The sequence below is a fragment of the Synergistaceae bacterium genome, from assembly GCA_017444345.1.
In the GTDB taxonomy this organism is placed as follows: Bacteria; Synergistota; Synergistia; order Synergistales; family Aminobacteriaceae; genus JAFUXM01.
The window spans coordinates 1-43,805 of sequence record JAFSWW010000095.1; the positions used below are offsets into that span (position 1 = coordinate 1).

The window sequence follows — 43,805 nt, forward strand, 5'->3', positions numbered from 1 at the left end:
ACCTGCGACCTGCGACCTGCGACCTGCGACATTATACGCAAATTCTTTCATTCTTGTCAACCTCCTTAATACTTAAAAAATTTATTCCCTCCGCATGAATTCTATCACACAGAGGGATTTATTAACAAACAAATTTAATTTATTCGTCCTTAACAACTTTTATAGCTAACTCGTCAAGCCTTTCCTGTTCGACAACATCGGGAGCTCCTGACATTAAGCACTGTGCTTTCTGAGTTTTCGGGAATGCCATGACATCGCGTATAGAATTCCCCTCACAAAGCAGCATAACGAGTCTATCAACTCCGAGTGCGAGTCCCCCGTGCGGAGGCGTTCCATATGATAAAGCGTCAAGAAAGAATCCGAATCTCCTTTTAGCTTCTTCGGGGGTAATGCCTAGACACTTAAATAATCTCGCTTGAATTTCAGGATCGTGAATTCTTATAGAACCTCCGCCGACCTCGTTGCCGTTAAGAACACAATCATATGCGCGTGCCAGTGCGTGTTCGGGGTCATTTTCCATCATGTCGGGATCTTCATCAAGTGCAGGCGAAGTAAACGGATGATGCATTGCTACCCAGCGTTTTTCGTCCGCGCTCCACTCAAATAAGGGGAATTTAGTAACCCATAAAAATTTCCAGTTATCGGGCGAATTGTCAAATAAATCTGCACGGCTCCGGCCAAGTTCGAGTCTCAATGTCCCTAAAATTTCGCAGGCCTTACCCCGTGAAGCATGGGCAACAATAAATAATGCGTCATCGGGCTGCATTTGTCCGAGTTCACGGACTTTGTCGACTTCTTCAGGAGTCAAAAATTTCACAAGAGGGCCTTTGAGTCCTCCGTCTTTATACAAGAAATTAGCGAGTCCTGATGTTCCAAGTTTAATAGCACGGGCTTCAAGATCCATTATTTCTTTACGTGAGAGAGCAGCACCGCCCGGAAGTCTTAACCCGCGAACGACTCCGCCTGATTCTAAAATTTTCTTGAATGGCTCAAAACCTGAATTCTTAAATGCCTCTGCTAAATCACATAATTCTAATTTTACGCGCAAATCCGGTTTATCACTGCCGAATCTGTCCATAGCTTCCCAGTAAGGCATTCTCAAGAAAGGCGTAGGAATGTCGACTCCACGAATCAGCTTAAATAATCCCTTCATATAGCCCTCGATTAAATTCATAATGTCATCTTCGACTATGTAACTCATTTCGATATCAACTTGAGTGAATTCGGGCTGTCTGTCTGCTCGCAAATCTTCATCTCTGAAACATCTTGCAATCTGATAATATCTATCAAAGCCGCTTATCATTAAAATTTGCTTGAATAACTGCGGGGACTGAGGGAGCGCGTAAAAGCAGCCTTGATTGACTCTACTGGGAACTAGATAATCTCTTGCGCCCTCCGGTGTTGCTTTAGTGAGCATGGGAGTCTCAAGTTCTACAAAATCACGTTCAGCTAAATAATTTCTTGTGAATGCGTTAATTTTTGCGCGGGTACGTAAATTTTTCTGCATTTTCTCTCGTCTCATGTCGAGATAACGATATTTCAGCCTTATATTTTCGTCAACATTGTCGGTCTCGTCGCCTACTTCAAACGGGAGAGGCTTGGCCTTAGACATAACAAGAAAATCGCTCGCAACAATTTCAATATTTCCTGTTTTAAGCTCCGGATTCTCTGTTCCTTCAGGTCTGATTCGCATTTTGCCTTTAACAGCTACACAATATTCATTTCTAAGAGCCGCAGCCATCTTGTGAATCTCTCCGGCTTCAGGATTGAACACGACTTGAATCGGCCCCGTCCAGTCCCATATTTCAATAAATATAATTCCGCCTAAATCTCTTCGTGCACGAACCCAGCCATTTGCGCGGACTTCTTGCCCAGCGTCTGACTCAGTGAATAAGCCGCAAAGACTCGTTCTCTGCCAAGTTTTATCAAATATTCTCGCCAAATTTGTAACATCCTTTCATGTCATCATGAAAATTTTTTATTTTACGGTGCATATTATAGCCTGTTTTGATTTCAGCAAGAATTAACGAGAAAATTTTAGCGAAAAATTGCGAGTCAAAAATTGCAATATAACAAAAATTTTTAGCTTTGTGAAGTGTTGCGATTACTTAAATTAAATCACATTTCTGTAGCTGTAAATGTAGCTGTAAAATTTGCAGTTTAACGAGCTAGAATCTCCCATAATTCTTCGTGAGTCGAGAAATTATTTTTTGCGCTTGAGTCAAATTCGCCTATGATTCTTGAATCTATATTATTAGCGTTTAATTTTTCTTGAGCGGCTTTCACTTTCACCGGAGAAATAACAGCTAATAACATTCCCGACGAGATTAAATTTAACGGGTCAAAATTTAATTTTTTCGCAGCCCGCCTTGTTAGCTCATGCACAGGAATTGAATCATCAAAAAATTTTATTCCCATTCCGCAGCCTCCTGAAGTCTCAAATAATGCTCCGTTTAAGCCGCCTTCTGTAGGGTCATGCATATAACGCGCGAATTCCCGCAAAATTTTAGCAGGCTTCATAATTGATAGATTATTGCTCCATGATTGAATTAATTTTATCTCGTCTTGAGTAAATATCTCAGCAAATAAATTTTCTTTATCCTGTGCAAGAATGCTCATTCCTTCAAGTCCCGCGTGGCCTGTCAATAAAATTTTATCGCCTTCACGAATATTTTTCGCGCTTAAATTATATTTCGTCATTCCCAGCATAGTGGCTGATATAACGGGCTGTGTATATTTATTTGTGAGTTCAGTATGTCCGCCAGCTATTGAGATATTTAACTCTTTACATGACTCGTGAATTTCGCGCATAATTGACTCGATAAATTTAACGCCCATTGAGTCAGGAATTATAAGCGTTACTATAAGCCAAGCAGGGTCGGCACCTTTGCAGGCTAGATCATTCGCATTAACGTGTACGAGTAATTTTCCGGCGTTTTTCTCCGCACCTGTTACAGGATCAGAAGCAGCAACAAGAATCCCGTTATTTACGCGAATTAATGCAGCGTCTTCACCGAGTCCCCCTCCGACTAATAAATCATCCCGTTTAGCTCCTGTGAAATCTAAGACGCTTTTACGCAATATATCAGGCTGTAATTTACCCGGCATTAATTTATTTGCTCCCCTTTCTGTGATTCTGCAAAAATTTCTATTAACATTCTCCCGCCCTTCTCAAGCCCTAATAAAGACGGCCGGCTTAAATATTTTTCCGGGATCTCGCATATTTTGACATTTTTCAACGCCCCCGCCCAGTGTCTTGAGTGAAAATCTTTCAGAGTCGTATTATTCATTGCTCCAGTCTGAATTATATAAATATCAAGATTTTTATTTGCGAGAGATTTTATCACACGTTCGAGTCCAAATGGAGCTATTGAACTCCCCGAACGCAAAGGCCGAACAGAATCAGCTATATTTATTCCGCCTGAAAGTTTTATTAAATTCGCTGCCCATGAGTCCGGAGCGCATGTGTGAATTTCTCGTGAAGTTGCCTCAATGAAGACTCGCGGCTTTGTCCTGATTCTTTCAGCTTGTCTGCTTATATCAGCGCGAATATTATTCAATTTATTTATTGCCGAGTCAGGATTCAAATTTAACTCGCTTGCTAGAATTCGCAAATATTCCGGGAAGTCTGACCAGTTAGGCGGATCAAGACTGATAATTTTTACTCCGGCGCGTTCGAGAATATTATATAAATTCGGGTTAATTCTCTGAGCAAAAGTCCGAGTTACTACTATATCAGGACTCAACGATAAAATTTTTTCAGCTCCCGACCTGATAGAGACTCGCGGCAAGTTAGGCAGTAAATCAACATCATCATTTTCTGACAGGGCAATTAAAATATTTTCACCTCCGAGCGCAAAAATATTATCAGAATGCCCGGGATATAGTGAAATCACCCGCAAATTTTGAGCATTCACAGGCGAAATTAACAAGAAAATAATTAGGCTCGCAAAAAAATAACGTCTTATAATAAATCACTCCTTCTATAAATATAATATCATTCAGGTAAAGCGCGCCACATTTCAGACGGGACGAATTCAGAATTATATAATTTATGCAGGATTTCAGGTGTAATATTTTCGCTCTTGTCAAGTGAAATTAATTCGCCGTTCCTTATGCCTATATAATAATTTGAGTACTCAAGCGATAAATTTATGTCGTGATTCGCTGTAATGATCGTTCGGCCCTTGCTTGTAAGATTGCGCAAAATCTCAAAGACTCCCGCAGCCTTACCCGGATCTAATGCGCTTGTAGGTTCGTCAAGTAATAAAATCTCCGTGTCTTGAGCAAGTGCAGCCGCTAAAAAAGTTAATTGCCTTTCTCCGTCTGATAATGAAGTTATTTCGCGTCCCAGTAAATGAGAAATTTTCATGATTTCAGCAGCTTGTATAATTAAATTCTCGTCTATATCATTCAAGTGTGAGAAAAGTTTTCTATATGGGAGCCGGCCAAGTGCAATAATTTCACGAACACTGAAGCAATATGACGGCCTGAAATTCTTATCGCTCATCACAAAACTTACAGAACGGGCAAAATTTTTCCTGTTAAACTTGCTGACTTCATGAGAAAATAATTTCACGCTGCCTGAATAAAATTTTAAACCGGCCAAGACTCGTAAAAGAGTGCTCTTACCGCTGCCATTTGCCCCGATTAATGAGAATAACGCGCCGGAATTTATGCAAAAATTTAAATCTTTCAGGACTAAATTATTCCCGTAATTAGCAAATAAATTTTTTATTGTGTAAATTTCTCTCATGAGTCAAGATTATACATGACCTAAAATTTTTATTTCTGTTAATGCCTGATTGAGACAGAATCGCCGCAAAAATTTTCAAATTCCCGCCTGTTATAACCTGAAAAACTGAAATATTAATTTATCCCCCGCGCAAAGTGAGTCCCGCCCGCAAAATTTATCCCCCGCACATGCAAAAAAATTTATATAATTAACAAAAAATTTAATGATTATATACGGAGATGATTTATAACTTGGAAAAATTTATTGTCTTAATAATAATATTTCTTGCTGGTGTAAAAGCTCAAGCCCTGCCGGTGAGTTATGATTTACGCGCTGAGTCTCGGATTTCGCAAATAAATATTTCCGGAGATTCTGGCTCTGACTCGTGGGCGGTTGCTGCTGTAGGAGCTTTAGAGTCAAATTTTATGACTCAATATCATGATACAAGCATTAATTTATCGCAAAAAAATTTAATCCTGAACGCTCAAGAATTCAACGACGAATTTACGACAACTGCAATTTTATCAAGAATGCCGGAATTATATAATCTGCGCTTGAAAAGTGTATATTACATGTCGCGATTTATGCCGTTCGATCCTGATTTTATAAGCACTGAGACCCGCAAAAAATTAATCATGAATCACGGGGCAATTTACGCAGGGATTTATTTAGATTCCGGAAAATTTGATCAGCGCGGAAAATTTATAACATATTTCAACAACTCACACGGGAGAAATATAAATCTCAACGTCTTAATTATCGGCTGGGATGATAACTTCCCGCTGCACTATTTCACACCGAGACCGGCTCAAAAAGGGGCATGGCTCATAAAAGCAAATAATAAATATTTCTGGACTCCCTATGAGCAGAATATCAGGGGCGGGGCGGCATTTATTCTTGAAAAATTTAATCCTGACACGAGAATTTATTTACATGACAAGCTGGGCTATAACGAGTCTATAAAATTTTCATGGGCCGCAAATATTTTCAGAGTCCGTGAAGATCTAGAATATTTTAGTGAAGCGGCTTTCTATACCCCGTTAAATAATATGAACTGGGATTTATATTTTTATGAATGCGGGAATATTTGCCCGGACTCGCCCGTGTCAGGAATAATGAAGGCTCATTTATCCGGAAAATTTGAGCTTGCAGGCTATCACACTGTAAAATTTCCTGAAAAAATATCACTCTGGCAGGGAGAATATTTTGCAGTTGTCCTAAAACTTGGCCGGGTAATCATGCCGGTTAGTTATTCAGGAGATAATATAATAGAGCGAGAAAGCTATTTCTCTGAAGACGGGCAAAAATGGCAGGACGGGGCAAATTTTAATTTTAATGCATGTATAAAGGCTTTCACGGTGATTCAAGAATGAATATTATTAGCTATTTTTCACAGGACGCAATAAAATTTAACTCGCATGTATAATTAACGGTGATTCAAGAATGAAAAAATTTTGTGTGATAATCTTTATATTTTTGCTAGTAAAAGAGTCTCACGCGCTGCCGACTCGTTATGATTTGCGGGAATTTGTCTATAATATCATCACGGTGATTCAAAAATGAAAAAATTTTTTGCGATAATCTTTACATTTTTGCTAGTAAGAGAGTCTCACGTGCTGCCTTCACGTTATGACTTGTGCGAATATGGCTATAATATCATCATGGTGATTCAAGGATGAAAAAATTTTTTGCGATAATGTTTATATTTTTGCTGGTAAGAGAGTCTCATGCGCTGCCTTCACGTTATGATTTGCGGGAATTTGGCCGGGTCACGAGCGTTAAACATCAGGGAATTCCCGGACCTTGCTGGGCATTTGCGGCACTGGGATCTATGGAGTCGAACTGGCTGACTCAAAATTTAGGCGGGACTCCTGACTTGTCAGAAATGCACTTAGCTTATTATGCATATAGAGATAATAATAAACAAAAAAATTTCACGTCAAAATATAATAACGGGACATTAAGCCTAGAAGGTAATATATTTCTTGCGTCTGCTTTCTTGTCAAGATTATCGGGGCCTGCATTCGAGAAAGATTTTAGATATGACACCATGAATCTTGATAATGTCAAAAAATTTGCTGCAAAAAATAATCCTGAAGATTTTAGACGGCCTATGAGATTGAGAGAAGCATATTTTATGTCATTTAGTGAGAATCCATCGGACTCAATCAAGAAAGAATTAATAATTAATCACGGCGCAATAGTAATATCATTCTGGCATAAGCTAAATAATTTTCACGGAGATACTTATTTTAACAATAACGGCAAGCAAACGAATCACGACGCTTTATTAATAGGCTGGGACGATAATTTTTCGCGGGACAATTTCAGCCCTAAACCGTCAAGAAACGGAGCATGGCTCGTAAAAAATTCTTTCGGGTCAAATACCGGCTTTTTCTGGCTGTCATATGAGCAATTTATAACCGGCGGGACTGCTTTTATAGTTGAACGTGATAAAACTAGGCTGCATTGTTATTATCATGATGATCTAGGAATTTGCGGGATATTAAAATATTCGTGGGCAGCTAATATTTTCAGGATTCAGACTCGCAAAGAGACTCTAAAGGAAATAGGCTTTTACACGACTAAGAATAATACGGAATTCGAAATATTTATTTATTCGAGCGGTGAGAGATTCCCGGACTCTCCTGTAAATGGCCAGTTACTTGTAAATTTTTCAGGCAATATTAAATATCCCGGCTATCACTGTGTAAATTTGCCCGAAAGTATAAATTTTAGCAAGAATGAATATTTTTCGGTCGTGCTGAAAACGTCAAATAAATCAATGCCAGTTGAGACTCGAGTCAAAAATTTTTCTGATAATGCAATTATTAACGAGCATGAAAGCTATTTTTCACATGACGGCATAAACTGGCAGGATGGCAAAAAATTAAATTCAAACGCTTGTATTAAGGCATTCACTATTACGAGATAAATATAAAATAAATCCCGGCCATTGTGTTATTTGACCGGGAATAAAGTTTTGTTATTCGGGCTGAATCTCATTTGATTCAGGTTCGGGCGGTTCGATGGGCTGAGGCTGTTTATTGAATTCGTCGACCTCGTCTAAATATTTCTCGAACTCCCAAATATCCAGCTCCTGTTCCAGCTTGATAATCGTCCCGTAAACTTCGCGGGCCTTTGCTTTATTCAATGGCTGACTCGTTAGTGCTTCCTCAAGATCTACATATAATTTTGCGATTTCTGCTGCATTCCCGCGCATTTCTTTGGGCATATCGGGCGCGAACATTGAGTCAAATCCCCTGTGATGACGGCCAAAATCACCGTGTGCAAACGCTGAACCCGCAAATAACATTACGCTGATTATCACGAGCAATAATGCAAATTTTCTCATGAATAAATCACCCTGCTTTTATTACTTCTTAAGCTGCTTTGTTAAGTCATTGAGTGAAGGTTTTTGCGGCTTAATATCAGCTGAAGGAAGATTTTTTTGTATTTGCTGCGTTGCCTGATTCTTGATTTCCTTCTTAACTTGTTCCTTGACGACTTCTTTTGCTGCTCCTGATAGATCCTGAGCAAATGCAGCTGTCGACAAACTTAATGCGATAACAAATGCTGCTAATATAAATCTCTTCATGATAAATAAAAAATTTCTCCTTTCTCATGTTATAGCGCAATTATTATATTACCTTCTCGGCGGCATTGGACGAGGTCCGGGTCCGGGTCTAGGTCCTGGGCGTGGTCCGGGCATGGGTCTCGGAAGTGGGTGCGGAGGACGACGAGGGCTGGGGGGCGGTGCAAATCTCGGCGCAGGTCTTGGCATTGGTCGCGGGCCGGGTCCAAATCGCGGGCCGGGTCGTGGGCCAAATCTCGGTCCATGCGGCGGCGGTGGAGGCGGAGGCGGTACAGGTCGCGGTCGTACAAATTCCGGTGGTCTATGAGGCGGCGGTGCGAATCTCGGACCGGGACGTGGGCCGGGCATTGGTCGCGGGCCGGGTCTGAATCTTGGGCCGGGTGCGAATCTCGGCGGTCTCGGAGCAGGTGCATATATGTGAGCTGCGTCTGTCTTGCCGTCTTTACCAGTTAGAGCCGTCATCGCTGACTCTTTAGCATTTGCAGACTCAACGACAAATAAAACACTTCCGACTGCTATTACTGCTAAAATTATTGCTAGAGTACGTTTCATTTTTTGAACCTCCTTGTTTATATTAATTATTAATTTCAACGCTGATAAAATAACAGTAAAATATGAGCGTCATATGAATTATAAATGAAAAATTTGTGAAGGAGTAATATATAAATCATGAAAATTTTAATCGTTGAAGATGAGAAATCTATTTCTGAAGTAGTAAGTGCTTATGCCAAACGCGAGGGACTCGATACTATATGCGCATTTGACGGAGTTGAGGCTTTGAAATTATTTGACAGTGAACAGCCTGATTTAGTCATTCTTGATTTAATGCTGCCTAAATTGAACGGTGAAGAAGTTTGCAGGAGAATCCGCGAGAAATCAAATACTCCCGTTATAATGCTTACGGCCAAGAGCAGCGAGTCCGATGTTGTGTCAGGTCTTGACTTAGGAGCAAATGACTATGTAGCAAAACCCTTCAGTCCACGCGTATTAATGGCTCGAATCCGTGCACAGTTAAGACCTAGAGAAGGCCGGGAGATTCGCGATAATTTAGCGTCGGGAACTTGTGCGGACGGCAGAATCGAAATTGACCCCGAACGTGTAGAAATCCGCAAAGATGGAGTCGTAATTCCTGTAACTAAAAGCGAGTTCTTAATTTTCTCGACTCTTGCTTCAAAACCTGTGCGAACTTGGTCACGCGAGGAAATAATACGCTCGGCACTCGGTGATGATTATGACGGCTTTGACAGGACTATTGACACGTATATAAAGAATTTGCGCAAGAAATTAGCAGAGCCGGGACACGAAAACGGCTGGATCAAAACTATATACGGATTCGGCTATAGACTCGATGATGAGAAATAATAAATCATTGCGTTCACATTTTTTGCTGCTTTATGTATTGCTTGCTGTATTAAGCGGTGTTGTTGTGCCTTCACTGGGAGTCAGACTCAGCGCAAACGCCTTCAGAAATTATCAGATTGACAGACGGCAGGCCGATTTGGAAAATTTAAGCGACTCGCTGATAAAACTCTACAATGAAGAAGGGGGAGTCTGGGAACGCCGCAGAGTTATGGACATCTTACACCCAGCCCCTCAATGGTTCGGAATGATTATCACTCTGAAAGACTCAGAAGGCCGAGAAATTTTCACATTGCGTCCCATGCCGCCCAGAGTCCCCGAAATAAGAACGTCAAGATTAAGAAGTCAGGAAATTTCAGAGCAACGAGTCAACCGTGAAAGAGAATTAGAGAGATTCACATTAAATCTTGAATCAAATAATAAAATTATAGGCAGTCTTGAAATTGTGCGCAGACTCCCGTCCGGACGTTATGAGGCTTCATTTATAAGTTACTTGACCCGCTATACTTTGGCAGGAGCGTTTATAATGATTCTGGCAGCTTGCGGACTTGGCTATATTGTTGCAGGTCGACTCAGCAGGCCGGTATTAAAGGCAATCGAACGAACTAGGCAAATTTCACGGGGCGAATATGATTCAGAAGAGACTCTAAAATCTTCAGGGATCCGGGAACTTGACGCACTCACAAAAGGAGTCAGGGATTTAGCGAGATCTTTGGCAGGTCAGGAAAAATTACGGCGGCGTTTAATGGTCGACGTTGCGCACGAATTAAAGACTCCTTTAACGGTTGTAATGACTCAGATCGAGGCAATTTCTGACGGGATTCTTGACGCGACTCCTGAAAGATTAAATCTTTGTGTGAGTGAAATGCAGAGACTCAGCGGTTTAATCGGAAATGTTGAGACTTTGACGCGCTTAGAAGGTGAGACTCTGGCGATTCACACTGAAATTGTGAACATGAAAAAATTTCTTGAGCCTGTTCTTGAGAGTTTTGCGCCCCTGTTTGAGAAATCGGGAATAAATTTTTACAGCGAACTATCAGAAAATATCTTGTGTGAAATCGATATAGACAGCTTCAGACATGTAATAGATAATTTGCTTTCAAATGCTAATAGATACACGAATTCGGGCGGGCGTGTTGCTTGCAAGTTATATCGCGAAAATAATAATGCAATTATCGAAATAAGCGACACAGGAATCGGAATATCAGATAAAGATTTGCCGAACATTTTCGAACGATTCTACAGGACTGACGAGTCACGCGCAAGAGTTACAGGAGGCAGCGGAGTCGGTCTCGCAATAGTAAAGGCATCAGTTGAAGCTCACGGGGGGAGAATTTCAGTTACTAGCAAGAAAGGTGAAGGGAGCTGCTTTAAAATTTCGTTGCCTCTCCCGTAAAAATTTTTATGAGTTATTGCACTCAAGCGCGAGTCCCTCAAAAAATGAGTGCTTGAGCTTATAATTTATTTTGTCGTACCAACTTATATCAGCGAGCGTGTCAGGTTCGCCGGTTCGTGAAGGTATTGCGCCGAATTCGAGAATAGATTTTGAATGAGTCTGACTGTGTAAGAATTCTATTATTTCACGGATTGAATGACTTTCGCCCGTTCCTATGGGTAAAGCGTGAAAGCCCGTAAAATTTGCTTGAATGAGCCTATTTATTATATTGATTATATCTTCAACGTGAATAATATCGCGTTTCTGAAGTCCTTGCGTTAATTTCAGGGGAGAATTATTTATTAATTTGAGAATGCTGCTTTTAATAAATCGTCCTGAAGGTTCTTGCGTGAATTGCCCCCCCCCCATTGTGTAAATTACGTAATTCGCCTTAAAACATTTCGAGTTTAAGCTCAATAAAGTTTAATAGATTCTCGTTTTCGCTGAAGAATTGCCCAAGACTCGCTAATTGAGACTTTGAGAAACTGTACATGTTAAATTTATCGGGTAAACTCGTTCCCATTGTCATGTAATTTGCGACTTTGTATTTTGCGGCCAAGTTTAGAATTTTCGCGGGGAAAAATAAATTTGCATCTAACATGTCATAATAAAACGAGTCATTTTGCTTGTATACACATGCTGAATTAATAACCCAGTCATATTTTGCGCGCTGTAATTCGTTCTCGATCTCGTGTGAGTCATTTAATATTAATTTCGCGCGTTTATCGAGTTTTGCAGTGTTTGAACTTGGCCGCGGATTATTGCTGTCAGTTCGTGGCCGGAATTAATTAATGCAGCTGCAATATTTGAGCCTAAATACCCCGTCGCACCTAATAAAATAATTCTCATATTGATTCACCTTGCAATTTCTTGAGTCTGTACATAGTGGCAATATACGAGCATATAAATTTGAATAAATCGCGCTTTGACTCCCCGTAAAGTCTTTGATTGAATGATATGGGAATCTCTGCGATTTTTACGTCAGGAAATTTTTTAACGAGCTTGATTAATATTTCTTCTACTATGTCAAAATTATCGCACGTTAATTTTATAGCTTTGAGTTTGGCCGCGTCATAAATTCTGAAACTGTCTGACACGTCATGAATCTTCAGCCCGAATGAAAATTTATAGCAGATATTCAGGACTCTTGACATTAAGCGCAAAATAAAAGGGTTGTCCGTGCTGCCTCCCTTTGTGTAACGAGAACCGGCTACAACGTCAAAATTTTTTGTAGTAACTGTCTCATAAAGCCGTGTTATATCTTCAGGATTATGCGATGAGTCAGCGTCCATGATAATAATATATTTTCCTGAACATGAATTTATGCCCGTTCTTATAGCGTCGCCGTAGTTATTGCCGCCGATTCTGGGAATATAACGCACGTTTTCAAATTCTGCGCAGATTTCAGGAGTTGAATCTTTCGGAGTCTCTGTGTCGACTATAATAATTTCTAACTCAAATATAAATTTTTTGAGTATATTATTAATCTTAGGCAGTAAAATTTTTAAGTTCTCGCCCTCTTCATAGCAAGGCATCATAATAGAAAGCTCAATCATATAAGAGCCTCCGCCCATTTGAGCATTTTATCAATTCCATTGTCAGCAGTAATTTTAGGAGCCCAGCCTATAGCATTATGAATCTTGCTGATATCAGCAACAAAAATTTTTTGATCGCTTATTCTCGGCGGGAGTTGTGTATATTGTAATTCTACATCAAGTTTTGACTCAAGAATTGCGAATAACTCAAGCAGTGAAAGAGATTGCTTCATAGTTCCGCCGATATTAAATACTTGACCTGAAATTTTCTCGGAATTCTCCAGCGCAGTGTAATAAAGATTTATCATGTCTTCAGCGTGTAAAATGTCTCTGACTTGTTTGCCGTTGCCTGAAATCGTAAAAGGTTCTGAGTCAGGATTCTTTTTCCGTTCGAGAGCCTTTGCGCAAAACCATCCGACCCAGCCTTGATCATAAGTCGCGAATTGTCTGCCTCCGTACATTGAAGAGTGCCTGAATATTATTGTCTTTGTCCCGAAAATTCTATGATAATCGAGCATATATTGATCCGCAGCACCTTCTGAGCAGCCATATGGAGATCTGAAATCAAGCGGCACAGATTCATTAAAGCCGTCCGGGAATTCTTGGCAAATATAGCGCGTTTCATTCTCGTAATAATTATATTGCTCTAAATCGCCGTAAACTTTATTAGTTGACGAGAAAATCATAACAGTATCAGGACTGTAAAGCCTTATGGAGTCAAGTACGTTCAGAGTTCCCAGCGTGTTGACCTGAAAATCTTTATACGGATCAGAAATTGAAGTAGTCATTGCGACCTGCCCGGCCAAGTGAAATATTGCGTCAAATTTTCCGGACTTAATGACTCGTTCTACATCGTTGCGGTTTCTTGTATCACCGTGAATAAATGTAAAATTGCCCGGTTTAGATTTCAGCCATTCGAGATTACTTGCTGACCCGTAGCGCGATAAATTATCAAGGACTGTGATATTATAGCCCCGTTCAAGACCTGCAGAGGCCAAATTACTCCCTAGAAAACCGCAGCCCCCGTTAATTAAAATTTTCATTCAATAAAATATGCCTACTGTCATTAACTATCAAAATTTATGCGTTCTTCCTCGATTACAAGCGGGCGATTCATGAGTCTGTGATTTATGCTGATTACGCACTCGCCTATTAGTCCGAGAAAGATTAACACAACAGCACCCAGAAAGAACATGCCTATTAATATCGGCGCGACTCCTGCGTTAAAAGTGTCCCACCAGATTAATTTTGACACGAGATAAAATATTCCGATTAAGAGACTCGCAAAACCTGTTAAGAATCCCATAAAAGTAGCCGCCCTGAGTCCCATTTTCGTATAGGCTGTAAATCCCTTCATTGCGACATTATAAAGCGTGAAAAAATTATGATGGCTCTTCCCTGCTCGTCTCTTTGGCTGGGTATATTTGATGATTTTAATTTTATAGCCGAGTTCCGCAACTATACCGCGCAAAAATGGAGCTGAATCCTTCAAATCCCGTAAAACTTGAATAAATGACCTATCATAGAGTCCGAATCCCGTGAAGTGTTCTATTTGTTGAATATCAGAAAAATTTTTCATGAATTTATAATAACATGATCTCAAGAAATACATTAATTTATTCTCTTTGCTGTGAGATTTCTGCATGACGATAATTTTATTGCCTTCTTCCCATGATTTTACCATTTCGGGAATTAGCTCGACAGGATCTTGAAAGTCGCAGGCGCATAATATAACACAATCTCCGCTAGTTTGCATTAAAGCATGATAGGGAGAATTCAAATCACCGAAATTTTTTGCGTTGAAGATAGCTTTTATTTTATGATTGTCCGAGCAGATTTGCCGCAAAAGTCCACGAGTCCCGTCCGTAGAATTATTATCTATAAATATTATCTCGTAATCGTAATTATTAAGCTGACTTGTTAAAATATTTGTAACGGCCCCGCTCATAGGGACAACATTTTCAAACTCGTTATAACATGGAATAACGACACTAATTTTTTTCATGCGCTGCGATTGCTCCTATCTAAATTTATTCTAATAAAATATTTGTATATTCTCTTATTTCGTTGATAAGGTCAAGTATTTTGTTAAATATTTATGCTTCATATAAAAATAGACCCGGATTTTACTCCGAGTCCGCGAAAAATTTTATTTATTTTACTCTTCGTCCATTCCGTCCTGATAGAATTCACCGAATAGAGCTTGTAATGACGGCATATCTTCAAGAATAGGACGAGCTACCCACGTTGTATTCATATAGTGTTTTAACGTGATATTTTCGCTTACGATATTTCCGCCCCATGTCCCGCAGCCCATTGAGTTAGTAGGAGGCATTCCGTTTGTTGCGCTTCCTGCATTGCCGCGATTGTTAGGCTGGCGAATCATACAGCGTGATACTGGCGCGCACATTCCGAGACGGTGAATATGATCATCATCAAACGAGTAAAGCCCGCAAGAATGTCCCTTACCGCCTGCCTTGTCAAAAATTTCCTGCATAATGTCAAGTGCTGTCTGGAACTCTCCGCCGTATTTGAATAGCGTTAATAGAGTCGTTAATTTCTCGGTCGAGAAGAAATGTTCTTTGCCGATACATTTTTTAATATCGTCTGCGTTATTAATCGTAAAGCCCTCTTTCTGGCCGTTATTGGGAACTGCTATAAATTTACGGTCAGCAGGAATCGTGAAGCCGGCTTTTTCCGCAAGTGCCTGCGCAGATATAGCTACAGTGTCAGGGAGTCTGTGTCCTGTCTCGTCCCACATAACTTTTTTAATGGCTTCGGCCTGTTCCCACGTGGGAATATATGCGCCCTCTTTGATTAAGCCCTCGACAAAATTGTCATAGACTGACTCATGAACGATTAAATTTCCGTCGCACGAACACCCTGAGCCGAAATCTGAACACTTTGATATTCTTGTATTCATTGCTGCTTCATAAGCGCGTTCCTTGGTGTCTGCTGTATTGTCTACTATGACCGTAGAATTTCCTGCGCCTGATCCATAAGCCGGAACTCCTGAAGAATAAGCAGATCTTACCATCGGGCGGCCTCCTGTTGCTATTACCATGTCGACCATCTTCATTAATTCCTGAGTAAGAGTAATGCTCGGCTCTTCAATTGCTTGAATAATATCAGCTGGTGCGCCTTCACGTTCGAGAACTCCGCGAATAATATTTACTGTCTTGCAAGTAACTTTTTTCGCTCTGGGATGAGGTGAGCAGATAAGGACATCACGGGCTTTGACGGCGTAAATTGCTTGGCCTGCAGGAGTTACGCAGGGATTTGTAGTCGGTACAAGAGTCGCAATGACTCCGACGGGCTTAGCATATTTCACGAGACCTTTTTCAGGATTTGACTCGATTATGCCTACACTTTTTTGACGTAAACAATCACGCAGGATTAATTTTAACTTGTTGCGCTTATTACGTTTTGTAACTTTATCGCCGAGTCTAGTCTCGTCAACTGCCTCGTCGCAAATCGGCCCCCATACTTTGAGCGGATATAATGCTGCACAAATTGCCCGGCAAAGATGATCGACTCGTTCCTGATCATAAGTTGCGATTACTGCTGCGGCTGCCTTTGCTTTCTTGACCATTTCTTCAAGCATTGCTATTTCTTCGGGTGTTACTTCATGATGTGCCATTTCTAAAAAATTTCTCCCTTCTTAAGAATGAAATAATTATATATATATTACTTTGTTATGTGCGATTTTGCATGACTGGGCGGAATATATTTTCCGTCTGAGTCCTTCTTTACGAGCTTGCCATTCTTGACTAAATCATTAGGCGTGTAAATATCGTTAATGTTCCAGCATCCGGGAGTCGGGACTGCGATATTTTCCATAATTGCTTCGACTAAGAACGGGCGGCCGGCTTTGTTAGCTTCAACGGCTTTTGCGAGTGCGGGGGCGAGTTCGTCAGCTGAATTAACGCGGATTGATTCGACTCCGTAACCTTTAGCGACTTCTGCCCAGTTTGGCGAATAGACTTCACCATTTGGAGTCTGGAAAGTTGTCCCGAATTTAGTATGATAATTTGCGTTCTCAAGTCCTGCTATAGTTCCGAATGCGCAATTATTCATAACAAGCCATGTGCAGGCGATTCCCTGTTCTACTGCTGTAGCCATACAAGTGGGATTTACGCCAAATCCGCCGTCGCCGATTAAAGCAAGACAAATTTTATCAGGAGCCGCAATTTTGCCGCCTAATACTGCACTCGCCCCGAATCCCATAGTTGCGAGTCCTGACGAATGATGAACAGTTCCGGGGATTGTAATGTCATACTGCTGGGCGACTCCGTTTTTATTCCAGCCTACATCGGTGAAAATTAACGCGTCCTCAGGTAATGCGGCCTTCAAGTCTTTAAGGATTCTCTGCGGAGTCATAGGGAATCGACTATCATTCGAGATTGCAACGTTTGAGGCTTTGAATTCTTCTTTTGCCTTTGCTATTTTCTCTCTGAGTCCTTCTCGTTTGATTCCATTCGGGCAAATTTTCTTTGCTTCGTCTAATATTTGTGCGAGTGCTAATTTCAAATCTGCTACTGCTCCAATTTCAACGGGGTAATTTCTGCCGATTTCCGACGGGTCTATATCTATCTGCAAAAATTTAGTAACTGACGGATCAAATGTAACTCCCTGATACCAGCTTGAGGAGTCGGCCTCCGCAAAACGTGTACCGAGCGCAAGAATTACATCAGCATTTAACGTGAATTCATGAGTATGAGCAAGTCCCCAGAATCCCGTCTGACCTATCATTAATGGGTGTAAATCACTGACACAGCCATGACCCATTAAAGTCCGTGAAATGGGAATATCAAGAAATTCTGCGAGTGCTGCCAGTTCATTAGATGCCTGAGCAAGTAAGACTCCCCCGCCTGCGTGAATAACGGGACTCTTTGCCTCGACTAATTTTTTAGCGATTTCCTTTGCTGCTGCGGGATCAAGTGCCGGCTTCATAGTTATATGACTGTCATTATAAGTGCGTGCAAATAAGTCCGACTCAATTTCGCGCGACCATATATCCATAGGCATGTCAATTAAAACGGGTCCGGGGCGGCCTGACTCAGCGAGCCTGAATGCTTTATCAAGAATATCGGGCAGTGCTTCGGGGTCGTCAACTCTCCAACAGCGTTTACAAACCGGCTCAAGCATTCTATATTGAGTCGCGTCTCCGTGCATATTGACTTCTTGATGAGGGTGCTTGCCGTAATAATAACTGGGAACATCTCCGGCAAAAATTACCATAGGAATCGAATCAAATGCGGCATTTGCTACACCGGTCAAAACGTTCGTAATTCCCGGGCCTAAGTGGCACATTACAACAGAAGCCTTGTGAGTTACCCGCGCATAACCGTCCGCAGCAGTTGAAGCTACAGCCTCATGACGATTTGATATATATTTAATTTTCTTGCTGCGTGAAAGTGCGTCAAGCATTCCAATTACAGTATGACCGCAAAGGCCAAATATATATTCTACTCCCCTGCGTTCGAGGTAATCGGTTATAAGCTCAGATACTAATTTTTTGCTCATACTGACAAATCCTCCTTATTAAAGATTAAAGATATAAAAATTTTCATGAAATTATGATATGTGAATAAAATATAACTCAAAAAAATTTTTAGTCAACGCGTTAAATACTTAGACTCTAAGTAAGAATATTTCTATTATATAATTTGCTAAATTTTTCACGAAAAGAAGGCGCATTAAATTGTCAAGTAAGAAATTTTTTATATTCTCGTTAATTGCTGCGTCACTGCTATTTGCGATTTTTCAGGAGGCTGCGGAGGGGGCGGCGGCACTATTCTACAACCTGATAATGATGACTCAGGCGAAAAAGTACAGACAGGCTCAGACCTCGAAAAATTTTTTATAAGCAATGACCATATTGCAATACTCAACGAAATTATTTCAGAGCAAAGTCTTAATCCCCCGCTTAAAGGTCAGAATATAGGCGGCAAAATTATTTTATTTACATCAGAATCAAATTTCACGGACACTGATATAAATTTATCTGACGCACTCAAGAACGGCTATACAATCGGGCTTATATATGCAAATGAATCACGAATTAATGAATGCTTGAGTCTACTCGGAGTCAATAATAAATATACAGCCCCTGCGAATCAAAATAATTCTAACGTAGAAATTTTTGCAATATCCCAGCGCGAAATTAGCGGACTTGACAAGACATTTATTTATACAACGCCTCATCTCAGCAATTTAACGAAAAATAGCAGCGATAACGAAGAACCCGAAGATCATGACTGTGTAAATATTAATATCAGCAATGACGAACAAATTACGAATCAAATCAGCGGGGATAAATCGGACATTTTGCCGCCTGAATTCACGCGTGAAGATTTCAACAGGAACAGGGTAAAAGATTTCTTGCAGTGGGTAGTAAGTCTTGATATATTGCCGGATAATAAATTCAATAGCAGCACGGAAGATTGAACGAACCTTGTAGCAGGCAAGAATTATCAATTTAGTTTCACTTATACGTCAAGCGGCGAATACAAATGGGACTATTACCCGAACCGGCCGAATTTATTAAATTATACTGTCTATTCTGTGCATTCATTTGCTGACGGGACGGACTATTATTTAATCAAGCTCAACAGCACAACAAATCCATCTAATCAATTTGCGGACGTAACTAACCGGGAAATTTGCGGAGATAACTACAAAAGTAATCATGTTTCAGGCTACACACGCCAGCTTTACTGGTCTCACAGTGTGAGTGACTCGGCACATAATGACGACGTTACAATTATTCAGCACAGCCCCGAAACTTTGAACTCTTCAAGGACTCATTCAGAAGGATTTACCCATAATTTTAGCGGGAGTATAGGCTTCAGCGGCACAAATGCAAGCGGGAGTTTTTCCGGCGGAGTAAGCTATTCAACTACTGACACTACGACAATTTATGACTATGTAGTTAATAATCGCTGCCTCGAAGATAATTTAAGCACTGCGAGATGGGCTTATGTATTCTCTTTGCCTGCTGACGGAGAAGATCATATAAATCTAACTGATGATTATCAGGAAGTAAACGCGACAACTGCATCAAGAACTACTCACACAGCCCATATAGATTGGATTTATGCAGTAAAGCCCGTTTACTGGGATACTCATAATAAACTCAATATAGGCGCAATGTATAGCTTTATGGACGGCAAGACTAACGGCAAACATTTCTGGATTCTCTGGTATCATCACAGCAGGGACGATTATTCATATGACTGGGTAAATAATGAATTTTTCTTGACGCTTGATAAGCCGCATCATATTGCAATAAATAACAGCGCAAATGTAAATCTCACAAAATCAGCAGGTCAGGGAACATTTAATTTATTATCCGATAAAAGCTGGGAGATAACAGCCGATCAAGACTGGATCACAAGTTTTAATTACACGAGCGGTGAAGGAACCGGCGACTCACCTGTTGCTATATTATATGACGTAGCAGAGAACACTACGGGAGTAATACGCAATGCAAATATAATCATCACAGCGAGCGACGGCGAAAAATGCACAGTTAAGATCAGTCAATCAGGAAATTAATTTATTATGCGGCTATAGTTATAAGCGTAATATCAGGAAATTATAGCCGCTTTCACTCATAAAAATTTATTTTTTCATGAATACAAAATTTGTATCTTGTGTATCTTCTCTAATTTCGTCAATGACTTCAAGCTCTGAGCCTCTCACTACATGGCCGGTATATCCCATATCATGAAGCAAATTAAATACTTCGCAAGCCTCATGACCGAGCGCCCGGCACCATTTACGCAAAATTTCAATAAATATAACCGGTGATTTATTGCGCAAAAATTTTTCTCCGCCCCTCAATACAAAGAGTTCTGAGCCTTCAACATCAATTTTTATGACATCAGGATAAATATTATTATAATCAACAAAATCATCAAGCCTGATAAAATTAGCTCTCTCTTTATGGCCTGTACCTCGTATATTTCTAAGAGACCCTGCGCCGCTTTCTGACTCGTTAAAATACATTTCCTGCGTACTCTCATGATCAGAGAATCCAAAATTATGAGCCGCAATATTAATACAAGAATTTAATGCAATATTACGCAAAAATTTCATATAAGTGTGATTAATGGGCTCAAACGAGAAAATTTCAGCATTCGGGTTAGTTTTGCCGCAAATTAAAGAATAATAGCCCGCATTTGCTCCGACATCAAAGAAAGTTTTACAAGTTTTTATGCTGTCTATCAACTTGCGCGAGTAATCCCCTTCAACATCATAGAAGCAAAGTGCTTGAGTACACGGCGAAGAAATATCATTTACATCAACGAACATTTTAATCGGGACTGAATCAAATTCGCATGTTATGCCCCCCCCCCCCTAGTCATATTTACTGATTTTACATCAGTATTTGCCATTAGATCGCCTATTTCAGCGAGCAGAGTCAAAGACTTGTGAATGCTTTCACGATAATCAGGTTTGCTGATACTGCCTGATAAATAACTTGCGCGTAAATCTCTTAGTGCCATAATAACGCCTCCATATAAATATTAAATTTTCCTGCTGTCTATTACGAGCTTGAATCCTTCTTTTGCGCTAATTTCAGGACTCCAGCCTAGACTCATTATTTTATGAATATCAGGCGGATAATCTGCTCGTTCAGGACTCAATCTGTAGCCTTTATCATTGCGGGATTTATATATGACCTGTAAATTTTTTTCCGGGTATAAATCAGCTAGAATATTTGCGAGTTCCCTAATTGAGAGCCATTGATTTATATTTGCGAGATTATAGGACTCTCCTGCTTGGCCGTCCAGTAAAACAAGAAACATTGCATTAACCGCGTCAGTGATATAACAAAATGCGCGTCTTGCTGCTCCGTCGCTGGTCATGATAATATTTTCGTTATTAATCACATTGCGCACAAACTCAGAGAAAGCCCGTTTATCTTGATCTATATCCATTGTAGGGCCGTAAGTGTGATAGATTCTTATTGATTTAGCCGGTATATTATATTCGCTGAAATAAGCATGACACAAAGCCTCCCCGCAGCGTTTTGACTCGCCGTAAGAATTCCCGTTGTCAAGAAAATTCATAGAGCCTATATTATTTTCGCTTGCTGATGAGTTTATAGACCCGTAGACGCTCCCGGAACTGAAAAAAAGAAAACTTTTAACATGAAAATTTTTAGCGTATTCAAGTAAATTATATGTGCCTATTACATTTGGTAAAATCACTTCGACGGGGATTTGATTATAATATTGAGGACTCGCGGGGCTTGCTGCATGAATAATATAATCGACTCGTTGATTTATTGAAATATTATTATTTACGTCATCGAGAATCAAATTAAAATATTTTTTTCTTGCATAAATTCCGAAACGATTCAGAGCCTTTGTTTTGTCGCGAACATTAGCAAAAATTTTTATCCCGTAATTATGGCATTCATTTAAGAAAATCAAGAAATATGTCAAGTAAGAAGCAAGCATTCCGGACGCTCCTGTGATATAAAAACTTGAATCCTTCAAACGTTCGGGATTCTTGAAAGAGTGATAAATTTTTGCCATATCAGATTTTATTACTTGATTGTCGAGAAAATTACGCAGCATTCTCCGCCGCCCTCCCTGTGAATGTGAAAATATTATTAGAGAGGGCAGACGCTTTATTAATTACTAAGCGATAATACCCCCCCCCGTAAGTAATTTTAACTATTTTATTTATGCCATCGCTGAAATTAATAGACGGTTTGAATCCAGTATCACGAGTCAATTTGCTAATATCTGCGCACATACTAGGCGGGACATTATTTATATAAGGCACTTCACCGAATCCGAGTTCAGATTTTGAGCCGGTTATTTCTTTCATGGCCTGAATATAATATTTTATTGTCTGAGATTGTCCGCTCCCTAAACAGTAAATTTCTGACTTGTAAGAATCAAACTCTCCCAGTAAGTAAAACGCCCTCGCTGCATCATCACAATATAAATAATCCCATTTTTGAATTCCCTGAGTCAGTGAGCAGTGTTCATTATGAATTAATTTCTTGAGAGTGCTTATAATCATTGACTCGGAGCTGTCATTTATTCCGTAAGTGCTGAATATACGGACATGAGCGAAATTTATAGATAAATTCCTGCATTCAAGAGCGCATAATTTACCCGCTGCCAGTTTGCTGATTCCGTAGGCTGTAATAGGATTCGCGTAAGTCTCCGGTGTAGTAAATTCCTCTTCATGAATTCCGTATTCAGCTTGAGAGCCTGCGAATATAAATTTTTGACAGTGAAATTTTTTAGCGAGTCTTGCTGCCTTTATTGAATGAATTATATTTATTGCTTGAGATTCTGGGTCATTGCGTCCGGCCTTATTCGTAGCTTCCCAGCCGAAATGATAAAAGACTTCGCAGTCAGGGAGTCCCGATAAATTTTCAAGTTCTGACAAATCGCACTCGATTATATTTATAAATTTTGACTCGGGAATGCGGTTTATTTTGCCTGAATGTCGCCTCACAAGAGCATAAATATTTATTTCGTGTTTAATGCATTCATTTATAAGCGACACACCTAACATGCTTGTAGCTCCGGTTAAAATAATATTCTTCACTTGATCAACTCCTTCAGATTCAGGCCGTTATTGTCCCTATAATAGTCTTGAGATCCGTATAATTTGCTTGAATATCCATGTGCATATAAAATTTTAAAATTTTCGGGAATAATTCCGGACTCTAACATAATCGCGCTGAACTGTTCACCGAGTCCGCCCGTCTTTACGTGATCTTCAATTATGAAAAGTGTATCACAATTCTTTATATCGTTAAATAATTCAAATGGGACTGAATTAATCTCAAGCGGCAAAACTCCGCAGGCCCATACAGAAAAATTTTTATCGCGGCAAAAATGTAACACACTCCCGGCCATGTTGCCAATTACGAGAATGACTCCGGCAGAACCTGATATTAATTTGCGGAACGGGGCAAAATTTTCGTGTTTATAATTATCGCCATTAAAAGACTCATCGCGGCCAAGTCTTATATAAACAGGGTGCTGGAATTTTATTATATTATTCACGAGTCCTGTCATATCATCAGCAAAAGAAGGCACAAAAATTTTCATATTCTGCAAAGTGCTTAGAGTCCCGTAATCTTCTAATGCGTGATGAGTCGGCCCTGAATTACCATAGCCGTAACCTGCTCCGCTGCCGATCAAGCAAACCTGTAAATCATGAAGACAAATATCATTGCGAATCTGTTCAAACGCCCTAGCATAAATAAACGGTGAAATACTATACACGAACGGACGCAAACCCATTTTTGCGAGACCTGCAGCAAGTGAAATCATATTCTGTTCAGCTATTCCGGCATTTATGAATCTCTCGCCGAGTACATTTTGAAGCGGCTCAAGTGCGTTAAATCCTAAATCGCCGGTCAATACACAAAATTTCGGGTCATCTTTATAACTAAGCAGCGAATTTATAAGACTCTTGCGCATTGTAAGGCCTCCTTGTAAATTTGTCCGTCGACTTTGATATAGTGAGATTCTAAAGTGTCTTGATAGATTCCCATTCCCTCGCCCTTAATAGAATTTACCAGCAAAGCACAAGGCACTTCAGGATTAATACACGTTAAATTCTCGAATAATAAATCAAAATCGTGTACATCACATTTTTTAACGTCAGCACCGAACGCCTTTATTCTTGACTCGAGTCCTTCAATTCCATAGCCTATTACTTTTTTTACTGAGCCAAAGCCCTGCCAGTTATTACAGTCAATTATGAGCGATAAATTTTTGAGTTTATGAGAGACCGCAAAATTTAAAGCCTCCCAGCACGCGCCCTCTTGGAATTCGCCGTCTCCGCAAATGCAGAATACACGCCCGGACTCGTTCATAAAATTTTTAGCCAACGCACAGCCCGCAGCAAGTGAAAGCCCATGACCTAGACTCCCAGTTCCAAAGGGTGCAAAATTTACGAGATCTACAGGGGGATGAGCTCCGAGTTTGACTCCGTCTTGACAGCAATTTTTTATATCAGAGTCGCTTATATAGCCCCGTAAAGCAAGAACGCAATACAAAGCTGAAACTGTATGACCCTTTGAGAGAATTAATAAATCTTGATTTGCGTCAAATATTCCGGAAAATAATACATAAAGCACAGGCAGAATCGAAATACTCCCGCCCGTGTGTACCATGCCAGAGTCTTTGTGAAGAGTCAATAATTTAATGTATAATTCGCGATATTCTTCACGTGAAAAATTTTTATTCATAAATTGCCGCACCTGCTATTAAAATTTACTCATTTTTTAGCGCAAATTCCTTTATTGAATCGGCCATAAATTTCAGCATTTCGTCATTCATTCCGGGGTAAACTCCGATCCAGAACGAACGCGACATAATTATGTCAGTATTCTCAAGATTGCCGATTATTCTATAACCCTTGCCGGAGTCTCTCATTTCGTTAAAACAAGGGTGCCGGGTAATATTTCCTGCGAATAACATACGAGTTTGAATTTTTTGCGACTCAAGATATTTAACAAGTTCGTCGCGCGAGAATTTAGCCGAATCTTTCACAGTTAAGAGAAAACCGAACCAGCTAGGTTTTGAATTTCTTTCAGGACTGGGCAGAATAAATAAATCTTCAAGTTCAGAAAGCGCGTCCCTCAAAAATTGCCAGTTATGCCACCTTGCTTGAGTGAAAGCACTTAATTTTTCCAACTGTGCGCACCCTATAGAAGCCTGCAAATCCGTAGCTTTTAAATTATAGCCAAAATGTGAATACGTATATTTATGATCATAGCCGAACGGGAGAGTCCCTAATTGCTGGGAGAATCTTTTGCCGCAAGTCCCGTCTTGACCTGAAGGACACCAGCAATCACGCCCCCAGTCACGCAGGGAATTCACAATTTTATGTAATTCATAATTATTTGTGTAGACTGCTCCGCCCTCGCCCATTGTTATATGATGAGGAGGATAAAAACTTGATGTAGCTATATCTCCTATAGTGCCCGTAAAATGCCATGAGTTATTATATAAATATTCAGAGCCTAAAGAGTCGCAGTTGTCTTCAATCAGCCATAAATTATTTTTCTCGCAAAAATTTTTTATCTCGGCCAAATTAAACGGGTTGCCCAGAGTGTGAGCTAACATTACGGCTTTAGTGCGGGGAGATAAGGCCTCTTCAAGCTGAGAAATTTTCACGTTGCAGGTGTCAAGCTCTACATCAATAAAAACTGGTACTGCTCCGTATTGAATTATTGGCGCGATTGTTGTCGGAAATCCTGCCGCAGCTGTTATGACCTCGTCGCCCTTGAGAATTCGCCGTGATTTCAGTTCGGGTTGAGTTAGTGCCATGAAAGCTAAAAAATTTGCCGATGATCCTGAATTTACTAGAGAACAGAATTTTACTCCGAGAATTTGCGCGAGTCTTGTCTCGAATTTATTAGCCCATTCTCCTGAAGTCAGCCAAAAATCTAATGAAGCACTCACTAAATTTTGCAGTTCGTGAACGTCATAGACTCGTCCGGCGTATCTGATAGGGTCTCCTGGCTTGTATGATTTATTCTCATGAGCGAGCGAGCAATATTCACTCACTAGAGATAAAATTTTTCCGCGTAAATCTTCCTTATTATTCATGAAATATAATCAGCTCCTTATAATTGCGAGAAAATATAATATAAACGGGCACGAACAAGCTAGCACATTAACTAATAATCTAAGCATGACATAGGACCGCAAAGAATAATTTATATAATTTGAATTACTTGTTTTACGCGGAAGAGCAAGCCACGCGCATGTCCATATACAGACAAAATAAATGCTGTTAAATATTGCATGAGTCTTAAATAATTTCACGATAAAATCAATTATCTTAGTTGATTTTATGTTAGTCCGCTGTCTTGCTATAGCTTCTACGTTAATTAAAGCCGGGCTGCCCGTTAACTTGTGAAGTAACATATTAATTGCGTTATTGGGAGTGTAACACCAGAAATATATACAATAATTCGAGAATATCAACGCGGCAATTGCTAGAGTCTCAAATAATAAAAATTTTCGCGAGTCTATATAATTACATACGCTCATAATTGCCAAATACGGAATCATGTGCATAAACCAGTATGGGTAACTAGAGAAGCTCGTGAAGAAAACTATAAACGAAAGCATAGCAGTGAAAATTATATGATGATTAATCGAGTCTCTATCCTGAGAGTCTTTATATTCATGCAGCCAGCAATAAACGCATAAAGCCCCGAACATAACTAGAAAGACTCTCACATTACCGTGAAAGAAAGGCAATTTATTCGCTAATAATTTTCCTGCCATTCCCAGTGTAAAACCTGCCCGACTCTTTGCTGCTCCTGAAACTAACATAATGGGCAAATTACAAAGCAAAGTTACTACACCCAGCAAAAATATTTTTCCGGCAATCTTCAATAAATTTTTATCACGTAATAATAATAAGGGTATAAATATAAATACTGCAAATTGCTTAAACTGTGCAGCAACAATAAACCAGAACAAAAATTTTTTATTCTCATTCTTGATATATGCAAGCAAGCCCAGAAGAGTCAAGCATATGCAAAATATATCACATTGTCCGACGTTCCCTATTACGCTTATTGACATTGCCGATGTAAAATAAATATATGCTCCCCAGCGTGATTTTTGCGAGTTTATATTAATTACACGACAAATTTTATAGATAAGAACAGACGAGAAAATAAACGCGATTAGTAATATACTCTTCCCGTAGAACATTTGTCAAAAACTTTCAGGAAAATTAACTACAAGTTCTCCGCTTCGTGAACACCATAAATATAACGGAATCCCCCATAGACCAAATATAAGATTAATCGGCAAATCGTAAATTGAGAGGCTGCTCAATTCATAACCAGAAGAACATACAACAGTTATTGCGTTTTTGTAAGCAAGACTCAGATCTCCGTGCAAAATAGCTTCTGCAAATTTAAGCTCATAAAGAATAAACCAAGAAGGATCCATGTAACAAAATGACATGAACGCGAATAATAGAAATCCAAATGCTAATGCCCATTCAAATTTTGACGGCCCGTACTCGCAAAGTTCAGGCCTTACGCTTAAATTTTGATTATTATCATTCATTATTAATTTACCCCGTAGAAATCTAAAATTTTTGAATCCATATAAGAAATTATGCCGCCTTTTCCGCGATAAACTTTCAGCCAGCTTACTACTTCATTAACTGCTTGAGTTATATTCCATTCAGGCCGCCACCCTAAGACACTTTTTGACTTTGCACAGTCAAGTTTTAAAATATTTGCTTCATGTTCATGATATTTATTTGCCTGATCATGAATAATAATATTTAATCCCTCATTGAGTTCAGAGCAAAAAATTTCTGTTAATTCCCTTGTTGTAACGCATGAACTCTCATCGGGACCGAAATTATAGCTGCCTTCGTATAATTCTTTATTATCAAATTGTTTCATGGCCAATAATAAATAACCGTGCAGGCATTCTAAAACGTGTTGATATGGCCGGATTGAATCAGGATTTCGCAGGATAATATTTTCATGTTTTAAAGCACTTCTCACACAGTCTGGAATTATTCTATTTTCTGCAAAATCTCCGCCGCCTATGACATTTCCGGATCTTGCTGTAGATATTGCCGGGGAGTCTTTCTTGCTAAAAAATGAATTCCTGTAGCTATAACTCACAAGCTCAGAACATGATTTAGAATTTGAGTAGGGATCATAGCCGCATAAAGTCTCGTTCTCGCGATAACCCCATACCCATTCGCGATTTAGATAAACTTTATCAGTTGTTACATTCACGAAAGATTTTAGAGATTCGCACTCTCTAGCAGCTTCTAAAATATTTACAGTGCCCATTATATTTACTTCATATGTATAGGCCGGTCTCTTGTATGAGTCTATAACTAAAGGCTGGGCGGCCATGTGTATTATTATATCGGGCTGAAATTCTTTCACGGCGGATTTTAGATAGTAAATGTCTCTAATATCAGCGAAATAATTTTTAACTCGGCCTGAGAGTCTCAATATATCAAATAAATTTTCATGCTCTGAATTTGAATCAGAAGGTGAAAGCGCATAACCTCCGACAATTGAGCCGAAATTTAGCAGGACTTCACAAAGCCACGAGCCTTTAAAACCTGTATGACCAGTGATGAAGACTCTTTTATTGCGATAAAAATTTTTTAGTCCCATAATTTCCACGCTGCTTTATTGTTATTCCAGAGGGATTCAAGCAAATTTTTATCTCTCAATGTGTCCATAGGCTGCCAGAATCCCGAATGTTTGTAGACTGCTAATTGATTTTCACGTGCTAGAGTCTCTAAGGGTTCAGCTTCAAAAATTGTAGAGTCGCCTTCTATATAGTTAAATACTTCAGGTTCAAGCACAAAGAATCCGCCGCTGATCCAACTTCCATCGCCTGAAGGTTTCTCTTTAAAGTTTGTGACTCTATTGCCTGAGATATTTATATGTCCATAACGTCCCGGGGGTTGTACTGCTGTAACTGTCGCAAAACAATTTTGTGATTTGTGAAATTCGATTAGATTCTTGATGTTAATATCAGCGACTCCGTCACCATATGTGAGAAGAAATGCCCCCCCCCCCTAAGTAATTATACACACGTTTTAATCTTCCGCCGGTCATACTTTTCTCGCCGGTATCAACAAGAGTAACTTTCCAAGGCTCGGCAGTATTTGAATGTACCTGCATTTGTCCCGTCGACATATCGAACGTAATATCTGACATGTGAAGACAATAATTTGCAAAATATTCTTTTATCATGTAGCCTTTGTAGCCTAAGCAAATAATGAACTCATTTATCCCGAAACATGAATAAATTTTCATGATGTGCCACAAAATAGGATGTCCGCCGATTTCTACCATAGGTTTAGGGCGTATTACTGTCTCTTCGCTTAAACGAGTTCCCATGCCTCCAGCTAAAATTACAGCCTTCATGATTTAATGCTCCTTTCTTGAATAAATAGAATTTTGCTAGATTTTATCAGTAATGAGCCTCATAAACAAGCTGTTATATTTGCCCGCCCCGCATTGAGTATCATTCTTTAATTTGAATCATCCCGCCCGCAAATAATTTACTCTTCGCGCATAATGAAAAAATTTCATGATTACACGCATTTATAAACAAGCGCAATGACTTATAAATTTTTGCATTCTACGTGATATACTTCAAAAAATTTATTATTTCTCAAGGAGTGTGTTACTCAGGTGAATAAATCAATGCCTGTTTTACGAATCGGAAAATATCAGCCCCGTTATCCATTAATACAAGGTGGAATGGGAGTCGACATATCCGGCCCAAATCTGGCAGGGCACGCAGCAAAATTTGGCGCAATCGGCACAATAGCCAGCGTCGGACTTGCTCACAATTCGCCGTTTTACGTCCCTGAAAAGCACAACTATTTTGAAGCAAATGAGATCGTCGTAAAAGAAGCCATAAAACGTGCTAAAGAAATTTCAGGCCAAGAAGGAATTATCGCAGTTAATTGCATGGTCGCATTGACTGATTATGACAGACAAGTCCGGGCAGCGGCAGAAGGCGGAGCAGATATAATAATTTCCGGTGCTGGGCTGCCTTTAAGACTTCCGGATTATACAAAAGATTTTCCGGACGTTGCATTAATTCCGATTGTGAGTTCAGCTAAAGCAGCAAGTTTGATTACTCGGCACTGGGAGAAAAAATATAATAGACTCCCCGATGCTTTTATCGTTGAAGAACCTGCTACGGCCGGCGGACATTTAGGAGCTATGACGATTGAACAAGTTTATGACCCTGCATTAAGACTCGATAAAGCTGTTCCCGATGTCGTTAAATATGTTCATGACGAAATGAAGAGCGATATTCCCGTTATTGCTGCCGGAGGTATATGGGACAAGGAAGATTTAAAGCGAGCATTTAATCTCGGTGCTAAGGGCGTTCAAATGGGTACGAGATTCGCTTGTACAGTCGAGGGCGACGCGTCAGAAAGATTCAAGCAGGCATATATCGACGCAAAAGAAGAAGACGTTGTATTAATTAACAGTCCTGCAGGTCTACCCGGACGAGCCATAAAGAATCCATTTGTAGCAAAATATCTTGATGGAACTGTAGAAAGTAAGCCGTGTTTTGCTAATTGCTTGACTCACTGCAAATATAGAAAGACAAAAGAAACTTTTTGTATTGCAGCAGCTCTTGTTGACGCTCAAGTCGGGAACTGGGAGACGGGGCTATTTTTCTGCGGAAGTAACGTAGTCAAAGCTGACAAAATCGAACGAGTCCAAGATATAATTTCTGAACTATTCGAATAATAATATTTTAATCAAGAGCAGCACTAACAGCCCGGCTTGAGAAGCCCCGACTTCTTAACCGGGTTAAAATTTTCCTGTCATCGAGTCCCGAAATTCGCCAAGTCTCTGCTAAATCCCTAGCGCGCGAAATCTCATCCTGCGAATAATTTAATGCCTCGTCAATAATTTCACTTGAGACTCCACGCGATTCAAGCTCGTAAAAAATTTTTGCGTTGCCCCATGATAAATGGCCGTCGATAAATAATTGCGAATATGCTAGATCATCAATTAAGCCCGACTCTTTTGCTTCACGAATTAAAAAATTTATTTGTGAGTCTGAAAGTTTTTCACGCTTTAAGAATTCATAAGCCTGTGATTTAGTGCTTGGCCTTCTCAATAAATAATTAAATAATTTCTCGCGCTGTTCAGTTAATAAATCATTCATGATGTAATAGCAAGTTCTAAGACTTTGCCTAACCTCCTAAAAATTTCGTGCTTTAATGACGGCTCAGAGTCCAAATTTATATCTTGTCTCATTAAATTTCTTGCCTCGTCGCGAGCTAACAATAAAATTTTTTCGTCCTTTACCAAATCAGCCGCGTGAAAGTCAGTTACTCCGTGCTGCCGAGTCCCGCAAAATTCACCCGGCCCGCGCTGTATTAAATCCTGCTCTGAAAGTTTGAATCCGTCAGAAATATTTATCATTGCTGAAATTCGCGCCTTCCCTTCAGGTGTTATATTTCGTCCTTCAAGTAATATGCAAGTGCTTTGTGCTTGACCCCGACCGACCCGCCCCCGTAATTGATGTAATTGTGCCAGCCCGAATTGTCCCGCGTCCTGAATTATTATAATGCTGGCGTTAGGAACATCGACTCCGACTTCAATAACTACAGTAGCGACTAATAAATTAATCCGTCCGTCCGAGAAGGCTTGCATAACTTGAGATTTTATATCGGGGCTTAACTTCCCATGTAACATAGCAATATTTAAACCGGGCAATAAATTTTTTAATTTCTCGTAAATCACAGTAACCGCGCTTAAATCTTTATCGTCATTCTCATCAATCAGCGGACAGACCCAGTAAATTTGCTCACCTCGTGAAACGGCCTCGTGAATTATCTGCAAAACTCTTCTATATTGAACGGGTGCAAAAGAAATCGTGTTAATTCGCTTGCGTCCGGGCGGTAATTCGTGGAGTGAAGAGACTTCTAAATCGCCGTAAATTGACATTATAAGAGTTCTAGGAATCGGAGTCGCCGTCATTGCTAAAACGTGAGGACTCACGCCCTTAGAAATTAAATTATTTCTCTGCAAAACTCCGAATCTGTGCTGTTCATCGACTATTACGAGCGCAAGACTCGAAAAATTTACACGTTCCGCAAAAATTGAATGAGTCCCGACGATTATATTTATAGTCCCGTCAGAAAGTTCCGCTAAAATTTGATTACGTTCTGAAGTTTTCAAGCTGCCTATTAACAAACCTGCTTTTAAGCCGAGCGGCTCTAAAGTTTTGCGCAATTTCTCATAATGCTGCCACGCTAAAATTTCAGTGGGTGCCATCAATGCTGCCTGAAATCCTGAATCAACACATGCTAACATAGCCGCAAATGCAACAAGAGTCTTACCTGAGCCGACATCGCCCTGTAATAATCTATTCATGGGAGTATTTTTTGCTAAGTCGTCAAGAATTTCGTTAATTGCTAACTCCTGCGAACTTGTTAATTTGAACGTGAGATTTTGCAGGAATTTATTATAATTTATTCCGGGCTTAAGTGACTGCGAGTTATTAGAACCTGAAAATTTTTGACGGCGCATTATTATACCTGACTGCAGCAAAAATAATTCGTCAAATGCGAGTCTATTTCTTGCGCGTATATAATCATGTGAGTCACTGGGCATGTGAATATTTTTCACGGCTTCAGAAAGAGTCATCATTCCATAGCGAGATAAAATTTTTGCGGGCAAAAACTCATTAAGGCATTTATCAGCGTATTTATTTATGACTGAATGAATTAATTTGCGTAAAGTTTTTTGCGGCATATCTGAATTTGCATGATAGACGGGGAATATTTTGCCGATTATAGAAGACTCGCCCGACTCTCCTAATATTTCAAATTCAGGGTGCGTGAATCTCGGAGTGAGTAAATTATTATCAATATAGCCGCATATAGCAAGAGTCATACCTTTGTGAATAAATTTAATAATTTTCTCGCTGAACCATGAGGCTATAACTTGGCCTGTTTCGTCAAATAATAATGCTTCAGTCCGGCCGGGTCTAGTTCTAGTATCTTTGACTTTGGCAATAATCGAATAAAAATTTCCGGGCGACAATAAATTAATTTTGGAAATAACGCGCCTGTCTTCGTAGCGTCTAGGCATGAAATAAAATAAATCCTCAAGTGTATATATTCCCAGACGTGATAATGCTTCGGCTTTCTTTGGGCCAATACCCTCAAGGATTTCAACGGGAGAACTTAATCTAACAACTTGATTAATTTGCTGAGTCGTCTTGCAAGTCTCCTGTTTCTGAGTCTATTTCCTGTTGAGCGTGATCTATTATTTTGCCGAAATCAAATAATAATGCCGCAGTATTCTTCACAAATTCCTGTTTTTGAAGGCTTAAAAATTTTATTTGCTCGTTATAAGTCTCGACTTCCTTTTGTGCTTCACCGATTATCCTGCGTGCTTCGGCCCGGGCATTTGCGAGAATGTCATCGGCTCGGTCTTCTGCGTCACGTCGGCGGGATTCGAGTTCCTGCTCAATATTTGCGCGGCTCTGTTCGGCTTTGGCTCGTTTATCCTGTGAGGCTTGAATTATATCATCGGCTGAATTTTTTGCTTTCATGATTATATCAGTAGCTTTGCTGTCAGCTTCCGAGATTCTTTCTGCTGCTTTAGTCTCTGCTTCTGAAGTAATTTTCTCGGCTTCGGCTTTAGCGTCTGCAAGTAACTGCTCAGTGTTAGCTTTGGCTTTATCTTCTAATTCTTGAGCTGCTTTCTTGGCTAAAATTAACGCGTCTTTTATTGCGTCATTCATACCTTCCTGTTTCTTGACGAATGACTCAAGCTCCTGAATCCGCGCGTCCTTCTCGTCAATCTGCATAGTATAAGCCTCTAAATCATCGGCTACTTGATTCAAGAAATCTTCAACTTCAGGCACAGAATAACCGCCAAATCTAACTTTCTTGAATACTTTGACTTCGACATCTTTTGCAGTAAGTAAATCACTCATTAGACTCTCTCTCCTCCGGCCAAGCCTCAAACATATCGGGTTTAGGTGTCAATAAATACTGCGCAGTCTCTACCATAGGAATAATCATTCCATTAATGCCAAAGACTACACCGCCCATGAATTTAACAAAATCTTTGCCGCTTTCTTCATATTCCATCGGTGATAATTCGTGAAGGTCGATTAATACCATAGCACCGTTAATTAATGCTTCACGGAGCCGCTTTCTTTCATTGTCTGAGGCGATACCCCTAAATAAAATTAATTTTCCGGGTGCAGAATTATTTGATATTCGCGGATTTCCTTCACGTCTTGATGAAGATTTTGCGGGTCTGCTGCGTTTTTCGTCTTGATATTCGTCGTCGTCGTCGTAGTCGTCATCGTTGTCAAATCCAAACCAGCGCATTATATTCAAGTTACAACACTCCTTTTTTGCATAATAAAATAATTTTCGCTAATAAATATATCACAATATTTAAAGCCTTGTGAAAAATTTAATGCTATAATCACTCGCGGGCGGTTAATTTTACAAGTAAATATATAAATTTTACAGCTACATTTACAGCTACAAAAAATTAAGATAATTGCAGAGTTAGCAGTACTTCACGAATAAAAATTTTCACGCATAATTTCTCGCACCAAATAATAACGTCCCTATTCTTACCATTGTAGAACCTTCGAGAATTGCCGACTCAAAATCGCCGCTCATTCCCATAGATAAAACGGGTAAATTTAGTCCTGTAGAAATTTTTGCGCGGTCTCGTAATTCCCGTAAATTAGCAAATGCCGCACGAGTCTCTCTCTCGTTGTCAGTGATCGGCCCTACTGTCATTAAGCCTTCAAGATATAAATTTTTTGCGCTCATAACTGAATCTAATAAACTTGAAAAATTTTCAGGAGCGACTCCCGTTTTTGCCTGCTCGCCTGAAGTATTGACTTCAATTAAAATTTTAACGACTCGGCCAAGTTCTAAAGCGATTCGATTTAATTTATTTGCTATATCAATCGAGTCCACCGAGTCAATATAATCAAAAATTTCAAGTGCTTTGCGTGCCTTATTGCCCTGAAGATGACCTATTAAACGCCAAGGGATTCGCTTTTCTCCGTAATTTGCAAATTTTTGCGCGGCCTCCTGAACTCTATTCTCCCCGAAAAAGTCAATACATGAAAATTTTTCGACTTCCTGCATTTCCTGAATAGTTCGAGTCTTACTCACTGCAACGAAATAAATTTTTTCGCTTTCACGTCCTGATTTAATGCGGGCGTTGTTGATTCTGTCTAAAATTTCTAGCGCGTTCATTAATTAATCACCATATTCTCATAGTTTCGTCAATTTTTATGCTGCTTGCGTTGAGAATTAATTTATTGCCGGGCTCTACACCTTTTTCAATAAAAAAATTCTTCTCATCAGCTGGGAATCCTTCAACAATATGCGGTTCGGGGGTGTTGCCGTTCACTATAAAGACAATATTTTTGCTTTCACGGGTAATAACAGCAGTATCAGGAATCATCACACCGTTTTGAATATCAGTAACGACGGCGGCGGCAAATTTCCGGCTTTTAACTGCATCGGGCGGGAAGAATGGAAGTCTTAAGAAAACTTTTAGCTTTTGTCCCTTAGATTTTACAGCTACAACTTCGGCTTTACGTTCTTTGCCCTCAAATTCTGTCTTGATTCTAATTTGCTTGTTATCTTTATTTAGTGCTCGAACTAGTGAAGGAGTCGCGTCAAGATATGCTATACATCTTAAAATCTGCGGCTGAGGAATCAACTTCCCGATCGGCTCATTGCGTTTAATAAAAGTCCCGTTTTCGATTAACTCAGCGTTATTAAATTCGGGGAAAGGCTCAAAGTCAGGCCATAAGCGCGAATAAACCCAGTTACCTTCTTGGCCGTCAAGTGCAGGATAAAAATATGCAGGATATGGCGCACGAACTGCCGAACCGTCAAGAGCTGCTAATAATTCACCCTTTGAGACTATATGCGGGCGCGGAGATGGATAAGTCAAAATTCCCTGCCTGTGAGAATAAATTAACTGCTCATCCCATAATAAAATGCCTTCAAGCGGCTGTTCTTCTGTGTAGCTGGCTGATTTGGCCTCGATAAATTGAAAGTGTGTTAAATTATAGCTCTCGTACCAGACTCTATACATTTTATAGCCGAATAAAGCAATTACGAATATAATCGTGTAATTAATCAGCCTTTGAATCAATAATAATATTTGCTTGCGTTTTTTCCTGCTCATTTACGTTTATCGCGCTCGATTTCTGCAAATGCGTCATGATTGTGAATGCTTTCATAGCTCGTAACGTTGACGCTGTACCATAAAATTCTATTCTCATTATCAAGACTCGTAGCAAGTTCCCGCAAAACATCTTCAACAAAACGCGGCCTCATATAAGATAATTCCGTGATATATTTCTCGTCTTCACGCTTCAAAAGTGTAAATAACGGTGCCGACGCAGAAGACTCGATCATGTTAATTAACTCTTCAAACCAGACTAGACCCGAACACCTGACATTTAACGAGACTAGGGCGCGCTGATTATGTGCTCCAAATTGCGAAATTTCCTTAGAACACGGACAAAGAGTTTGAATGTTTAAAGCGAGTCCGATAATCATATCAAAATTTTCGCTTTCTTTTCTGCGTTCGTGGATGGCCTCAAGTCTGACATCACATTTTGAGAAACTTTCAATCTTTGAGACGGGAGCTTTTTTCTTGAAATAGTACGGGAATTCAAATATAACTGAACTCTCAGAGGCATTTAATTTTTCGCATAGTCTAGTCGTGAAAGCGTCAAGATTTGCCGGAGATACCCGCCCGCGATATTCTTCTAAAGTCTCAATAAATCGGCTCATGTGAGTCCCCCTGTACTCATGAGGGAGCATTACACTCATTGATACATTTGCGATAGTATTTTGCGTTTGATTGTCTTTATCCATTAATATAACGGGATAACTCACGCCCTTAACGCCGACTCTGTCAATCTGAATATTTCGCGAGTCCTTCTCTCTCTGAACGTCGCGCATAAATTTATTATTATTTCCCATTATAATATAACTCGTTGCAATCTAAATCTAATTCATTATTCCATATTATGCCATAGCCGCCGGAGTCGACTCTTACCTGCTCAAAGAGTCCATTTACGTAATTTAACATTTGGAAGTCCGGCAATTTTTGCATTAACGGCTTGACATCATATTTTTTCATAGTGCCGTCCTGAAATTCTGCGAGTAAAATTTTATCATGAAGCGGCGTTATATTCTTGACTCTGTGAAATACCATAATTGAATCACCTCAAAGGCTGCAGCTTATAAATATTTTGAGTGTTCCACATTTTTAGCAGCTCGGATTGATTAATTTCTGCCCATTCTTTAACGAGAGAGACAGCGCGGGGGGGCAAATCACCTTGAATCATCTCAAGAGTATTTATATCAAATTCACCCATATATTCTCCGTAGAGTGCGTGAAAGTGCGGGGGGGTATGTTCTCCGATCCGGAAAAACATTTTTATAATAAGTCCGTAAAATCGCGCTATTTCAGGCATTGTAAATCTTCCCTTCTCATAATTACGCGGCTGTCAGCAGTCTCCCATATATGAATCTCGTATAATTTGCAGTTATCGCGAGTCAAAAATTTATCGAGTTCTGCCCAGACCCATAATGCAATATTTTCCGCGCTCGGCTGTGAGATTATATCATTTAAATATGAATGATCTAAACGCGAAATAATTTTTTCTTTTACGAGTCCCGACAGCTCCACGAAATCCATAATCATGCCTTCTGAGTCTGGCTGACCTTCAAGAACTACGCGCAATTTATAAGTATGTCCGTGAAGTTTTTCGCATTTTCCGTGATAGTTAATCAAGTTATGAGCAGCATCAAATTTAAAATCTTTACATAGCAGCATAATAATTTAATCTCTCCATCTGTTATGAAGCCAGAACCATAAATCCGGCCTCTTTCGTATAAATTTCTCCAGTGCTTTATTGCATTCAAGAACGGTGAGTCTCAATCTTTCGTCATGATTTAGACTCGAGTCAGGCATTTTGACGGGCTCAAAAATTTCGATTTCATGCTCAAACGGTGCTAATCTATAACTGCAAATAGGAATAATAGGCGCGCCCGATAATATTGACATGACAGCGACTCCGGGCATATTCGTAGCATTTCGGCCAAGAAAGGGGACAATCATTTTGCCTGTGCCTGATACGTCATTCAATGAAGCAATATGAGCCCCGCCCTTAAGCATTCTAATTAATTTCATGACGGAAAAATCTTTATTTATCATGAACATTCCGCCCCGCTCGAGAGTCTCAAGCACATAATTATCAATATCTTTATCATGCATGGGAGTATATAACACGTGCAATTTATTATTATGATTTATTGCGTTCAGAGCTACAAAATTTCCGAGTAATTCCCAGTTGCTGAAGTGTGCAGTTAAGAGTATTGCGGGCTTATTCTCGTCAAGTAAATTATTAATAATTTCGAGTCCGTGAACTTTTTTGACCCAGTTAAAGACTTGTTTATTATCATGCTGCAAAATTAGAGTCTCCGTTAAAGTCCACGCTAAATTTTCATAAACTTTTCTGCGGATTTCTTTGCGCCACTTTGAGTCACTCTCAGGATAAGCAATCTTTAAATTTTCGTCAATTCTTTTAGCGCGGGGGTGAATCAATTTAAGCAGGCCGGAAAAAAATTTTGCTGTGATTTGCCCCCGAATGCCCTTATTTGCGAACGACTCAAAAAATTTTATTGCTGTAACTGCTGCCTTCATTGTGCGTCAATCTTCCTGTAAAGAGTCATAATCGAGTCCGCGCACCTCTCGTGTGAACGTCTTGATTTCAAGAAATGACGCGCTGCCATTGCCATATGACGGCCTTTCTCACCGAGTCCAAATTTTATTATGCGATTCAAGTCAGTATTATCGTCAAGCAAGAAATAACCGCCCGGCCCTAAAATCTCATCAAGCCAGCCCGATTTTCTTGACGCTACAGCAGTCCCCCTCATTGTAAGCAGTCCCGCCCGCATTGCCTCACGAGGCCCGATGTCATTTGCGATATATACACCGCTCAAAGCCTCAGGACGCAAAACTTTTTGCGAAATATCAAAAATTTCATAATCGCCTTCAGGTAAAGCAATATTATTATTTGTCCCGTAAATAAATACTGCCTTGTGAGTCCCCTCGCTCTGAGTCTGATTCACAAGTGAGTCAAAAACGGGATAAATTACGCCCTCGCCGTTATTCGCGCCTTCAGTAAATAATCTAGTCGGATAACCTGCCCAGCAGCTTTTATCTAATAAAGTGTGAACAGTCCTAGAATGCAAGCGCACAATTTTCCACCAAAACGGAGCGAGTCCGAATAAGTGCCAGATATTTTTATGAGCGAAAATGTTTCTAAATCTCTCAAAGCCTGCTTTATAGTCCGAGTCCCTTGCGTCAATTATATTTAAATCAATATCACGCGAATATTTTTTCAGAGCTGCGGCCATGTCTCGAATAATTTGACCGAAAACGGGATTAACTGACTTTGCTATATACCAGTTACAAGAGAACATTTTTATACAAACTCGGCCATGTTGAATTTTTTGCGGCCTATTCTGACAAATAAATATTTATTATTTATGAGCGATTCACGATTTATATTTGCTTTCTCGTCTGAAATTTTTTCACCGTTGATTGAGACTCCGCCCTGACGAATTGCGCGCTTGGCCTCGCCGTTACTCTCACAAGCTCCCGAAGCAGAAATTATATTTACTACACCGGCCGGGAATTCGAACGAGTCAATTTTCTTATATGGGACTTCTTGCTTTAAAATATCGCAGGTCTCTTCACTGACATTAGCGAAATCTATAGACGGGTTAAATAAAATCTCGCTGACATTTACGACACTTTTTGCTGTATTCTCACCGTGAACTGTGCAAGTTACTTCATAGGCGAGTCTTTTTTGCGCGAGTCTCTTTTCAGGCTGTGAATTATGCTCACTGATTAAATTTTCTATTTCGTCAATCGGCATGAAAGTATAGAGCTTCAATAATTTTGCTACGTCTTTATCATCAGTGTTAAACCAGAATTGATAGAATTTATACGGGCTAGTTTTATTTGCATCAAGCCAGACCGCCCCGGCCTCTGTTTTGCCGAATTTAGTCCCTGAACTCGTCAATAATAACGGCTGAGTCAACCCGAAAACTTCTGCGCCGCTTGTACGACGTATATAATCAGAACCTGCTAATAAATTCCCCTGCTGATCATTCCCGCCCATTTGTAAACGGCAATTATAGTGCTCATTCAAATATTTGAAGTCCATAGCCTGCAGTAACACATACGAGAATTCAGTGTAAGAGATTCCTTTTTCCGGATCTTCAAGACGAGATTTAATATATTCACGTGCGATTAAGCTATTAACCGAGAAAAATTTGCCTATATCGTGCAATACTTCAAGAAAAGTTATCTTGCTGAGCCAGTCATAATTATTTAAGAGTAACGCCGAATTTTTGCCGCAATCGAAATCGAGAAATTTTTTTAGCTGGGATTTAACGCCTTCTATATTATGCTGCACAGTCTCAAGAGTTATTAAATTTCGTTCCTTGCTTTTACCCGATGGATCACCTATTAAGCCCGTGCCTCCTCCTGCCAGTGCTATGGGACGATGTCCGAGCCTCTGAAGCCAGCCGAGAGCCATTAACGGAATCAAGTGCCCGACATGTAAACTGTCAGCAGTAGGATCAAAGCCTACATAAGCTGTAATCATTTCTTCATTCATGACTTGCGCGAGTCGTTCTTCATTAGTACACCATTCAAAATATCCCCGCTGCTTTAGAGTGTCAAATGCATTCATGTAAAATAAACCCTCTTTATATATATTTATTCATGATATTAATATTAATTTGAAGGTTATTATACATTATTTGCGAGTCTTTATTGCTATGTTGAGTAATCAATAACGAGTCAAAAAATTTTTATTGCGCGTAATATTTTTATGAATGAATGCGATTCCGCCCGTTTTTTATCGCGTTTTGCCCTGCGTATAAATGCCTGTTATATATTTTATGAGAGACTCCCAGCCGCTATTATTGCGTTTTGCCTTCTCCTGTATTATTCAGCCTGTGAGTCCCCCGTTATTATTTCAGAGCAGCAATTTTCTTATCCCAGCCGCTTATTTTCACGTGAAGTAGCATCAACGTACAGCAGACTATCCAGCCGACAGGGTAGCCAATCGCAATAAAATATATTGAACTAGTCAAGCGCGATATTATAAACAAATAAATTTGCCTGAAGACTACGAACGAGCCAAGCATTATTAACATGGGAGTCCTAGAGTCGCCGACTCCTCGTAATGCGCCCGCGTGGACTTGATTAATTACGTTGAACGGGTCAAAAATTGAATTCAAGCGCAAGAATAACACCGCATAATATAAAACTTTCTCATCACGATTAAATAATGACGCTATGAACGGCGCGAAAATATATAGAAATAATATAATTGTCCCTGAAATAGTTAGAGAAATTTTCAGACATTCACGCATTCCGAGCCTAATTCTTTCGTGATTCTTTGCGCCTGCGTTCTGCCCGACATAAGTTGTTATTGCCATTGCCATACTTTGAGTCGAAAGTGTTACGAACGCGTCAACTCTTGCATAAATCCCCCATCCTGCTGTAGCTGCTGCTCCGTAAGAATTTATATAGGCCTGAACAAATACATTTGAGAAAGAAGTCAAGGCCATTTGCAGCCCCGCCGGGAATCCTATTTTTATTATTTTACTGAGAATAGCAAAATCTATTTTCATTTCGTGCCATGTTAAACTATGAACTTCATGACTCCTGAATAAACGCCAGAAAATTATTAGACCTGATACTAACTGCGCTATAATCGTGGCATATGCAACACCGGCGACTCCTGATTCAAATTTTATGACGAATAATAAATCAAGAAATATATTTAATATCGACGCTAGAATCAAGAAATACAGCGGCCTCTTAGAGTCTCCTACAGCGCGCAAGATTGCCGAGCCCATGTTATATAACATTGTCCCGCCCAGTCCCAGCGAGAAAATTTGCAGATATACAACAGCTTCTTTAAAGACGCTGGGGGGAGTGTTCATCATTCGCAGTAAAAACGGGGTCGCATAATAGCCTATCATAGAAATAATTAACGACATTATAATTGTAGCAACTACTGCAGTGTGAGTCGCACGCCGTAAATTTTTTATGTCCTTTGCGCCGAAATATTGAGAGATAACGACGCTCGCTCCCATTGCCAGCCCGATAAACAGGCCGATTAAAGTAATTACTATGGGCATAGTAGAAGTAACTGCACCTAAAGCATCAGCACCTACAAAATTTCCTACGACTATGCTGTCAACTGTGTTATATAATTGCTGAAATATATTCCCGATAAACAAAGGGAAAGCAAAACTTATCAAGTGCCGCCATATTACGCCCTCCGTCATATCTCTTACTGTTGAAGCTGAAAACTTTTCCGGCAAATTTTTATCCCCCCTTTGAACTTAACAAGATTTTATGCCATGATTCAAAGAGGGTCAATGCAGATTTTATTATTTATTCGGGAACTGACGCAAATAATTTCATTCTTTTCTGCACAATATTATATTTCGGGTTAGCTTGCTTGATTAAATCGGCCATAATTTCCGGGTCGTCCGGCAAATGATAAGTACATAGTGCGAGCTTAGGGGCAAATTCGCGTAAAACTCCCTGAGCTCCGGCCAACATATGACGCTCAAAGCCTTCAATATCGGATTTAATGAAATCGACTCGGGGTAAATTATTCTCGTGAACAAAATCATCGAGTCTGACTGTTTCAACACTTGAGGAGTCTTTTATTTGCGAGTCAGAATTATTTATAAATTTTCCGCTCGAAGTATCTTCAGTGTTAATAAATATTGCGTTAGTATTCTCATTTGATAGACCTTTTTTGACGGGAATAATATTTTTATTGAGTCTTGCTGTCTGCTCTAAATAATGAAATATTTTATCAGAAGGCTCAAATGCATATGTAGTCGCTCCCCTCACTGAAGAATAAGCCGCAAAATCTCCTATCCAGCTGCCAGCATCGATTACAATATCGCCGGGCTCAACTGTAACATTTACTTGTGAATTAATAAGCCCGTAAAGTCCTTCAGTCAAAAATTTATCGCACTTGTTAAATGTCGCCTCATCGTATTTATCATCACAGAATATATAAGAATAAAACGTATCATCAAAGACTCCTGAAACGAGAAATCTTTCATTATCGCTGTCTAACAAAGGGAGTCTTACATTTTTTATGTTATATGATTCATTATCCGGGTGAAGTAATCTTTTGACATGTTCATTTACATAGAGTCGCGAGGGTTTATGTAAAAATTTTTCACATATTGAGTCGGCCATAAATAATATAAACTCTTTAGGCGTATAAATGCCATGACGTAAACGCCGGAGTCTGATTTTTAACGAGTTAATATTCATAAAAGGTTAGCTCCCTGAAAAAATTTGCACGCAAAAACGCCCCGCCGTATTCACACACGACAAGGCGATTGATTTATGATTCAAATTAAATTTTTTTGCTGAATTATTGTGATTATTATTTAGACAAGTTATTAAATGACATAATAATATCCTGATACCTGATACCTGATACCTGATAC

General features: G+C 39.7%; 48 protein-coding genes and 1 pseudogene. 8 read left to right on the forward strand and 41 right to left on the reverse strand.

The genetic code is table 11. The features are described 5' to 3' along the window. Positions 1 to 139: 139 nt before the first annotated feature. The 4 genes from aspS to IJS99_07185 form a co-directional block, all read right to left on the reverse strand. A complete protein-coding gene (gene aspS / locus IJS99_07170) occupies positions 140 to 1,942 on the reverse strand; it encodes an aspartate--tRNA ligase (GenBank protein ID MBQ7561595.1) in 1,803 nt (600 codons plus the stop codon). 218 nt (positions 1,943 to 2,160) lie between these two features. Next, positions 2,161 to 3,108 carry an AIR synthase family protein gene (locus IJS99_07175; GenBank protein ID MBQ7561596.1) on the reverse strand — a complete coding sequence of 316 codons (948 nt, stop codon included), beginning with the start codon at positions 3,106 to 3,108 and terminating at the stop codon, positions 2,161 to 2,163. After that, positions 3,108 to 3,932 (reverse strand): ABC transporter substrate-binding protein, encoded by an 825-nt coding sequence (locus IJS99_07180; GenBank protein MBQ7561597.1) that lies wholly within the window; start codon positions 3,930 to 3,932, stop codon positions 3,108 to 3,110. Before IJS99_07180 ends, IJS99_07175 begins: the two co-directional genes overlap by 1 nt. Before the next feature lie 65 nt (positions 3,933 to 3,997). After that, positions 3,998 to 4,756, reverse strand: coding sequence for an ABC transporter ATP-binding protein (locus tag IJS99_07185; protein ID MBQ7561598.1), 759 nt, complete (start codon positions 4,754 to 4,756; stop codon positions 3,998 to 4,000). A 230-nt stretch (positions 4,757 to 4,986) separates the two neighbouring features. Here IJS99_07185 and IJS99_07190 point away from each other — a divergent pair, with 230 nt between their 5' ends. Both IJS99_07190 and IJS99_07195 read left to right on the forward strand, forming a co-directional pair. After that, positions 4,987 to 6,108 carry a hypothetical protein gene (locus IJS99_07190; GenBank protein MBQ7561599.1) on the forward strand — a complete coding sequence of 374 codons (1,122 nt, stop codon included), beginning with the start codon at positions 4,987 to 4,989 and terminating at the stop codon, positions 6,106 to 6,108. Positions 6,109 to 6,410: 302 nt separating this feature from the next. Beyond that, a complete protein-coding gene (locus IJS99_07195; GenBank protein ID MBQ7561600.1) occupies positions 6,411 to 7,670 on the forward strand; it encodes a hypothetical protein in 1,260 nt (419 codons plus the stop codon). 51 nt (positions 7,671 to 7,721) lie between these two features. Here IJS99_07195 and IJS99_07200 read toward each other — a convergent pair whose 3' ends face one another. Genes IJS99_07200 through IJS99_07210 form a run of 3 tightly spaced genes read right to left on the reverse strand, consistent with a single transcriptional unit; the run spans position 7,722 to position 8,882 of the window. Continuing rightward, on the reverse strand, positions 7,722 to 8,090 hold the full coding sequence (locus IJS99_07200; GenBank protein ID MBQ7561601.1) for a hypothetical protein: 369 nt from the start codon (positions 8,088 to 8,090) through the stop codon (positions 7,722 to 7,724). Positions 8,091 to 8,111: 21 nt separating this feature from the next. Continuing rightward, the gene (locus IJS99_07205; GenBank protein ID MBQ7561602.1) at positions 8,112 to 8,333 is read right to left on the reverse strand and encodes a hypothetical protein; all 222 of its coding nucleotides are present in this window, start codon (positions 8,331 to 8,333) and stop codon (positions 8,112 to 8,114) included. Between the two features lie 48 nt (positions 8,334 to 8,381). Continuing rightward, positions 8,382 to 8,882 carry a hypothetical protein gene (locus IJS99_07210; GenBank protein MBQ7561603.1) on the reverse strand — a complete coding sequence of 167 codons (501 nt, stop codon included), beginning with the start codon at positions 8,880 to 8,882 and terminating at the stop codon, positions 8,382 to 8,384. A 117-nt stretch (positions 8,883 to 8,999) separates the two neighbouring features. On the opposite strand from IJS99_07210, the gene IJS99_07215 reads away from it, so the two are divergent. Together IJS99_07215 and IJS99_07220 are read left to right on the forward strand one after the other, a co-directional pair. Then, positions 9,000 to 9,692 carry a response regulator transcription factor gene (locus tag IJS99_07215; protein ID MBQ7561604.1) on the forward strand — a complete coding sequence of 231 codons (693 nt, stop codon included), beginning with the start codon at positions 9,000 to 9,002 and terminating at the stop codon, positions 9,690 to 9,692. 7 nt (positions 9,693 to 9,699) lie between these two features. After that, on the forward strand, positions 9,700 to 11,085 hold the full coding sequence (locus IJS99_07220) for a HAMP domain-containing histidine kinase (protein ID MBQ7561605.1): 1,386 nt from the start codon (positions 9,700 to 9,702) through the stop codon (positions 11,083 to 11,085). A 6-nt stretch (positions 11,086 to 11,091) separates the two neighbouring features. On the opposite strand, the gene IJS99_07225 is transcribed toward IJS99_07220, so the two are convergent. From IJS99_07225 to IJS99_07260, 8 genes are all read right to left on the reverse strand, one after another. Then, positions 11,092 to 11,493, reverse strand: coding sequence for a hypothetical protein (locus IJS99_07225; GenBank protein MBQ7561606.1), 402 nt, complete (start codon positions 11,491 to 11,493; stop codon positions 11,092 to 11,094). 22 nt (positions 11,494 to 11,515) lie between these two features. Beyond that, positions 11,516 to 11,725 (reverse strand): hypothetical protein, encoded by a 210-nt coding sequence (locus IJS99_07230; GenBank protein ID MBQ7561607.1) that lies wholly within the window; start codon positions 11,723 to 11,725, stop codon positions 11,516 to 11,518. A 107-nt stretch (positions 11,726 to 11,832) separates the two neighbouring features. Next, entirely contained in the window at positions 11,833 to 11,973 is a 141-nt protein-coding gene (locus IJS99_07235) for an NAD(P)-dependent oxidoreductase (GenBank protein MBQ7561608.1), read from the reverse strand. Then, positions 11,970 to 12,680, reverse strand: coding sequence for a glycosyltransferase (locus IJS99_07240; protein MBQ7561609.1), 711 nt, complete (start codon positions 12,678 to 12,680; stop codon positions 11,970 to 11,972). Before IJS99_07240 ends, IJS99_07235 begins: the two co-directional genes overlap by 4 nt. Further along, on the reverse strand, positions 12,677 to 13,702 hold the full coding sequence (locus tag IJS99_07245) for a GDP-mannose 4,6-dehydratase (protein ID MBQ7561610.1): 1,026 nt from the start codon (positions 13,700 to 13,702) through the stop codon (positions 12,677 to 12,679). Before IJS99_07245 ends, IJS99_07240 begins: the two co-directional genes overlap by 4 nt. A 23-nt stretch (positions 13,703 to 13,725) precedes the next feature. Then, positions 13,726 to 14,664 carry a glycosyltransferase family 2 protein gene (locus tag IJS99_07250; GenBank protein ID MBQ7561611.1) on the reverse strand — a complete coding sequence of 313 codons (939 nt, stop codon included), beginning with the start codon at positions 14,662 to 14,664 and terminating at the stop codon, positions 13,726 to 13,728. 153 nt (positions 14,665 to 14,817) lie between these two features. Then, the gene (locus IJS99_07255; protein ID MBQ7561612.1) at positions 14,818 to 16,299 is read right to left on the reverse strand and encodes an aldehyde dehydrogenase family protein; all 1,482 of its coding nucleotides are present in this window, start codon (positions 16,297 to 16,299) and stop codon (positions 14,818 to 14,820) included. A gap of 47 nt (positions 16,300 to 16,346) precedes the next feature. Further along, positions 16,347 to 18,185 carry a thiamine pyrophosphate-binding protein gene (locus tag IJS99_07260; protein ID MBQ7561613.1) on the reverse strand — a complete coding sequence of 613 codons (1,839 nt, stop codon included), beginning with the start codon at positions 18,183 to 18,185 and terminating at the stop codon, positions 16,347 to 16,349. Between the two features lie 178 nt (positions 18,186 to 18,363). On the opposite strand from IJS99_07260, the gene IJS99_07265 reads away from it, so the two are divergent. The 3 genes from IJS99_07265 (at position 18,364) to IJS99_07275 (ending at position 20,219) form a co-directional block, all read left to right on the forward strand. Then, complete coding sequence (locus tag IJS99_07265) at positions 18,364 to 18,528, forward strand: hypothetical protein (GenBank protein ID MBQ7561614.1); 165 nt, start codon at positions 18,364 to 18,366, stop codon at positions 18,526 to 18,528. A gap of 206 nt (positions 18,529 to 18,734) precedes the next feature. Beyond that, a complete protein-coding gene (locus IJS99_07270) occupies positions 18,735 to 19,109 on the forward strand; it encodes a hypothetical protein (GenBank protein MBQ7561615.1) in 375 nt (124 codons plus the stop codon). Between the two features lie 117 nt (positions 19,110 to 19,226). Further along, the gene (locus IJS99_07275; protein ID MBQ7561616.1) at positions 19,227 to 20,219 is read left to right on the forward strand and encodes a BACON domain-containing protein; all 993 of its coding nucleotides are present in this window, start codon (positions 19,227 to 19,229) and stop codon (positions 20,217 to 20,219) included. 66 nt (positions 20,220 to 20,285) lie between these two features. On the opposite strand, the gene IJS99_07280 is transcribed toward IJS99_07275, so the two are convergent. The 11 genes and pseudogenes from IJS99_07280 to rfbF all read right to left on the reverse strand — a co-directional run bounded on the left by IJS99_07280 (position 20,286) and on the right by rfbF (position 29,598). Then, on the reverse strand, positions 20,286 to 20,978 hold the full coding sequence (locus IJS99_07280; GenBank protein MBQ7561617.1) for an FkbM family methyltransferase: 693 nt from the start codon (positions 20,976 to 20,978) through the stop codon (positions 20,286 to 20,288). A 29-nt stretch (positions 20,979 to 21,007) separates the two neighbouring features. After that, complete coding sequence (locus tag IJS99_07285) at positions 21,008 to 21,172, reverse strand: hypothetical protein (GenBank protein ID MBQ7561618.1); 165 nt, start codon at positions 21,170 to 21,172, stop codon at positions 21,008 to 21,010. Positions 21,173 to 21,193: 21 nt separating this feature from the next. Beyond that, on the reverse strand, positions 21,194 to 22,252 hold the full coding sequence (locus tag IJS99_07290; protein MBQ7561619.1) for an NAD-dependent epimerase/dehydratase family protein: 1,059 nt from the start codon (positions 22,250 to 22,252) through the stop codon (positions 21,194 to 21,196). Then, positions 22,242 to 23,243, reverse strand: a complete 1,002-nt coding sequence (locus IJS99_07295; protein MBQ7561620.1) for an NAD(P)-dependent oxidoreductase — start codon at positions 23,241 to 23,243, stop codon at positions 22,242 to 22,244. The genes IJS99_07290 and IJS99_07295 overlap by 11 nt, the downstream gene beginning before the upstream one ends. Continuing rightward, entirely contained in the window at positions 23,240 to 24,127 is an 888-nt protein-coding gene (locus IJS99_07300) for a hypothetical protein (GenBank protein ID MBQ7561621.1), read from the reverse strand. Before IJS99_07300 ends, IJS99_07295 begins: the two co-directional genes overlap by 4 nt. Next, positions 24,109 to 24,900: a hypothetical protein gene (locus IJS99_07305; GenBank protein MBQ7561622.1), complete on the reverse strand. Its 792-nt coding sequence runs from the start codon at positions 24,898 to 24,900 to the stop codon at positions 24,109 to 24,111. Before IJS99_07305 ends, IJS99_07300 begins: the two co-directional genes overlap by 19 nt. A gap of 25 nt (positions 24,901 to 24,925) precedes the next feature. Further along, on the reverse strand, positions 24,926 to 26,266 hold the full coding sequence (rfbH, locus tag IJS99_07310; GenBank protein MBQ7561623.1) for a lipopolysaccharide biosynthesis protein RfbH: 1,341 nt from the start codon (positions 26,264 to 26,266) through the stop codon (positions 24,926 to 24,928). Positions 26,267 to 26,275: 9 nt separating this feature from the next. Beyond that, positions 26,276 to 27,388 (reverse strand): EpsG family protein, encoded by a 1,113-nt coding sequence (locus tag IJS99_07315; protein ID MBQ7561624.1) that lies wholly within the window; start codon positions 27,386 to 27,388, stop codon positions 26,276 to 26,278. A 3-nt stretch (positions 27,389 to 27,391) separates the two neighbouring features. Then, on the reverse strand, positions 27,392 to 27,751 hold the full coding sequence (locus IJS99_07320) for a hypothetical protein (protein ID MBQ7561625.1): 360 nt from the start codon (positions 27,749 to 27,751) through the stop codon (positions 27,392 to 27,394). A 2-nt stretch (positions 27,752 to 27,753) separates the two neighbouring features. Beyond that, a complete protein-coding gene (rfbG, locus tag IJS99_07325; protein MBQ7561626.1) occupies positions 27,754 to 28,836 on the reverse strand; it encodes a CDP-glucose 4,6-dehydratase in 1,083 nt (360 codons plus the stop codon). Then, positions 28,827 to 29,598: pseudogene (gene rfbF, locus IJS99_07330) on the reverse strand (glucose-1-phosphate cytidylyltransferase). The gene rfbG and the pseudogene rfbF overlap by 10 nt, the downstream one beginning before the upstream one ends. A gap of 282 nt (positions 29,599 to 29,880) precedes the next feature. Between rfbF and IJS99_07335 the strand changes: the two are divergent. Then, positions 29,881 to 30,948 (forward strand): nitronate monooxygenase, encoded by a 1,068-nt coding sequence (locus IJS99_07335; GenBank protein ID MBQ7561627.1) that lies wholly within the window; start codon positions 29,881 to 29,883, stop codon positions 30,946 to 30,948. Between the two features lie 7 nt (positions 30,949 to 30,955). Here IJS99_07335 and IJS99_07340 read toward each other — a convergent pair whose 3' ends face one another. From IJS99_07340 to IJS99_07410, 15 genes are all read right to left on the reverse strand, one after another. Beyond that, a complete protein-coding gene (locus IJS99_07340) occupies positions 30,956 to 31,372 on the reverse strand; it encodes a RecX family transcriptional regulator (GenBank protein ID MBQ7561628.1) in 417 nt (138 codons plus the stop codon). Continuing rightward, positions 31,369 to 33,423, reverse strand: coding sequence for an ATP-dependent DNA helicase RecG (gene recG / locus IJS99_07345; GenBank protein ID MBQ7561629.1), 2,055 nt, complete (start codon positions 33,421 to 33,423; stop codon positions 31,369 to 31,371). The genes IJS99_07340 and recG overlap by 4 nt, the downstream gene beginning before the upstream one ends. Beyond that, positions 33,419 to 34,159 (reverse strand): DivIVA domain-containing protein, encoded by a 741-nt coding sequence (locus tag IJS99_07350; GenBank protein ID MBQ7561630.1) that lies wholly within the window; start codon positions 34,157 to 34,159, stop codon positions 33,419 to 33,421. Before IJS99_07350 ends, recG begins: the two co-directional genes overlap by 5 nt. Further along, positions 34,152 to 34,571 carry a cell division protein SepF gene (locus IJS99_07355; protein MBQ7561631.1) on the reverse strand — a complete coding sequence of 140 codons (420 nt, stop codon included), beginning with the start codon at positions 34,569 to 34,571 and terminating at the stop codon, positions 34,152 to 34,154. Before IJS99_07355 ends, IJS99_07350 begins: the two co-directional genes overlap by 8 nt. Before the next feature lie 204 nt (positions 34,572 to 34,775). After that, positions 34,776 to 35,456, reverse strand: coding sequence for a YggS family pyridoxal phosphate-dependent enzyme (locus IJS99_07360; GenBank protein ID MBQ7561632.1), 681 nt, complete (start codon positions 35,454 to 35,456; stop codon positions 34,776 to 34,778). Positions 35,457 to 35,463: 7 nt separating this feature from the next. After that, positions 35,464 to 36,402 carry an efflux RND transporter periplasmic adaptor subunit gene (locus tag IJS99_07365; GenBank protein ID MBQ7561633.1) on the reverse strand — a complete coding sequence of 313 codons (939 nt, stop codon included), beginning with the start codon at positions 36,400 to 36,402 and terminating at the stop codon, positions 35,464 to 35,466. Then, on the reverse strand, positions 36,399 to 37,187 hold the full coding sequence (locus IJS99_07370) for a GTP cyclohydrolase I FolE2 (GenBank protein MBQ7561634.1): 789 nt from the start codon (positions 37,185 to 37,187) through the stop codon (positions 36,399 to 36,401). Before IJS99_07370 ends, IJS99_07365 begins: the two co-directional genes overlap by 4 nt. A 10-nt stretch (positions 37,188 to 37,197) precedes the next feature. Further along, positions 37,198 to 37,443 (reverse strand): DUF2442 domain-containing protein, encoded by a 246-nt coding sequence (locus IJS99_07375; protein MBQ7561635.1) that lies wholly within the window; start codon positions 37,441 to 37,443, stop codon positions 37,198 to 37,200. 7 nt (positions 37,444 to 37,450) lie between these two features. Next, complete coding sequence (locus IJS99_07380) at positions 37,451 to 37,705, reverse strand: DUF4160 domain-containing protein (protein MBQ7561636.1); 255 nt, start codon at positions 37,703 to 37,705, stop codon at positions 37,451 to 37,453. Further along, entirely contained in the window at positions 37,693 to 38,067 is a 375-nt protein-coding gene (queD, locus tag IJS99_07385) for a 6-carboxytetrahydropterin synthase QueD (protein MBQ7561637.1), read from the reverse strand. The genes IJS99_07380 and queD overlap by 13 nt, the downstream gene beginning before the upstream one ends. 6 nt (positions 38,068 to 38,073) lie before the next feature. After that, positions 38,074 to 38,937, reverse strand: coding sequence for a lysophospholipid acyltransferase family protein (locus IJS99_07390; GenBank protein MBQ7561638.1), 864 nt, complete (start codon positions 38,935 to 38,937; stop codon positions 38,074 to 38,076). Continuing rightward, positions 38,934 to 39,719, reverse strand: a complete 786-nt coding sequence (locus tag IJS99_07395; protein ID MBQ7561639.1) for a hypothetical protein — start codon at positions 39,717 to 39,719, stop codon at positions 38,934 to 38,936. Before IJS99_07395 ends, IJS99_07390 begins: the two co-directional genes overlap by 4 nt. A gap of 2 nt (positions 39,720 to 39,721) precedes the next feature. After that, positions 39,722 to 40,999 carry a tyrosine--tRNA ligase gene (locus IJS99_07400; GenBank protein MBQ7561640.1) on the reverse strand — a complete coding sequence of 426 codons (1,278 nt, stop codon included), beginning with the start codon at positions 40,997 to 40,999 and terminating at the stop codon, positions 39,722 to 39,724. Positions 41,000 to 41,282: 283 nt separating this feature from the next. After that, positions 41,283 to 42,647, reverse strand: coding sequence for an MATE family efflux transporter (locus IJS99_07405; protein ID MBQ7561641.1), 1,365 nt, complete (start codon positions 42,645 to 42,647; stop codon positions 41,283 to 41,285). Between the two features lie 73 nt (positions 42,648 to 42,720). After that, on the reverse strand, positions 42,721 to 43,626 hold the full coding sequence (locus IJS99_07410) for an FkbM family methyltransferase (protein MBQ7561642.1): 906 nt from the start codon (positions 43,624 to 43,626) through the stop codon (positions 42,721 to 42,723). Positions 43,627 to 43,805: the final 179 nt, after the last annotated feature.

Coding starts and splice junctions, on each gene's coding strand:
- IJS99_07245 (MBQ7561610.1), bottom strand. CDS start 13,702: ATGAAAATTTTAATTAACGGGGGCTGCGGTTTTCTAGGGAGTAATTTG.
- IJS99_07395 (MBQ7561639.1), bottom strand. CDS start 39,719: ATGTTCTCTTGTAACTGGTATATAGCAAAGTCAGTTAATCCCGTTTTC.
- IJS99_07240 (MBQ7561609.1), bottom strand. CDS start 12,680: ATGATTGAGCTTTCTATTATGATGCCTTGCTATGAAGAGGGCGAGAAC.
- IJS99_07175 (MBQ7561596.1), bottom strand. CDS start 3,108: ATGCCGGGTAAATTACAGCCTGATATATTGCGTAAAAGCGTCTTAGAT.
- IJS99_07400 (MBQ7561640.1), bottom strand. CDS start 40,999: ATGAATGCATTTGACACTCTAAAGCAGCGGGGATATTTTGAATGGTGT.
- IJS99_07285 (MBQ7561618.1), bottom strand. CDS start 21,172: ATGGCACTAAGAGATTTACGCGCAAGTTATTTATCAGGCAGTATCAGC.
- IJS99_07335 (MBQ7561627.1), top strand. CDS start 29,881: ATGCCTGTTTTACGAATCGGAAAATATCAGCCCCGTTATCCATTAATA.
- IJS99_07255 (MBQ7561612.1), bottom strand. CDS start 16,299: ATGGCACATCATGAAGTAACACCCGAAGAAATAGCAATGCTTGAAGAA.
- IJS99_07230 (MBQ7561607.1), bottom strand. CDS start 11,725: ATGTTAGATGCAAATTTATTTTTCCCCGCGAAAATTCTAAACTTGGCC.
- IJS99_07370 (MBQ7561634.1), bottom strand. CDS start 37,187: ATGCGCGACGTTCAGAGAGAGAAGGACTCGCGAAATATTCAGATTGAC.
- IJS99_07315 (MBQ7561624.1), bottom strand. CDS start 27,388: ATGTTCTACGGGAAGAGTATATTACTAATCGCGTTTATTTTCTCGTCT.
- IJS99_07260 (MBQ7561613.1), bottom strand. CDS start 18,185: ATGAGCAAAAAATTAGTATCTGAGCTTATAACCGATTACCTCGAACGC.
- IJS99_07340 (MBQ7561628.1), bottom strand. CDS start 31,372: ATGAATGATTTATTAACTGAACAGCGCGAGAAATTATTTAATTATTTA.
- IJS99_07205 (MBQ7561602.1), bottom strand. CDS start 8,333: ATGAAGAGATTTATATTAGCAGCATTTGTTATCGCATTAAGTTTGTCG.
- IJS99_07300 (MBQ7561621.1), bottom strand. CDS start 24,127: ATGCGCAAGAGTCTTATAAATTCGCTGCTTAGTTATAAAGATGACCCG.
- IJS99_07365 (MBQ7561633.1), bottom strand. CDS start 36,402: ATGAGCAGGAAAAAACGCAAGCAAATATTATTATTGATTCAAAGGCTG.
- IJS99_07235 (MBQ7561608.1), bottom strand. CDS start 11,973: ATGAGAATTATTTTATTAGGTGCGACGGGGTATTTAGGCTCAAATATT.
- IJS99_07320 (MBQ7561625.1), bottom strand. CDS start 27,751: ATGAATGATAATAATCAAAATTTAAGCGTAAGGCCTGAACTTTGCGAG.
- IJS99_07225 (MBQ7561606.1), bottom strand. CDS start 11,493: ATGGGGGGGGGGCAATTCACGCAAGAACCTTCAGGACGATTTATTAAA.
- IJS99_07375 (MBQ7561635.1), bottom strand. CDS start 37,443: ATGGTATTTCACAGAGTCAAGAATATAACGCCGCTTCATGATAAAATT.
- IJS99_07200 (MBQ7561601.1), bottom strand. CDS start 8,090: ATGAGAAAATTTGCATTATTGCTCGTGATAATCAGCGTAATGTTATTT.
- IJS99_07410 (MBQ7561642.1), bottom strand. CDS start 43,626: ATGAATATTAACTCGTTAAAAATCAGACTCCGGCGTTTACGTCATGGC.
- IJS99_07280 (MBQ7561617.1), bottom strand. CDS start 20,978: ATGTTCGTTGATGTAAATGATATTTCTTCGCCGTGTACTCAAGCACTT.
- IJS99_07305 (MBQ7561622.1), bottom strand. CDS start 24,900: ATGAATAAAAATTTTTCACGTGAAGAATATCGCGAATTATACATTAAA.
- IJS99_07215 (MBQ7561604.1), top strand. CDS start 9,000: ATGAAAATTTTAATCGTTGAAGATGAGAAATCTATTTCTGAAGTAGTA.
- IJS99_07360 (MBQ7561632.1), bottom strand. CDS start 35,456: ATGAACGCGCTAGAAATTTTAGACAGAATCAACAACGCCCGCATTAAA.
- queD (MBQ7561637.1), bottom strand. CDS start 38,067: ATGCTGCTATGTAAAGATTTTAAATTTGATGCTGCTCATAACTTGATT.
- IJS99_07250 (MBQ7561611.1), bottom strand. CDS start 14,664: ATGAAAAAAATTAGTGTCGTTATTCCATGTTATAACGAGTTTGAAAAT.
- IJS99_07210 (MBQ7561603.1), bottom strand. CDS start 8,882: ATGAAACGTACTCTAGCAATAATTTTAGCAGTAATAGCAGTCGGAAGT.
- IJS99_07290 (MBQ7561619.1), bottom strand. CDS start 22,252: ATGCTGCGTAATTTTCTCGACAATCAAGTAATAAAATCTGATATGGCA.
- rfbH (MBQ7561623.1), bottom strand. CDS start 26,266: ATGAATAATAAGGAAGATTTACGCGGAAAAATTTTATCTCTAGTGAGT.
- IJS99_07390 (MBQ7561638.1), bottom strand. CDS start 38,937: ATGAAGGCAGCAGTTACAGCAATAAAATTTTTTGAGTCGTTCGCAAAT.
- IJS99_07350 (MBQ7561630.1), bottom strand. CDS start 34,159: ATGAGTGATTTACTTACTGCAAAAGATGTCGAAGTCAAAGTATTCAAG.
- IJS99_07185 (MBQ7561598.1), bottom strand. CDS start 4,756: ATGAGAGAAATTTACACAATAAAAAATTTATTTGCTAATTACGGGAAT.
- IJS99_07195 (MBQ7561600.1), top strand. CDS start 6,411: ATGAAAAAATTTTTTGCGATAATGTTTATATTTTTGCTGGTAAGAGAG.
- IJS99_07380 (MBQ7561636.1), bottom strand. CDS start 37,705: ATGCCTGAAATAGCGCGATTTTACGGACTTATTATAAAAATGTTTTTC.
- rfbG (MBQ7561626.1), bottom strand. CDS start 28,836: ATGGGACTAAAAAATTTTTATCGCAATAAAAGAGTCTTCATCACTGGT.